This window comes from Paenalkalicoccus suaedae, assembly GCF_006965545.2.
GTDB classification, from domain to species: Bacteria; Bacillota; Bacilli; order Bacillales; family Salisediminibacteriaceae; genus Paenalkalicoccus; species Paenalkalicoccus suaedae.
In genome coordinates this window covers 3,907,756-3,965,426 of sequence record NZ_CP041372.2, presented here as the reverse complement: position 1 = coordinate 3,965,426, position 57,671 = coordinate 3,907,756, and the positions used below count along the sequence as shown (strand labels likewise).

Genomic DNA, 57,671 nt, shown 5'->3' with positions numbered 1-57,671 from the left:
CTCAACTTCACTATTACAAGATGAAGGAGTAGACGAATTAGAAGAGGCGATTCGTGCGCTTTTCTTCGAAGGAGATTTAGACGCAGGAGACATGTCCTACGTGTCAAACTCGCGTCACATTGCTTTGTTGCAACAGGCGAAGCAGGCAATTGAAGACGCGCTTGAAGCGACACACGGCGGAATGCCGATTGATATGGTCCAAATAGATATTACGAAAGCCTGGGAGTTACTTGGAGAGGTTATTGGCGATACTGTACAAGAAAGTCTAATCGATCAGCTCTTCTCTCAGTTTTGTTTAGGGAAATAATAGAAGGAGGAAACAAACATGAGCTATCATGGTGGAAATTTTGATGTCATTGTTATCGGCGCGGGTCATGCGGGAGTAGAGGCTGGACTTGCATCTGCTAGAGCTGGTGCAAATACGCTTATGCTGACGCTAAACTTAGACGCTGTCGCTTACATGCCGTGTAATCCATCTGTCGGAGGTCCTGCTAAAGGAATTGTTGTGCGTGAAATTGATGCACTCGGCGGAGAGATGGCGCGAAATATAGATAAAACGCACATACAAATGCGTATGCTAAATACAGGTAAAGGTCCTGCTGTACGCGCACTTCGCGCACAGGCAGATAAATACCTGTATCAGCACGAAATGAAGGAAACAATTGAGGATACGGAAAACCTCTTGCTTCGTCAAGGTATGGTAGAGAAGCTATTAGTAGAAGATGGCGTTGTAAAAGGTGTTATTACGCAAACAGGAGCGGAATACCATGCAAAAGCTGTTGTTATTACAACTGGAACATATTTGCGTGGAAAGGTTATTTTAGGGGAGCTCTCCTATGAGAGTGGTCCAAATAACATGCAACCATCCGTGAATCTGTCTTACCATTTGCAGGAGCTAGGATTCGAAATGGTTCGCTTTAAAACAGGTACACCACCACGTGTAAACGGTCATACGATCGATTACAGTAAAACGGAAATTCAACCAGGTGATGATGTACCACGCGCTTTTTCGTATGAAACAACAAAGTTTATTACAGATCAACTTCCATGCTGGCTAACATACACGAATGACGAAACGCACCAGCTGATTAATAACAATTTAGGACGTTCTCCTATGTACTCTGGAATGATTGAGGGTACGGGACCTCGCTACTGCCCATCTATTGAAGATAAGGTGGTGCGATTTAGTGATAAGCCTCGCCACCAAATTTTCTTAGAGCCAGAGGGTAAAAATACGAAAGAAGTATACGTACAAGGGCTATCTACGAGCTTACCTGAGGACGTGCAGCACTCGATTTTACGTACGATTCCAGGTCTTGAAAATGTACGGATGATGCGTCCTGGCTATGCAATTGAGTACGATGCCATTGTGCCAACACAACTATGGCCATCGCTAGAGACGAAGCGTATTGACGGACTCTTTACAGCAGGTCAAATTAATGGGACGAGTGGATATGAAGAAGCGGCTGGACAAGGGCTTATGGCTGGTATTAACGCAGCTCGTAAAGCACTAGGTAAAGAAGCGTTAATCCTTGATCGTTCAGAAGCATACATTGGCGTATTAATTGATGATTTAGTAACGAAGGGGACAAATGAGCCGTATCGTTTGCTCACATCACGTGCAGAATATCGTTTATTACTTCGTCATGATAATGCGGATTTGCGTCTTCTTGAGAAAGGCTATGAAGTGGGCCTAATATCTGAAGAGCGCTATGAGCGTTTCTTACTGAAAAAAGCAGAAATTAAAGAAGAAATAGAGCGACTAAAGCAAACAACTATTAAAGTATCTGAAGAATCTCAGCAGGTAATGGAGGAAGCAAATTCTTCTGCGTTAAAGGATGCGATGAATGCGGCAGTTCTATTAAAGCGTCCAGAGATGACATACGCGCACATGGAGAAGCTTTCGAAAGCGCCGAAAGAGCTATCGGACGATGTGAAAGAACAGGTAGAGATTCAAACAAAGTATGAAGGATATATTGCAAAACAGCTTGAACAAGTGGAAAAGCTAAAGAAAATGGAAAACAAAAAGATTCCTGTGGACTTAGATTTCCATGCGATTAGCGGATTAGCCATGGAGGCACGCCAAAAGCTCGCGGAGGTACGACCACTTTCTGTTGCGCAAGCATCCCGAGTATCAGGTGTAAACCCGGCTGACGTGTCTGTTTTACTTGTTTATTTAGAGCAGGGAAGACTGCAAAAGGTAGCTGGAGATTCTAATTGAGGTGCAAATGATGAATGAGCAAATGTTTGTTGATGCTTTATCTGAAAAAGGAATAGTATTGTCAGCTGAACAGCAGGATCAGTTTCGTCGCTATCATCATATCTTAGTGGACTGGAACGAACGTATGAATTTAACGGCGATTACGGAGAAGGAGTCCGTTTATTTAAAGCACTTTTATGATTCCATAACTGCTGCGTTTTCAGTAGATTTATCAAGAACTTTATCTGTTGTAGATATTGGAGCCGGTGCTGGTTTTCCGAGTATTCCACTTAAAATTTGCTTCCCTCATTTAGACGTAACGATTGTTGATTCACTAAATAAGCGGATTACATTTTTAAACGCGCTAGCGGAGGAACTAAATTTAACTGGTGTATCGTTCTATCATGATCGAGCAGAGCAGTTTGCAAGGAAGCCTGAGCATCGAGAGCAGTATGATTTAGCTATATCAAGAGCGGTTGCACGGCTACCCGTATTAGCAGAACTATGCGTACCATTAGTAAAACAGGGTGGACAGTTTGTTGCGATGAAGGGCGCTGGTGCAGCTGAAGAGGTTACTAGCGCAAAGAAAGCATATAAACTTCTAGGAGTGGAACTTATTGAACAGGTAGACTTTTCGCTTCCCATTGAAGAGAGTGAGCGGTCTATTCTAATCGCAAATAAGGTGAAGAAAACTCCTAAAACGTATCCTAGAAAGCCAGGTACGCCAAATAAACAACCGATCGAGTAAATGAGAATCGATAACGATATTGAATGTATTAAATAGGTCTCGTAGCGCATTTTTGTGTTACGAGGCTTTTTACTCGATAAATCATCAGAGAGAATATTAGAAACATAGAAGAGCAAAATTACATATCCTCTCAGCTAACTTCGTGATATAATCGACGTATGTGTATAAGTCGTTTGGAAACATACGTTCCTCTATTTTAAATGTGTTTCACGTGAAACATTGTAAGTTAGCAAGGAAGTTTTGTAAGGGTGGTGCACCATGAAGCAATCATTTTCGAAGCTGTTCGGATTACAGGATAAAAATGATCAATCAACCGAAGAGCGTTTACTTGATGGGGAAGAAGTAGTCCGTCAATTAAACGTAGCAGATATTGTGCCCAATCGCTTTCAGCCACGGACCGTTTTCGTGGATGAGAGAATTGAGGAGTTAGCTCAAACAATAAGAACTCATGGAATTATTCAGCCAATAGTAGTCCGTGAGATTGACGGTAAGTTTGAGATTATAGCGGGAGAACGACGCTTTCGAGCTTCTCAAAAAATTGGTATGGAAACAATCCCTGCTGTCATCAAAGATTTTGATGATAAAAAAACGGCTTCCGTAGCTCTGATTGAGAATCTCCAGCGTGAAGAGTTAACATCTATTGAAGAAGCAGTTGCTTATTCGAAGCTGTTGGAGCTTCATGAGTTGACTCAAGAGAGTCTTGCACAACGTTTAGGTAAAGGACAATCAACAGTAGCGAATAAACTACGTCTTCTTCACCTGCCTGCAGTTGTACAGGATGCGTTACTTAAAAGAGAAATATCAGAGAGGCATGCACGATCGTTAATTCCTTTAAAGGATGCTACAAAGCAAGAAACTGTTCTTCATCGCATCATTAAAGATGATTTAAATGTAAAACAGACAGAGGAAGTCGTGAAATCATTGTTAGAAGACAAGCCTAAGAAACCTAAACCAGTTCGAAAAGCTGTCTCTCGCGATACACGTCTTGCGATGAATACGATTCGGAAATCTGTTGATATGGTGGCTCAAACAGGCATGTCTATTGATACAGATGAAGAAGAACATGATGATTACTATCAATTTACTATTCGAATTCCTAAAAAATAATACATGTTTCCATTGTTATAAATTAAATGATTCAGCTAAGAGGCCCTTTTTCAATTAGAGGTGTCTCTTTTTTTGCTAGGAGAAAATCCTTACGCTACATCAAATCTGATAGGGTGCCTATCGAATATACCATCATATATACAATGTACCCTATCGAAAAAAAGAAGGGGTCTCAAGAAAAAGACTTGTAAAATAGGTCGTGAGATTAATTCTTTTTTCGAAAATTCATGCTAGAATGAAAGGGCATGTAAAAATGAACCAAGCAATCAGAAAGAATGTAGGCAGGTGACAGCATTGGGAAAGGTTATTGCAATTGCGAACCAGAAGGGTGGAGTCGGTAAAACGACGACGGCCGTTAACTTAAGTGCATGTTTAGCAAACGAAGGTAAACGAGTATTAATTATTGATATTGATCCTCAAGGGAATACAACTAGTGGCATAGGTGTCAATAAGGGAGAAATTGATGAGTGTATTTATAATGTGCTTGTCGATGATACACCAGCTAAAAACGTTATACGACCAACTTCAGTAGAGAATCTTGCTGTGCTACCATCTACTATTCAGCTTGCAGGAGCGGAGATCGAGCTTGTTCCGACTATTTCTCGTGAAGTTAGACTTAAAAGAGCAATTGAAGATGTGAAAGAAGACTATGATTATATCATTATTGACTGTCCACCATCACTTGGTCTCTTAACGCTTAATTCATTAACGGCATCTGATTCAGTTATGATTCCAGTTCAATGTGAATACTATGCGCTTGAAGGACTTAGCCAGCTTTTAAATACAGTAAGATTAGTACAAAAGCATTTAAACCATGATCTAGAGATTGAAGGCGTTTTGTTAACAATGCTAGATGCGCGAACAAATTTAGGTCTTCAAGTAATTGAGGAAGTCAAAAAGTATTTTAGAGAGAAAGTATTTCAAACAATTATTCCACGTAACGTCCGTTTAGGAGAGGCGCCAAGTCACGGTGAACCTATCATTACATATGATCCAAAATCTCGGGGAGCAGAGGTTTATACGGATCTTGCAAAGGAAGTGATCACGCATGGCTAAAGGGTTAGGTAAAGGCATAGGTGCTTTCTTTCCTACTGATAAAGAAGAAGTGGAAGTAGAAGGTAAAGTAGAGGATATTAAGCTAAGTCAAATACGTCCCAATCCTTATCAACCTCGAAAAACGTTCGACAAGGAAGCAATGCAAGAGCTAGCCGACTCTATCCAAACATACGGCGTAGTCCAGCCTATTATTCTTCGTAAAAGTATAAAAGGCTTCGAGATAGTCGTTGGTGAAAGACGATTTCGAGCAGCTAAAGAAGCTGGTTTAAAGGCAGTCCCTGCTATCGTTAAAGAGCTAACAGATGACGATATGATGGAAATTGCGTTGATAGAGAATCTCCAACGTGAGAATTTAAACCCGCTCGAAGAAGCGAAGGCTTATCAGAAGTTAATGGAGCATTTGCAAGTAACTCAGGAGGAATTAGCTAAAAGACTTGGTAAAAGTCGTCCTCATATTGCCAATCACGTTCGACTACTCCAGCTACCAGCGGTTGCTCAAAAGCACTTATCTGAATCTCGTATCTCTATGGGTCATGCTAGAGCGTTATTAGGATTAAAAAATACACAACAATTAGAGGGTCTCCTAAAAAAGATCGAAAAAGAGCGCATGAGTGTTCGTCAATTAGAGGAATGGATCCAGACTTCAAACAAAAATGTTTCACGTGGAACAAAAAAGAAGCGAACGGTTAGTCCCTTTATACGTGATAGAGAATCAAAGCTTAAAACGTACTTTGGTACGAATGTGCAAATTAAACAAGGGAAGAGCAAAGGAAAGATTGAAATCGACTTTACTAATGAAGAAGATTTAGCTCGTATCTTGGAGAAAATGTATGCGGAACAGGAAGAGTATTAACTAGTTCTTCTCCACACAAATTATAGGTTAGATAATAGTTAATAAGAGTAAAATGAAGGCTGCCTATCAGGTGATATATTCACTTGTAAGGACAGCCTTTTTATCAGGTTTTATGTAGCTTTATACAAAGGAGATTACTATCGTGGTTTTATTCGGAACAATCGTTAACGGGTTAGCAATTGTTGTTGGCGCACTCATTGGAGTTCGCTTAAAACATTTTTCTCCCTCTATGCAAGAGACTGTAATGAAAGGAATAGGGTTAGCTGTCTTAGTACTTGGCTTCTCGATGGCATTAGAAGGAACAAATATGCTTTACGTCATTATTAGCTTAGCTATTGGCTCCGTAATAGGAGAGCGCATATCAATCGAAGGGAAGTTAAATGAGCTTGGCGGCTATATGGAGCGAAAATGGAAGCGTAACGAGAATGATAGATTATCAGAAGGATTTGTAGCTGCGACGTTACTTTATGTTGTTGGGGCAATGGCTATTATAGGTGCATTAGACAGTGGATTTAGGCAGGACCATTCTGTCCTATTAACGAAGTCCATGCTCGATGGATTTTCTGCAATTATTTTCTCTGCTACTTTAGGCATTGGCGTCTTGTTTTCTGCCATACCAGTAGTATTATATCAAGGGTCCATTGCGTTAGCTGCAACGCTCATTATTCAATGGATTCCAGAGGAATTACTCCAGCTGTTTATCGCTGAATTAACAGCAGTTGGAGGAGTTATGATTATAGGGATTGCTACTAACTTACTTGGTATTACATCTATAAGAGTTGCTAATATGCTACCTGCTATCCCTGTCATTATTTTCCTTGTTCTCCTGCAGTCGAGCTTCTTCTAAAAAATGTGTTCATACCTGTTAAAAAGCACCTTAGACTTTAATCAAAGCTAAGGTGCTTTTTGCGTTTAAATGCCTGTAGATGGGAGAGTAAGGACCTGTTGTCTTCGCATCTGCCATAGACCAGTGCGGTAAATAGATCTCGTTATACAGTCTGCAATATTCATCACAGACGCTAATCTTGTACTTTGAAGAACAGCGTTCTCCATATATCCAGCAATATTTACAACTCCAGTAAGATGAGCATCTCCGATTTCAGGAAGTGTTTTTTTGAGTGCGGCACCAGGACGAACGGGACCTTCTCTCAACGTAATATGACCGATATGCTCTCTTCTTCCAAGAGCAGCATCTATAGCAATAACAAAGGGTTCATGATAGGAGTCATATATAGTCTCAATGCTTTGCGTTAAGTTTTTTGCATGAACAGGCTCTTCTAATGTCCCAATGATATGAAAAGCAGGGCATCGTTTTTGAAGAAGTTTTGTCCCGATTAAGGGGCCAAGGCAGTCTCCTGTAGAACGATCTGTTCCTATATTAAGGACAATAATCGGACGCGATAGTGGAAGAAGTTTGAAAAGTTTAGAAGATAGAGCGTACACGGCATCATATTGATAATAAGGAATGCGTATTAATGGCTCTATTTGTAGTTTTGTCATCATAACCCTCCTGGTATTGCAATAGTAGTAGCAGTATACGGCTGTCGCATGGAATGTATACGTACAGGGAGGGGAGTATTTCTTGAGAAGTATAAAATGGATGTTAATTATAGTGGGAACGACTATTGGCGCAGGGTATGCATCAGGGAGAGAGATATGGCAGTTTTTTGGAGAAGGGAACAATGGCGCTATTCTAATTTTTAGTGTGTTGTTTTGTCTCGCTCTCACAATCACTTTATCCATTGCAAGTAAGAAAGGGACTACCCACTATGCACCAATTCTTCAAGCAATAGTCGGAGTGAAAATTGGACGAGTTTATGATGTACTTATGCTCTTATACTTATTTACTGTAACGGTTGTCATGCTAGCAGGAGGGAGTATTACTCTTGAAAGTTTTGGAGTTAGCCCACTACTAGGTGTTGCTATCATGGCAATAATGCTTTTGATCGTTATAAAAAACGGTATTAGCGGAATGGCTATCATGAACGCGTTAGTTGTTCCAATGCTGCTATTTATTTTAGCTATGCTCCTCATACACATGACAGTGGGATATCCGTTACAAATAGATACATTAAGTTTAAGAGAACTTGGTCAAGCCTTTACGTTTACATCCCTTAATATACTACCTGTTATAGCGGTAATTGGAGCGGTTGGTAACAAGCTTACAACTCATGATATTTATGTAACGAGTATTGGAAGTGCAGGTATATTAGGTGGTATGACGTTACTGTATAATCATGTCCTCATTAAATACGCACATGAAATGGTGATCTACGATATTCCTCTGTTTGCATTATTAAAGGATGTGACTCCTTTATTAACAATAGTTATGACGGTTCTACTCTGGGGAGCTATCTTTACAACTGCAGCTTCAGGATTATTTGGACTATCAGCAAGAATAAAGCAATTTTTCCGCTTTTCTATCACAAAGATCGCGGCGATATTGCTCCTACTTATGCTACCACTATCAAGTATTGGATTTGTGACACTTGTAAATGTTTTATATCCAATCTATGGATTATTAAATGTATATCTATTGCTTGCAATTCTTCTATATCCACTTCGTATTCACTATGTCGGTGAGGAGAAAGATTATGTATAATAAGAAAAGATAATTTGGAGTAGAGGTGGTAGGCAATGCCAGAAAAACAATTTGAGCTGAATGACGTTGTAGAAATGAAGAAGCAGCATCCATGTGGGGTTAATCGATGGAAAATCATCCGAATGGGGATGGATATACGTATTAAATGCATGGGGTGCGATCACAGTGTCATGTTACCCCGCAAAGACTTTGCCAAAAAGGTGAAACGGGTTATCGGTCAAGATGAGCGTGAGCAGTAGGTGTTGCGAAAAGTCACTGACATCTCTATAATTAATAAGGATGTAGAGACGTTTTGATTTAGGTATATAACGAGAAGGGGCATGATGTATGGCACTAACAACAGGAATTGTCGGGTTACCAAACGTAGGTAAGTCGACGTTATTTAATGCAATTACACAAGCAGGTGCAGAATCAGCAAACTATCCTTTCTGTACGATTGATCCGAACGTAGGAATTGTAGAAGTTCCTGATCATCGTTTACAGAAGCTTACAGAGCTTGTTGATCCACATAAAACAGTACCAACAGCGTTTGAATTTACAGATATTGCTGGAATCGTAGAAGGAGCAAGTAAAGGAGAAGGCCTAGGGAATAAGTTTTTATCTCACATTCGTGAAGTAGACGCTATTTCTCATGTTGTACGTTGCTTTGTTGACGAAAATATCACACACGTGTCAGGTAGCGTAGATCCAATTCGTGATATTCAAATTATTAATTTAGAGCTAATTCTAGCAGACCTTGAAACAATCGAAAAACGTATTGGCAAGGTTGAGAAGATGGCGAAGTCAAAGGATAAGGATGCTGTAGCGGAGTATGAAGTGCTTGTAAAGCTACGTGATGCCTTTGAGAACGAGAAGCCAGCACGAAGCGTAACCTTTACGCAAGAGCAGGAGAAAATTGCAAAGGGATTACACTTACTAACGTGGAAGCCAATTCTTTATGTAGCAAACGTTAGTGAAGATGAGATTCTTGATGCGGACGATAATCCTTACGTTCAAAAGGTTCGTGACTTTGCAGCGGAAGAGAACTCCGAGGTAATTGTTGTTTGTGCAAAGATTGAATCGGAAATCGCAGAGCTCGAAGGGGAAGAAAAGCAAGAGTTCTTAGATGATTTAGGAATCGAAGAGTCTGGTTTAGATCAGCTTATCCGTGCAGCTTATAATCTACTTGGATTAGAGACGTATTTCACAGCTGGTAAGCAAGAAGTACGAGCGTGGACGATTCGTCAAGGTACGAAGGCTCCTCAAGCAGCGGGTGTTATTCATACAGACTTTGAGCGTGGCTTTATTCGTGCTGAAATTGTTGGGTATGATGATTTAATTGATGCAGGTAACATGGCCACTGCAAAAGAAAAAGGGAAAGTGCGTTTAGAAGGTAAAGAATACATCGTCCAAGATGGAGATGTGATTCATTTCCGCTTTAACGTATAAAAATTCTGCTGGAGAGCATGCGAGATGACCGCATTGCTCTCCTTTTTTAGTGTGTTTACTTTCAAAAATTAGTTGTACGAAGGACAAACTTCTGGTACAATAAGAACTTGCGAGCAATTAGCTTGCTCCTTGCTCTTTTCTCTAACGGAAAGGGCCTAGACCAAAAGGAGGTGACAGAACATGCGCAATTATGAAATCATGTACATCGTCCGCCCAGATCTTGAGGAAGCTCAGACGAAGGAAACTGTTGAACGTTTCAACACAATCCTAACGGACAATGGCGCAGAGGTAACGGAAACGAAAGAGGTTGGTAAGAAGCGTCTCGCTTATGAGATCAACGACTTCGCTGACGGATTCTACGTAATTCTTCAAGTTAATGCTCCAAAGCTAGCACTTGATGAATTCACACGCCTAAGTGCAATTAATGATAACATCTTACGTTCTCTAATCGTACGTGAAGATGACTAATAAAAAATAGATTGAAACCACAGTCCAGGGAGGAATTCGGATGTTAAATCGCGTCGTTCTTGTAGGACGATTAACGAAGGATCCTGAATTACGTTATACAGCAAACGGAATTGCCGTTGCATCGTTCACATTAGCTGTAAACCGACCTTTCTCAAATCAGCAGGGCAACCGTGAAGCTGATTTTATCAACTGCGTCGTTTGGCGTAAGCCGGCCGAGAACGTAGCGAACTTCCTCAAAAAAGGTAGTCTTGCTGGTGTTGACGGTCGCATGCAAACCCGTAGCTATGATAATAATGAGGGACGTCGTGTGTATACGACTGAAGTAGTCGCAGATAGCGTCCAGTTCTTAGAGCCACGTAGTGGTGGATCTAACAATGGTGGCGGTAATCAAGGTGGTCAGCAGTATGGTTCTCCACCACCACAACAAGGTGGATACGGGAACAATAATAATGACCAGCAAGGCGGCTACGGTAATTCAAATCAGGGACCTGGATCAGGTTTCGGTCAAGGAAATCAGTCAAATGACGATCCGTTTGCTAGTGATGGCAAGCCAATCGACATTGATGACGATGATTTACCATTCTAATAAAACCGCTGTTTGCGGGTTTACTAAACTTATATAAGAAGGAGGTTGTTCATTATGGCACGTCGTGGTCGTCCAAGACGCCGTAAAGTTTGTTACTTTACAGTAAACAAGATCAAGAAGATTGATTATAAGGATACGGACCTACTAAAGAAGTTCATCTCTGAGCGTGGAAAAATTCTTCCTCGCCGAGTAACTGGAACTTCTGCGAAGTATCAGCGCCAGTTAACTCGTGCGGTTAAACGCGCACGTACAATGGCTCTTTTACCATTCGTAACGGAGTAGTCTATAAAGATAAGAACCATGGCCCCGAGGCTATGGTTCTTTTTTGTATATAGAGAGAAAAAGAAGTTAGGTAAACAAAAATTAATCCATGAGGGGTATTGATGAAAGGTTAAACCTCATTTACTAATTACACAAAAAAATACATAAAAGTTAACATTATTTCATATTATACGTTTAATCGACATTTTTAAAGGGTATTAGTTCAAAGTACTACTATACGTTATTTTCTAAAGCACTCTTTTTACATAGTACGACAATGTTAGACGAGTTTCATCTCGAGAGATGAGTCCTTCCTCTCACTTTTCCCATTATTAGGGCATTTCCCCTCCCCATTTTGAAGCAATCATGATCATCATCGCGTAAATAAGCGCAATAAAAAGAACGCTGTATGTCAGCATGCTTTGTCGTGGTAAGACCTAAACTAGGACCTTTTATCACGTCTTATAGTATTGGTTTTAAAAAGGGAAGACGTCTAACATTATAAGAGTGTGTAAAAATCACGTAATACTTATCAAGGAGGTGCACGAAATGAGTGGACTAATTGATTATATTAGCAGAGACTTTTCTAATATTCTCTCTTACACGATTGAACATATTCAGCTCGTTGGAGTAGCGTTAATTATTGCAATGTTAATAGGAATTCCATTAGGCATCTACTTAACAGCAAACGAAGATTTAGCTGAGACGGTTCTTCAGGTTGCTTCGATTATCCTGACTATTCCGAGTATTGCTCTATTTGGAGTAATGATTCCTATTCTATCAGTCATTAATCAAGGGGTTGGTTTTCTACCAGCAGTTATTGCCTTAATTCTTTATTCTCAGTTACCAATTATTCGAAATACGTATACAGCGATAAATAACGTTGATCCGAATATTCGAGATGCTGCAAAAGGGATAGGGATGACGACATTTCAACGATTAATAAAAGTAGAAATTCCGAATGGATTACCGCTGATCATGGCAGGTGTTCGTACAGCTACTGTATTAAGCATTGGAATTGGAGCGATTGCGGCATTTATTGGTTCTGGAGGGCTTGGTGTCTTAATCAACTCAGGTATCAGTAGAGGGAATTCTAACATGGTCCTAACAGGAGCGATTGCGGTTTCAATACTTGCAATAATTGCAGATCAGACATTAAAGCTAATTCAACGCAAATTCACACCAAAGGGTGTGCAATAACGAGAGATGATGAGGTGACGTACGATGATTGAATTTGATCAAGTTACAAAGGTATATAACGGTGATGTGAAGGCAATCAATAACATTGACCTCACAGTTAATGATGGAGAGTTTGTTATTTTATTAGGTCCTTCTGGTTGTGGGAAAACAACATTACTACGAATGGTAAACCAGTTAGAGACAATGACTGAAGGCGATATTCGCGTTCAAGGTAAGAGCATTTCGGAGTTAAATAAAATCGAGATGAGAAGAAATATTGGGTATGTTATCCAAAGTAACGGATTATTCCCGAATATGACGATCGAAGATAATATGATGATTGTGCCAGATCTACTTGGATGGGATCGAGTCAAAAAGCGTGAACGCTTTAACTACTTAAGTGATCTTGTTGGCCTTGCGCCAGACGAGTTTCGCAACAGATACCCACACGAGCTATCTGGTGGACAGCAACAACGAGTTGGTGTGGCACGAGCATTAGCAGCAGACCCACCGGTTATGCTTATGGACGAGCCTTTTGGAGCGCTTGATCCCATAATTCGTACAAGTATTCAGGATGAGTTTTTAAAGATTCAAAGAGAAGTGAAGAAAACCATTCTATTCGTTAGTCATGATATTGATGAAGCAGTAAGAATGGGTGACCGTATTGCTTTATTACGTGGCGGAGAAATCATGCAGTATGATACACCAACAAACCTTCTTAATCGTCCATCTAACGAGTTTGTGTCTGAATTCGTTGGACAAGATCGCGTCTTAAAGAGTATGAGTCTTTACACGGTAGCTCATCTAATGGACACGATGAACCTAAAAGCGGCAGATCAAACGATTACAGATACAAAAAAAGTAGATATGCATACGTCTCTTCGTAATGTTATTGCGATGCTACTTAATCGTGAGGCAGACCAAATTGTCGCAACGAACGAAACAGGCGAAATTGCTGGAAGATTGTCCCTTGGTTTAATCGAGGAATTCTTAGAGAAGGAAGTAAAAACAAAAGCATAAGGAGGACACATTCATGACACGTAACAAAGCGATTGCGCTAGCAGTCAAAATCGTGTTTTGGGTTCTCATTATAGCTTTCTTCTGGTGGGCATTCACAAGCGAAGCGTTCGCCAAAATATATGAGAGTCCAGGTACGTTTTTTAATCTATTAAGTCAGCACTTAACGATGGTTGGAATATCAGCAGGGCTTGCAATAGTCATTGCCGTACCTCTTGGAATATTTATCACACGACCAAAGTTTAGAAAGTCAGAGTGGTTATTGGTTAACATTGCAAACCTTGGACAAACGATCCCAAGTATTGCGATTCTCGCACTTGCAATGGGCTTTTTAGGAATCGGTATTCGAGCAGCGATTGTGGCGCTCTTCATTTATTCCTTATTACCGATCCTGCAAAATACGATAGCAGGTCTTGATTCCGTCGATCCAGCTGCAAAAGATGCTGCGAAAGGAATGGGACTGACTCCAGCTCAAATTCTGTTTAAAATTGAGCTTCCGTCAGCGTCATACTCGATACTTGCAGGTATACGTACAGCGGTCGTACTGAATATCGGTACAGCGGCGCTAGCTTACTTAATTGGTGGCGGAGGTCTCGGAGTGTGGATCTTTACAGGGATTCAATTATTCGATCCGCAATTTTTGATTTCAGGAGCTGTACCAGTCACTTTATTAGCAATTTTAGTTGACTATATGTTTAGAGGGCTTCAATTTGCTGTTGTACCAAAAGGGTTACGACTAGCTAGACAGGCTGCGATTAAGCAAGCCTAATAAAATGAGATAAAAGGGGCGAATGAAACGATGAAAAAAGCAATTGGTGTAGTTGGGTTAGCGTCTGTAGCATTACTTGGGGCATGCTCAAGCGGAGATCAAGTAACAGTAGGTGCTAAAAACTTTACAGAACAATTTATCTTAGCAAAGATGACAGAGCTTTTACTTGAACAAGAAGGCTACGAGGTAGAAATGAGAGATAATCTTGGTTCTACAGCACTTCGCCAAGCATTAGAAAACGGTCAAGTTGACGTGACATGGGATTATACAGGTACAGGCCTTGTTACGTATAACGGAGAAGATCCAATTGCAGATGTTGATGAGGCATTTGCTCGTATTCAAGAAGTGGATGGAGAGCAAGGTATCACGTGGACAAATATATCTGAAGTTAATAACACGTATACACTAGTTATGCGTGAGGATCAGGCGAATGAGCTTGGAATTGAGAGCATTAGTGACTTATCAGATTATGTAAATGATAATCCTGGTGAATTCCGTATGGCATCGGACGCAGAGTTTGCAAACCGTCCAGATGGTCTTCCAGGTGTCTACGAGACTTACGGCTTCGAGTTTGGTGATGCTCAAGTAATTGAGATGAACTATGGTCTTAACTACGATGCTATTGGGAACGAAGAGGTGGAAGTTGCAGTAGGATTCTCGACAGACAGCCGTATTCCAGAGCTTAACTTAATTAATCTTGAGGATGACATGGATTTCTTCCCAGCCTATAGTGCTGCGGTATCTATGACTACGGAAATTTATGAAGAGTTCCCAGAGATGGAGGAAGTGTTCCAGAGAATGGCCGATATTTTAGACAGTGAAATTATGGCTGAGCTTAACTACCAGGTCGATATTGAGCAACGAAATGTGGACGAGGTAGCAGAAGAATTCCTTCAGGAAAGTGGTCTACTCGAGTAAATACGTACGTATAGCTAGTAAATGCGTGCTACCAAATATTTGGAGAAATGGCGCCATGACGATGTATTGTCATGGCGCCATTTGACTCCAATTTTCGTACTCAAAAGTCCCACGACCGCCATACTTTGTTTTTTTAAGCGATAGCGTGATAAAATAGACAGGTTAAGAAGAAGCTAGAAATGAGGTACATGAATGGAACAATCAACTATGTTTAAAGACGGTATCATTGCTATCGCCGTCTATGTTCTTTTAGGGTTTTTAACGTTACTCGTTCCGATAGTAGGACTTGTGACCTTCTTTTTTGCTGCTGTGCCATTAGCGTTATTTACGTATCGCTATTCGTGGAAAAGCGGAGCGGTTGCCCTGAGCGGAGCATTTCTGCTATTTTTCCTCTTAGCAGGACCAGTTTCTCTTTTATCCATCTTCCTTAATGGAATAACAGGGATTATTATCGGGGAGCTTTATCGGCAAAAAAAATCGGCTTTCGGTGTGTTTGCTGGATCAGCGCTAAGTACGATTGGTGGCATACTGGCGTTATATTTGGGAGCAATTATATTCTTAAATGTTAACCCGGTAGAAGAGATTCAGACGGCTATGACAGAGTCTGTGGAGCAGACAGAGGAGCTGTTTGGCGTTACTCAGGACCAAGAGGAAGCACTAGCTCCAATGCTTGGATTTATTGATGAGCTGACAGTCATTGCTCCAGCGCTTATCGTGATGTTTGGTACAGGAATCGCATTATTTATTCAGCTTGTCATTGCTCGCTTTTTGAAGAAGCGCAAGCTACCTTATGCACCATTTCCACCTCTGCGTGAGTGGAGCTTACCTAAATCCTTCTTTTGGTATTACCTGCTAACGTTCGTGTTTTTATTTGCACAGCCAGAGCCTGGTACTACGTTTTATACGGTTGGAGCTAATTTAACTCCCGTATTAGAGGCCGCGATGTTCATTCAAGGTGTGACGTTTCTATTCTTCTTTTTCCATATGAAAAAGCTGAATAAAATCATTCCAATTTTGATTACAGTGTTTGCGCTTCTTTTACCAATTTTCCTTCCTATTATAAGAATCTTAGGTATAATTGACTTAGGTTTCGACTTAAGAAAGCGATTGAACTCGCAAAACTAGGAGTTGTATAAAATGCCAAAATTCCTGATGAAACGATGGCATGGCTACCACGTCGTTATCTTGTTCGCTATCGCATTTCTCGTAACAGGCGGTCTCATGTCTTTTGACTGGCGGCTAGGTTTAGCGGGGTTTGTAGCACTTGTTGCGATGCTTTTTTTTACCGTGCGCGCACGAGTTCAGTTCGAGCGAGAATTATCTGCCTATCTATCGACGCTCACCTATAGGGTGAACAAAGCGGGCGAAGAGGCTGTGACTAAACTGCCAATCGGTATGCTCCTCTATAATGAGGATCTGCTGATTCAATGGACCAATCCATATATTCAGAAGATGACGGAAAGTGATTTAATCGGGACTTCGATGGACATTTTATCGGAGGAGCTCATTGATCACGTTAACGAAGAAAAACGTAGCTTTCTCCTGCACGTGCGTGACGAGAACTATCGAGTCATTCATGAGCCTAACGAGCGTTTGCTGTATTTCTTAAACGTAACGGAGGAGCAGGAATTTAAGGATCTATTTGAGCGTGATAAAACGGTAATCGGTGTTATCTATTTGGATAACTATGATGAAGTGACACAGGGAATGGATGATCAGGTTCGCAGTAAATTACTCTCACATGTAACAGATGCGCTGAATCAGTGGTCAAGAGAGCACGATATTTTAATTCGTCGTACATCCTCTGATAAGTTTTTAGCGGTATTTAATGAGGATGCTTTAGCGTCACTTGAATCAAGCCGCTTCACACTCTTAGATGAAGTGAGAGAGAATACCGCAGCTGAGAAGGTTGCGTTAACGCTAAGTATTGGAATCGGGAGTGGCGAAACGTCGCTGAGAGAGCTTGGAGCACTGGCTCAATCGAGCTTAGACTTAGCTTTAGGACGTGGTGGAGACCAGGTTGCCATTAAAGAGAAGAGCGGGAAAGTTCGCTTTTATGGTGGAAAATCGAATGCGATGGAAAAACGAACGCGAGTGCGAGCACGAGTGATCTCTCATGCGATTCGTGACTTCATTTTAGAGAGTGATAAAGTGTTTGTTATGGGGCATAAAAACCCGGACATGGACTCTATAGGAGCCGCCATTGGTATGCTTAAGATTGCTGCCGCAAATGGTAAAGACAGCTATATCGTGTTAGACTCCGACGATGTTAATCAGAGCGTCCACAAGCTCCTTAAGGAGATCCAAGAGCATGATGATCTTTGGTCGCAGTTTATAAGCCCTGAAGAAGCACGTGAAGAGCTTACGGATGACACGCTTATGGTCGTAGTAGACACACACAGACCGTCACTTGTTTTAGATTCGAAGCTAGTGGATAAAGTAGATCGTACGATTGTTATTGATCACCATCGACGTGGCGAAGAGTTTATTGATGATGCGGTACTCGTCTATATGGAGCCTTATGCTTCCTCTACAGCAGAGCTTGTAACAGAGCTTTTAGAGTACCAGCCAAATCAACCGGCACTAGACGTGCTTGAATCAACGGCTTTGCTTGCCGGCATTATCGTCGATACGAAGAGCTTTGCCATTCGCACGGGATCTCGGACATTTGATGCTGCCTCCTATTTGCGTAGTCGCGGAGCAGATACAACACTTGTCCAAAAGCTACTTAAAGAGGATCTCGATCATTACGTGAAGAGATCAAAGCTGATTGAACAGGCTCATGTTTATTCTGGCGGCGTCGCTATCGCCCGTGGTTATGCAGGCGAAACGTATGGGCAGGTTTTAATTGCACAAGCAGCTGATACGTTACTCACGATGAATGATGTTGTGGCTTCCTTCGTTATTTCTAAAATTGCAGATGGAAGACTAAGTATAAGCGCTCGCTCACTCGGTGAGGTCAACGTTCAGCTCATTATGGAAAAAATGGGCGGCGGAGGTCACTTGACCAACGCAGCAACACAGCTTGATAAGATGACAGAAGAAGAAGCAGAAGAACTGCTCAAAGAAAAAATAGATGAATACTTTAAGGGAGTGGAATAACACCATGCAAGTAATTTTACTTCAAGATGTTAAAGGCCAAGGTAAAAAGGGAGACGTTAAAAACGTACCGGATGGATATGCACGCAACTTTCTTTTCAAAAATAACCTAGCAGTTGAAGCAAACGCAGGGAATATGAAATCTCTTGAGAAGAAGAAAGAAAGCCAGGAGAAACAGGCGGAACAAGAGCTTGAGGGCGCAAAGAAATATAAGGAAGAGCTTGAGAAGCTAACGATTGAGCTAACGGCGAAAGCTGGTGAAGGCGGTCGACTCTTTGGTGCTGTCACAAGTAAGCAAATTGCTGAGCAGCTTAAGAAAATGGATTTAAAGATCGATAAGCGTAAGATCGATTTAAATGAACCGATTCGTGCGCTAGGATACTCGAATGTGGACGTGAAAATCCACCCGAAGGTAACGGCGACACTAAAGGTTCACGTAAAAGAAGCATAAGGTGAGGAAGAGAGGGAACCGACTATGAGCGAAGAATTTACAGATCGGACGCCTCCTCAAAATATAGAAGCAGAGCAGGCGGTGCTAGGAGCGATTTTTTTAGAAGGTGAAGCTCTTATCACCGCCTCCGAGCGTTTAGTGCCGGAAGATTTTTATCGTGTTGCACATCAGCGTATTTTTAGTGTGATGCTCGAGCTAGCTGCTAAGGGGGAGCCTGTCGATCTCGTAACAATCACCGATGATTTGAATCAAAAACAGTGGCTAGACGAAGTTGGCGGCATTCCGTACTTAACAGATTTAGCAAACGCAGTACCGACAGCTGCAAACGTCCTGTACTATACGCAAATTGTTGAAGAGAAGTCGTTACTACGCCGCCTCATTCGTGTAGCAACAAACATTACAACAGAAGGCTATGCGGGCGAAGATGATGTAGAAGCGATTTTAGGCGATGCGGAGAAAGCAATCCTCGAGGTTTCGCAACGGAAATCGTCTGGAGAATTTGTTGATATTAAAGAGGTCCTCATTGAGGCATTTGATAAAATTGAGCTTTTACAGCACACAGCTGGAGAAGTAACTGGCGTACCAACCGGATTCTCCGAGCTTGATCGCATGACGGCTGGCTTCCAAAAGAACGATTTAATTATCGTAGCGGCCCGTCCATCGGTAGGTAAGACGGCCTTTGCACTTAACATTTCGCAAAACGTTGCGACCAAAACCGATGAGAACGTCGCCATCTTTAGTTTAGAGATGGGTGCCGATCAGCTTGTCATGCGTATGCTTTGTGCCGAGGGTAATATTAATGCGCAGCGCCTCCGTACTGGTCAGCTTGAGGACGAGGACTGGCAGCGTCTTACAATGGCGATGGGCAGCTTATCGAAGGCTGGTATCTACATTGATGATACGCCAGGTATTAAAGTGAAGGAGATCCGTGCCAAATGCCGTAAGCTAAGGCAGGAACGCGGTCTAGGAATGATCATGATTGACTACTTACAGCTCATTCAAGGTGACGCTCGCAGTAGTGAGGGTCGTCAGCAGGAGGTGTCAGAGATCTCCCGTGAATTAAAAGGTCTTGCCCGTGAGCTTGAGGTACCTGTAATTGCCTTGTCACAGCTTTCGCGTGGGGTAGAGTCACGTCAGGACAAACGTCCAATGATGTCCGACATTCGTGAATCTGGATCGATTGAGCAGGATGCCGATATCGTCGCCTTCTTATACCGAGATGATTACTATGATCGCGAATCCGAGAAAAAGGATATTATCGAGATCATCATTGCCAAGCAACGTAACGGTCCAGTTGGCACCGTCGAGCTTGCCTTCGTAAAGGAGTACAATAAATTCGTTAACTTAGAGCGTCGTTTTGACGAGGGAGATATCCCTCCAGGCGCGTAGAGTCTCTCCTTGTGAGGGGCTTTTTTTGTTGGAGGAAGATTTAGATGTAGGTAGGAGATTTGATAGTTTGGGTAGCTGTGCTGAATTTAGAGGGGGTGGTGCTAAATTGGAGGAGGATGGTGCAAAAATTAGGCGAGGTTGTGCCAAAACGCGAGCATATTGTGCAAAAATGGGAATGAATTAGGTTGCTAAAGTGCGTTTGGTGTGGACTATCTTTTTAGAGAGGACAGATATCATGATAGAAACCAAATTAATTGCTAAAGTGTCAGCATGCAAGGGCTAGTGCGGTTACCTAAAGCCACCCCCTAGAAGCATCCCTAAAAAGGTTTCTATCAAAAAGGTAATAACGAACATTAATATATTATTCGCAGATAACGTTCGGTATTTTATTGACTATCTGCACGAAAACTGGTAAACTTACCATGGTTAAAAAGGAAGTACGGAAAATTGCGGAGGTGTTTGGCAATGCCATCAGTTGTAGTAGTAGGAACCCAGTGGGGCGATGAAGGTAAAGGTAAAATTACGGATTATTTGTCGGAAAACGCAGAGATGATTGCACGTTATCAAGGAGGAAATAACGCAGGTCACACGATCGTGTTTAACGATACGAAGTATAAGCTACACTTAATTCCATCAGGAATCTTTTATTCGGATAAAACGTGTGTGATCGGGAACGGTATGGTTATTGATCCGAAGGCGCTTGTAGAGGAGCTTGCTTATTTACATGAGCGTAATGTGGATACGAGCAACCTGCGTATTAGTAATCGTGCGCACGTGATTCTGCCTTACCACTTAAAGCTTGATATCGTGGAAGAGGAGTCAAAGGGAGCGAACAAGATTGGGACGACTCGTAAGGGAATTGGCCCAGCTTACATGGATAAAGCAGCTCGCGTTGGGATTCGTATTGCTGACCTATTAGACCGCGAGACATTTGAAGAAAAGCTAGAAGTAAATCTACGTGAAAAGAACCGCATTCTTGAGCGTATCTACGAAGTAGACGGATTTACGAAGGAAGAGATTCTAGAGGAATACTTTGACTATGGGCAGCAAATTGCGAAATACGTGGCGGACACGTCTGTTATCTTAAACGACGGATTAGATGACGGAAAGCGCGTGCTATTCGAAGGTGCACAGGGCGTTATGCTCGATATTGACCAAGGAACGTATCCGTTCGTTACATCTTCTAACCCAATCGCAGGTGGCGTCACGATCGGTTCTGGTGTTGGTCCATCACGTATTAATCATGTTGTTGGCGTATCAAAAGCGTATACAACTCGCGTTGGTGACGGTCCTTTCCCAACAGAACTACACGATAAGATTGGTGATCAAATTCGTGAAATTGGTAAGGAGTATGGTACAACGACAGGTCGTCCACGTCGTGTAGGCTGGTTTGATAGCGTTGTTGTACGTCATGCTCGTCGCGTGAGCGGAATTACCGATCTATCCCTTAACTCGATTGATGTATTAACAGGAATTGAGACACTTAAAATTTGTGTTGCCTACAAATATCGTGGCGAGATCATGGAAGAGTTCCCAGCGAGCCTGAAGGTGTTAGCTGAGTGTGAGCCGGTTTACGAAGAAATGCCAGGTTGGACAGAGGACATTACTGGGGTTAAGTCGTTACATGAGCTCCCTAAAAATGCGCTCTTCTATATTGAGCGAATTTCTCAGCTTACAGGTATTCCACTATCTATCTTCTCCGTGGGCCCTGACCGTAAGCAAACAAACTTAGTGCGTGGCGTATTTGCATAAGTAGCATGTCGGCGTCCTACCCGGGCGCTGACTATTTTTTTGGGATGAAAAGAGGGTCGGCGGAGTCGGACTATGTCGGGAGAATGGGTCCTGTTACCTCAATCAAAGTGGAAGCTTGGAGCAGCTTTGTGGAAAAGACTCGACTCTTTTTAAACAAAAAGAAAATTAATCTTCAAAAAGGTATTGCAAAAGAAATTATATGGTGATAATATAAATCTTGTCGCCAAGAACAAAACGTCTTAGCGCGAAGCAAAGATTAGTATCATGCTATAGTTTGGCCCGTTGGTCAAGTGGTTAAGACACCGCCCTTTCACGGCGGTAACACGGGTTCGAATCCCGTACGGGTCACCATTTTAAATATAAGGTTGACAGTGAATGTCATACTGTAGTATAGTTAATTTTGTCGCACAAGACATAATATCATTGTCGCGGGGTGGAGCAGTCTGGTAGCTCGTTGGGCTCATAACCCAAAGGTCGGTGGTTCAAATCCGCCCCCCGCAACCAATTACATAGAAGGCACATAATTTAAAAGGTCCCGTGGTGTAGCGGTTAACATGCCTGCCTGTCACGCAGGAGATCGCGGGTTCGATTCCCGTCGGGACCGCCATTTTTTTATAAAAAACTCTATACAGCCTTACATGGCTCGGTAGCTCAGTCGGTAGAGCAACGGACTGAAAATCCGTGTGTCGGCGGTTCGATTCCGTCCCGAGCCACCATGTTTGTTTGCTGGCCTAGCTCAATTGGTAGAGCAACTGACTTGTAATCAGTAGGTTGGGGGTTCAAGTCCTCTGGCCAGCACCACGCATATCTTACGTACACTACCTCATCATGGTGATGAAGGTGGTTTTTTTGTGTTTTTTTGGGGTAGATGCGGGGGGAGTTGAGTGACGGACACGGGTTTGGTTTATAGTAGAGGAGGGTGCGGAGTGTTTACGGGGTGTGAAGTGACGTAAACGTTCTTGTAGATGGTGCAAACGTTGTTCAAAGTGATGCAAACGGAGCTCCATTTGATGCAAACAAAAATGCCAGACGCATACGAAAACCGAAGTGACGCAACGGCCCTCTCATTTGATGCATACGCTTGGCAAGTAACCACCAATACAAGCTTCTTCTTATTACAGTACTTACTGCCGACCTAGTGAAGCACCGACCACCAAAGAACCCACCAAAAGAACCAACCAACACCGACAGAATATGTCATACGCCCGTAACTAGACAAAGCGTATGTTATGATAGACAATAGAAGTACCACTGTTTTTTTAATGTAGCTGATACCCCGTCATGAGATAAGCATGACGGGTTTTTGTAAAAAATAGCATAAATACCTTATTAATAGATAACGAATGGTCATTTTTTTAGGAGGTAGGAGAGTTATGGATAAGCAGAAGATTTTAGTTGTGGATGATGAGAAGCCAATTGCAGATATATTAAAATTCGGCCTTGAGAAAGAGGGCTTTGATGTTATTGTTGCCTATGATGGTAACGATGCTGTTGAGAAAGTGAAGGAGCATGTACCAAATTTAATTTTACTTGATATTATGCTTCCGTATCGCGATGGGATGGAAGTTTGTCGGGAAGTGCGTAAGACGTATGATATGCCGATTATTATGCTGACTGCGAAGGATTCGGAGATTGATAAAGTACTAGGTCTAGAGCTTGGTGCAGATGACTACGTCACGAAGCCGTTTAGTACGAGAGAGCTGATTGCGCGAGTGAAAGCCAATTTACGTCGTAATCAAAGGTCATCCGATAATGAATCGGAAAACAAGAATATTGAGATTGGACCGCTACTTATTCAGCCAGATGCGTATTTAGTTACAAAGCGTGGAGAGCCGATTGAACTGACTCATCGTGAGTTTGAGCTCATTCATTATTTAGCTCGTCACACAGGACAAGTCATGACGCGTGAGCACCTCTTACAGGCAGTATGGGGATATGATTACTTTGGAGATGTAAGAACGGTTGATGTTACAGTACGACGACTACGAGAGAAGGTAGAAGATAACCCAAGTAATCCAGCATGGATCGTAACACGAAGAGGAGTTGGCTATTATCTTCGCCAAGCAGATCAGGAGAGTTAATGAATGAAAAAGATTCGCTTCTATAAATCAATTCATGTCAAAATCGTTACGATATATGTTTTGCTTATTATGATTGCGATGCAGGTTATCGGCGTGTATTTTACTGGACAGCTGGAAGGACAGCTGAGCGATAACTTTACTGGGACGTTAAATGAGCGAGCAAGCTTGCTCGCTTATAACGTCGAGCAAGAGATGACGCGTGAGACCGAAGAGGATAGCTTGAGTCTCGAGGCCCGAATATCCAACATTTTGCGTAGTGACGCCTTTAGTATGGAAAATGCGGACGTTCAGGTCATAGACATTAACAGTGTCGTGTTAACCGCTACGAGTCCGTCACAAAGTAACAGGGTCGGACAGAGGGCGACAGACCCGCGTATTAAACAGGCGCTCCTTGGCATTCGTGACCCTGAGCCAGATATCATGCGTAATACCCAAAACGGGAACCGGACGAGTGTTATGGCGGTTCCGATCGAGTCCGAAAATCAGCAGGTTATAGGTGCTGTGTATATTGAAGCCTCGATGGAGGATATTTATGATCAGATGCAGGAGATCAATCAGATTCTCTTTGCAGGAACGGCCATTGCACTTGGCTTAACAGCGGCTCTCGGTATTTTCTTATCGCGAACGATTACGCGTCCGATTGTGGATATGAAACGACAGGCTGTTGTCATGGGTAAGGGAGATTTCTCGCGTTACGTAAAGGTATATGGGGACGATGAGATTGGACAACTTGCTAGGACGTTTAATGATTTAACCGACAAGCTCCAGGATGCGAATGCTACGACGGAGGGTGAGAGACGAAAGCTTGCGTCCGTATTAACGCATATGACAGACGGAGTTATTGCGACGGATCGCGAGGGGAACGTTATTCTGATGAACCGTCGGGCTGAGGAGATGCTGGATAAAAAGCAGGAGTCGATTGTTGGCTCGAGCTTACTAAAGCTCCTTAATTTAGACAAGTTTATGAAGCTTGAGGATATGTATACGTTTAAGGATCCACTTCTTCTTGATTTTGATGTGGTTGATCAAGAGATTGTGATCGAGGCTAATTTTTCTGTCATTGAAAAAGAGAATGGACAAGAGAATGGGGTAATTGCGGTACTGCATGATGTGACGGAGCAGGAGCGCGTGGAGGAAGAGCGTCGCGAGTTTGTGGCGAATGTCTCCCATGAGCTACGTACGCCGCTCACGTCGATGAAGAGCTATTTAGAAGCGCTACAGGACGGGGCGTTGCAGGATCCAGATATTGCACCACAGTTCCTTGAGGTGACGGCGAACGAGACGGACCGAATGATTCGTCTTGTCAATGATTTGCTACAGCTTTCTAAAATGGATAGTAAAGATTACAACATGAATGTTGCGACGATTCATGCGCCGCAGCTAATTAATCAGGTTGTCGATCGGTTTGAAATGTCGACGAAGAATCAAGCAATTGACTTTAAGCGTAAGATTGTGGACGAGCCGATTGCCATTAAAGGAGATCGGGACAAGCTCATGCAGCTGATGGACAATATTGTATCGAACGCTGTTAAGTACTCTCCTGAAGGTGGCTCCATCACAGTTTCGTTAAAGCAAGAAAAGGATCGTATCGTCGTTAGTGTAAAAGATGAGGGCGTTGGGATTCCGAAAGAAAATATTCCGAACGTATTCGATCGCTTCTATCGCGTTGATAAGGCTCGCTCGCGTAACCTTGGTGGGACGGGACTTGGACTTGCGATTGCGAAGGAGATTGCACTTGCGCACGGAGGTAATATTTGGGTAAGCAGTGAGTGGGGGAAAGGCACGACGTTTTCATTCAGCTTGCCGTATGCTGAGGAAGTGGTGATTCCAGAATGATCGAGAACGTAAAAACGGTTGTTTTGTGGGTAATGATTTTGACGAGTATTACATTGACGTTCCTCGTGTGGACATATCAGCCGGATCTTGAGCCATTAGACGAAACGGATGATGTATACATTGATATCGAGAACCTCGGTGAGACGCGTACCAACCTAGAGCTTCTTATGCCAAGGGAAGTAATTGCACACGATCGTAACAGTGAAGCCATGTATTGGATTCACCCAACAGACGATCGGTATGAGGAGCTGATGGTTCGCCTCTCTAATATAGAGCTTGAGATGATGACAGAGATGGGCGCAACAAATGCACCGTCTCTTGAAGGCTCAATGAGAGGAATTGAGCTCGTTTTTGAAACGCCAATTGATGGCGACTGGCTACAAGAAATCTTTCAAATAGATGAAGAGGATATTATGATTGATTCCGTGGATCGTATTATTGTTCGCGAAACGCCATCAGCGAATACAGATGTCCTCATCCAGTTTATAGATTACACGAATGAAACGGTATTTGAATCAAATACCGAACTTTCAAGCACACAGCTTCAAAATTTTTATGATGGGACCGAGCAATTTCGCACGCCTGTCGAAAAAAGAGTATTTCAACCAAATGGGACAAGTAGTTTTGAAGAGATTAGCTATGTGACAACGGAATCGTTCAGTATGCCTGTTTTAACCTATGAGTCAAGGTCTCTGCCGATTACGTCGTTTATTCAAACGCTGTTTTCTAATCCAGACTACGTGAACCAGTATTTCCAAGCGAATCAGGAGAATTTATATACAGATGGGTATCGCGTTATGAATATGAGTGAGAATAACTCCGTTTTGACGTATATTCGCCCAGATATTAGTTCTTCAAACCCGATCACACAATCGATCCTGCAGGCAAGCTCCGAATTTGTTAACGGTCATTTTGGGTGGACAGATGACTATTATGCGATGGATTGGTCAGAGTCTGGAATGACGGATCACATTACGTATAGATTGCATGTCGACGGTATGCCAGTTATGGATGCCAATACAAATCAAGCTGGGCATTATTCGATTGAAATTGCACGATCAGGTAGTCAAATAACAGAGTATGTTCGTCCTATGTTCCAACTAGAGGACGAGCCTTTAATGAACGTTGATTCGAGAGAGACCCTCCCTGCGTTTAGCGATTTAGAGGAGCAAATAGAGCAGAACGAACCATTTTCGATTGAAGAGGTGGAGGATATTCGCGTTGGTCTTGAAATGAACAGGCAAAATTCCTATGCTTTCTTTACACCTAGCTGGTTTGTGAAGGTCGGCGGATCGTGGCTACAAATAGGTATTCCAGAGGATCGGGAGAGGCAGGTGTTTAACGATGGACTGGAGTAAAACAAAATCCATTTTTATTGTCACCTTTTTTATGCTTAACATATTCCTTGGCTATCAGCTCTACGAAAAGCAGGCACAGCGGCAAATTAGTGATCTGCCTTCTTGGGAGCTTGAATCGCAAATCGCGGAGCAGAATATTGATATTCAAATAGAAGATCCGGAAGAGACGCTGTATGGTGCACCGATAACAGCACAGATACGAACATTTCAAGAGCCGTTTTTAAATCAGGAGCTAGAGGATCAAACAATTACGCTGTTAAACGATTCCATTATTACGTCAGAGCTTGATACACCAGTAAGACTTGTTTCATCTAATTTGCGAGCAAGCGTAGAGGCATTCTTAAGCCAGAACTATGTGCTAAATGGGGATCGCTATGAGTTTGCTGCGCATGATGAAGATGAGGGAGTTATTGGTCTCTACCAAACGTATGATGGGATTAAAATTGATCAGTATGATCGGGAGAATTTTCATTTACTGCTATTTTTAAATGAGGAAGGTAATATTGATTCCTATCAGCAAACGTATTTAGCTATTACAGAGCAGGGAGCTGAGCAGGAGCTATTGTCCCCTGTTAAAGTTATCGAAGTGCTGATGAGGGAATCGCAGCTTCCGCCAAACTCGGTGGTAGATGGTGCGGAGCTTGGTTACTATAATCGAGTAGAGATTGACGCAGACTTTCAAGTGTATGCACCAGTATGGCGCATTCAAGCAAACGACGAATATTATTTTGTCGACGCCATTAGAGGCGAATTACAATCCAGCAACTAAAGGGGAACTACGCAGAATGAGTTTACGATTTAGCGTACTTGCGAGCGGAAGTACAGGAAATGCGATTTATATAGAAACGCCAAAGCAACGATTGCTCGTGGATGCAGGACTAACAGGTAAAAAGCTCGTTGAAAGCTTAACAGAAATCGGTGTGAACCCTAGTGATTTGGACGGTATTTTAGTAAGCCATGAGCATAGTGACCACATTAAAGGTGTCGGGATTTTATCCCGACGCTTTCATGTGCCGATTTATGCAAACGAAAAAACATGGCAGGCGATGGAGCGGTCAATTGGAAAGATTTCGCCAGATCATAAGTTTCATTTTGAGAGCGATAAACTGCGCACATTTGAGGATTTAGACGTGTCGTCGTTCCGTGTCTCTCACGATGCAGCTGACCCGATGTTCTTTTCCTTCATGCATGAAGGTCGCAAGCTAACGGTGTTAACAGACACAGGCTATGTCAGCGACCATATGATGGGTGCTGCGGAGGATTCTAATGTGCTGTTAATGGAGTCTAACCATGATGTGGGTATGCTACGTATGGGCAGCTATCCATGGTCCACGAAACGGCGTATATTGAGTGATGAAGGACACGTATCGAACGAGGATGCTGGACTTGCGCTAATTGACATGACGAAAAACCGAAAGATGGACGTCTATTTATCACACTTAAGCTTAAATAATAACGTGAAAGAAATTGCGACGATGACCGTCCAACAAACTCTTCAAGGAGCAGGTATTGATGTCGTGAATCAGGTTAGACTATTTGATACCGATCCTTATGTACCAACTACGCTAAAAACGGTGTAATTGCGTAAGGAAACGTGCCTATTTATGGGAAAAAAACGTGAGTTGTAAAAAATCATCGAACTTAAGTCCTTCTAATTTACTTGATGTTTTCTGACTATTAAAATGAAAATAGAACGTGAAGAAAGACATTCAACTTTTCTCATACACGTTACTAATGGAGGAGGGTTTTACAGATGGGATATTACGATTCAGATTCACCACGAGCAGGTAGACGCAGTAATGGATCGAAACGCACAGGCTTTGTTGGATTTTTTGCAAGTATCGCAGGAGCGCTTCTTGTTTTGTTCTCTGTCCCGTTTCTTTCTTCAAACGGATTTCTCCCGTATGAGGTTGTTCCTCAAGGAGCGAGTAGCGTAGAAGAAGTGCAAACAAATAGTGAAGCAAGCTCAGAAGATATAACAGAACAGCTAGAGACTGTTAATTTACAAACGACTTCAGAAGTCATTGAAGCCGTTGACCGTGTTTCAGACGCAGTCGTAGGTGTTGTAAACATGAACGCGCAGGATACGAGCATGTTTAGCAACGGCGGACGTGATCTTGGCACAGGATCCGGCATCATTTATAAAATTGAAGGTGAACGCGCTTTTGTCGTAACGAATCAGCACGTTATAGAGGGTGCCGCATCTGGCCAAACGCGTATTGATATCACGCTTGGAGACGGCTCTCGCGTACCAGCTGAATTTGTTGGGGAAGATGTGTTAACGGACTTAGCCGTACTTACGATTGATTCAGAAGGCATCGATACAGTTGCTGACTTTGGAGACTCCGAATCATTACGGGCTGGCGAGCCAGCAATTGCGATTGGTAACCCACTATCCTTTGAAGGCTCTGTCACGTTAGGTATCATCAGTGCCGTGGAGAGAAGTATTCCAATTGATTTAACAGGCAATGGACAGCCTGATTGGGAAGCGGAGGTTTTACAAACTGATGCTGCGATTAACCCAGGTAACTCAGGTGGTGCGCTATTGAATATTCAAGGAGAGGTCATTGGTATTAACTCTATGAAGATCTCTCAGCAAGAAGTAGAAGGAATTGGCTTTTCTATTCCGACAGATATCGCTGTACCAGTTATTGAGGACCTAGAGCAGTTTGGTGAAGTACAGCGCCCTCAAATGGGTATCGTGCTTCGATCTCTGCAAGAAATCCCTAGCTTCCACTGGCAGGATACATTAGGCCTTCCAGAAGACGTCACTGGTGGTGTATATGTAGAAGGCGTACAGCCAAATACACCAGCAGCTACGGCAGGCCTCAATGAAGGCGACGTTATCGTATCGCTAGACGGAGAAGAAGTACTTGATGCAAACGATTTACGACGATTCCTTTACTCGGATGTTAGCATTGGAGATACGATCGAGGTATCCTTCTACCGTGACGGCGAACAGCAAAGCGTCGAACTAACGTTAGAAAAACAAGTATTTTAATGAATAAAGCATGAACGAACCGCTCCTTGATGGGGCGGTTTTTTTGTTGTAGACAACGCGGATTTTTCATCCACAAGATTCATCCTATGCTATACTAACTACGAATACACCTATCCACCTGTGGATAAATAAGGAGGCAACATCTATGATCATTTACAGCTGTACAGAGCACATTGAAGAAGCGCTGGAAGAGTGCCTAGAAGACGGAAGCTTACCGCCACATATGGAAAAATTAGCAGAAGTAGCAGAGGAAAAATGGACCTGTTTCTTATGCGAAGCCGAAGCCGATTACAAAGTGGAGAAGAACGATTAAAAAGTTACCCACAAAGTTATGCACAGTTATACACATGGTAAATTCTAAGTAAGGTAGCACCCCAATAGGTAGCGACCTTAACAATAAAAATACGAACACGATGTAAACGGATTGTAAAGGATCAAAATCGCTTACATACAGACAAAGGGGAACAAACTGTGGGTAACAGAGTGCTCCCTTTTTCCTGTGTATATGTGGATAAGATTTGTGGATAACTAATTGAACCGTGGATAACTGTGCATAACCTGATATTACATATCTTCTGGCGCCTCAATGCCAAGTATCCACAGGCCTTCTTGAAGAACGGTGCGGACAGACTCCACGATAGCAAGCTTGGAGGCATCCTGCGAGATAGGTTCGTGTGCATAAAAGCGCGAAAAATCACGAGCAAGGTCCAGCGTGTAGCGAGCAACAAGGGAAGGATTATGCTTGTCGCAGGCGTCTTTTAAGACGATTGGAAATTGCGACAGTGTGGTAATCACGTGCCATTCCTCATCCGAGTAAGGTCGATTAGTAGGCGAAGGCTTTATAGAGGACGACTTCTTGATCAGGGATGAAGCTCTTGCATATGCGTATTGCACGTATGGTCCAGTCTCGCCTTCAAACTGCAAAATATCCTTTAATGAAAACGCTAAGTCATGAAGGCGATCGTTTTTTAAGTCGTGAAAGAGAATAGCGCCAACGCCTACTTGCTTTGCAACTTCCTCTTTATTTGGAAGTCCTGGATTTTTTTCTTCTATATTATGTGCAGCTAAGTCGATCGCTTCTGCTAATACATCCTCCAACAAAATAACCTTTCCTTTTCGAGTCGACATTTTCTTCCCATCCTGTAGCACCATGCCAAAGCGAACGTGAGAGAGGGAGGGCGCAATGTTGGCCTCCTTTAACACAGCTTGAAGCTGATTAAAGTAAAGCTGTTGCTCATTGCCGACGACATAGACGAGCTCATCCGCCTTGTAGTACTCCTTACGATAGCATGCTGCCGCAACGTCTCGCGTTGCGTAAAGTGTTGCACCGTCTGATTTTTTTAGTAAAAGCGGAGGATACCCATACTTTCCTAACGAAACAATCGTTGCGCCATCTGATTCACTAAGAAGCTGCTGGTCCTCAAGCCTTTTGAGTGCCTGGGTCATCTTATCATTATAGAAAGATTCCCCTTCATACGTATCAAACGTGACGCCTAAAAGATCATAAAGTTCGGTAAAGGCGCGCAACGACTCCTCGCGAAACCACGTCCAAAGTGACGTAGCCTCTTGATCGCCCTCCTCTAATTGCTTAAACCAATAGCGTCCTTTGTCGGCAAGTGTTGGGTCCTGGTTCTCTTCTTCATGAAAGCGGACGTAGAGAGTGAATAACTCTTTGATCGGATTCTCTCTAATTTTCACCTCAGAACCCCACTGCTTGTAAGCATAAATCAGCTTGCCAAACTGTGTGCCCCAGTCGCCGATATGATTAATGCGGATCGGAGTTGCGCCATTTTTTTCGTACAAGCGAGCGATGGCATGCCCAATCACCGTCGATCTCAAATGACCCATCGAGAATGGCTTAGCGATGTTTGGGGAAGAAAAGTCAATCGCGACCTTTTTACTCGAGGCAGGCTGTTGCCCATAATTCTTGCCGGCAGATAGGATAGATGCAAGTAGCTCTTCGGCAAATGTCCCGCGTGGAAGACGCAGGTTGACATAACCACCGATGGCTTCAGCCTCTGGACCGATTGCTGTGGCAATTTCCTGAGCAATCGTGGCTTTCGACTTGCGACGAGTCTTTGCTAGTCTGAAACATGGAAAGGCGACGTCACCAAATTCACGTTTTGGCGTTTCGAGGAGAGAAAGAATCTCCTCTTTTTGAAGATCTTCTTGTACGTGAGGGGATAGAATAGATAGCGCTTGTTCGTAAATCATGACAGATACACACCCTTTTCATATAAATAGGAAAACAACAAAAAGACCATCAGGAATGCCTGATGGTCGTAAATGAGCTCCCTTATAGAGAGACGGATCGTTTGTCCGCGGTGCCACTCTCTTTGGTTTACGTGATAGTTCAGGTTGGAACATATGGTGTAAACCCAGCTTGACGTAATAACGGTTACGGGACCGGCACACCCTACTTGCTCGTTCAGGTATGCTTCTCTGAAGTGCGTTTCCTTACATTGCTTTGCTCAGGCTTTCACCAGTCCCTGAGTCGCTTTGTGCCAACTATGTATGTACTCTCTTCATCATCGAATTTTCCCTATATTACCATATATTGATTTATGTTGTCTAGATGGTGGAGGTAGGGGAGGTGAAAGGGGTATTCAAAATACGTATAACATAAAGTGACATGAGTATGGAAATCGTGTGCATTTCGACTATATGAATGTTCACAAAAAAAGGAACCGAAAACAAGCATCGGTTCCTTCATTATTAATCAGAAGCTACTAAAACTTTTACCGTTATTCCTGTTAAAGCTTCAGCTCCGCGCGTTCTTCTTCCGTAAACACGCGCGAGCGGACTAAAAATCGCTTCCCCTCAGGTCCTTCCAACGAAAACATGCCGCCTCGTCCGTCCACGACATCAATGATGAGCTGCGTGTGCTTCCAATATTCATATTGGTCTTTGGAGATGTAAAAGTTGCTGTCTCCAATGGTACCTAAATGAATATCTGATTCACCGATGCGTAGCTCCCCATCTTGGTAACACATCGGCGAGCTACCGTCACAGCAGCCTCCTGATTGATGGAACATGAGTGGGCCGTGGCGATTCTTCAGTTTTTCAATGAGCTCGAGTGTTGCATCTGTTGCCGTTACTCGCTCCACCATGGCTCTCCTTCCTTTCTGTTTAAAAGAATCCTTTTGGCTCCTCGCTATAGCTAACTAGCATGTTCTTGGTCTGCTGATAGTGACCGAGCATCATAAGGTGATTCTCACGGCCGATTCCGGACTTTTTATAGCCTCCGAATGCAGCGTGTGCAGGGTAGTCGTGGTAACAGTTTGTCCACACGCGTCCTGCTTGAATAGCGCGACCGAAGCGGTAAGCGGTGTTGATGTTACGTGACCAGACGCCAGCGCCAAGTCCATAGAGCGTGTCGTTTGCAATGTGGAGCGCCTCAGCGTGATCCTTAAAGGACGTAACCGATACAACAGGACCAAAAATCTCCTCTTGGAAGATACGCATATTATTTTTGCCCTCAAAAATGGTTGGCTTGACGTAATAGCCACCGCTTAGGCTACCACCAAGGTCGGCCTGCTCGCCGCCTGTCAGGATTTTAGCGCCTTCCTGCTTACCAATATCCATATAGGAAAGGATTTTGTCGAGCTGCTCTTTAGAAGCCTGTGCGCCCATCATCGTGTCTGTATCTAGAGGGTCACCCATCTTAATTTTGTTGACGCGCTCCACAGCGTGCTGCATGAACTTGTCATAAATCGAGTCCTGAATGAGCGCACGAGATGGACATGTACATACTTCTCCTTGGTTTAAGGCAAACATGGAGAAGCCTTCTAATGCTTTTTGGAAAAAGCTATCGTTGTGCTGGAGCACGTCTTCGAAGAAGAGGTTCGGAGACTTACCGCCAAGCTCAAGTGTGACTGGGATCAAGTTTTCCGATGCATACTGCATGATGAGACGTCCCGTCGTTGTTTCGCCAGTGAAAGCGACTTTATTAATTCGTGAATTGGACGCAAGTGGCTTACCAGCCTCGACGCCAAACCCGCTCACGATATTTAACACGCCAGGTGGCAGGAGGTCTTCGATCAGCTCAAGCCAAACAAAAATAGACGTTGGCGTTTGTTCAGCAGGCTTTAATACGACACAGTTGCCGGCAACGAGTGCTGGTGCGAGCTTCCAAGCAGCCATAAGAAGCGGGAAGTTCCACGGAATAATCTGTCCGACAACGCCAACTGGCTCATGGAAATGGTAGGCAACGAGATCGTTATCGATTTGACCGATACTACCTTCCTGCGCACGAATTGCTCCCGCAAAGTAGCGGAAATGGTCGACTGCGAGCGGAATATCTGCAGCCAATGTTTCACGCACAGCCTTTCCGTTTTCCCACGTCTCGGCAACAGCTAGCATCTCTAGGTTTGCCTCCATGCGATCGGCAATTTTATTTAATATGTTTGCTCGTTCTGTTGTAGAGGTTGCGCCCCATGCAGCCTTCGCTTTATGAGCAGCGTCAAGTGCAAGCTCGATGTCCTCTTTTTGAGAGCGTGCCATCTCACAGATCACTTCGCCAGTAACGGAGGTCGTATTCTCAAAATACTCGCCACCACGCGGTGCTACCCATTCTCCTCCAATATAGTTGTCATAACGGCTCTTAAATTGTACTAAGCTATCCTTCGTGTTCGGTGCAGCGTATTTCATTCGATCATCCCTCTCCTCTTCAAACGTAATAGGAATCTCTAAGTTGCTAATAACATCTGCAAGCGCTTTCATTTTACCATAATGTGAGAAAATAAGACAAACATTCTTTTATTTCGTAAGTCGTGGTAATGCATGAATATGCGCATATAGGAAAGACAAAAAATGCTACAAAAAGATTGATTTATCAGTCTTTTTCGACAAAAACTCTTCTAATAACGTATTCCACCATAATGTGTGTATCCCATAATTTTTTATAATTACTCAAAAAAAAGATTGATATTCACATGATTGTATAGTAATTTATTTTTATAAAACATTTAATTTTTTGAATTTTAGTACATATTTTATTATAGCAATATATAGGAGTGCTATTCTCCATATTAAGGGAGGAAACATATGAATAAGCCCGTACTCGAAGTGAATCACCTAGAGACACACTTTTTTACAGACCGGGGCGAGATTCCAGCGGTAGATGATGTTAGTTTTTACATAAACGCAGGAGAAGTATTAGGGATAGTTGGTGAATCTGGTTGCGGTAAGAGTGTTACTTCTTTATCTGTCATGGGTCTAGTCCCAAATCCACCAGGCAAAATCGTAGGTGGAGAGATTGTATTCCGTCAGCAGGATGGAAAAGAAGAAAACCTCGTCACCATTTCTAAAAAAAGAATGCGAGATCTAAGAGGGAATCAGATCGCGATGATCTTCCAAGAGCCGATGACGTCTCTTGACCCACTCTTCAAAATTGGTTTTCAGATCATGGAGGGGGTAAGGCGACATCGCGATGTGAGTAAAAAGGAAGCACGTCAAATAGCGATTGACATGCTCAAGCTTGTTGGGATTCCGAGAGCCGATGAGATCGTGGATGAATATCCTCATCAGCTGTCAGGTGGGATGAGACAGCGTGTCATGATAGCCATTGCGATGGCGTGTGATCCAGAGGTGCTCATAGCGGACGAGCCTACAACTGCGCTTGATGTGACGATTCAAGCCCAAATTCTGGATTTGATGCGTAAGTTAAATAAAGAAAAAGGAACGGCGATCATGATGATCACACACGATCTAGGCGTTGTTGCCGAGATGTGTGATCGGGTTGCCGTTATGTATGCGGGGAAGGTTGTGGAGCAAGGAGATGTGCGCACGATTTTGAAAGAGCCGAAGCATCCGTATACGCGAGGGCTTATCAGGTCTTTACCTAAGATTACAGGACGCGAAGAGCGCCTTTATTCGATTCCGGGTAACGTGCCAAAGCCAGGCTCTATTAAAACAGGATGTCGTTTTGCAGCAAGGTGTGAGGATGCGTTTGATCGATGTGTGAAAGAGGATCCGGCGCTACTTGAACTAAAGCAAGGTCATACATGTCGCTGCTTCTTATACGATCAAGAAGGGGGCGAAAGTAATGGCGCAAACAGAGACGAAGCCACTGTTAAAAGTTAAAGGACTTAAAAAATATTTTCCCATTACAGGTGGGGTATTTGCCAAGCGAGTAGGGGACGTCAAGGCAGTGGATGACGTATCCTTTGAGGTCTATGAAGGCGAGGTATTAGGGATTGTAGGAGAATCTGGCTGTGGGAAATCGACAACAGGGAAATCACTCTTACGACTCATTGAACCGTCTGCTGGAGAAATAGAATTTGAAGGCAAGGACGTCACAAAGCTTAGCAATGAAGAGATGCGCAAGATGCGACGAGATATGCAAATTATCTTTCAGGATCCATACGCATCACTGAACCCTAGACATAAAATCGAAAAGATCCTTTCAGAGCCACTTATTGTCCATGGAATTGGGACAAAAGCGGAGCGTAAAAAGAAGGTACAAGAGATTTTAGAAATCGTTGGACTTCCTGGAGAAATGGCGTCTCGCTATCCGCACCAGTTTAGTGGTGGTCAACGTCAGCGCATCGGGATTGCACGAGCGTTAATCGTTAATCCGAAGCTTATTGTATGTGATGAGCCTGTTTCTGCGCTTGATGTTTCCATACAATCTCAAATATTGAATTTGATGGAGGACCTTCAAGAGAAATTTGGTCTTACCTATATCTTTATTGCGCACGATTTGAGTGTAGTGAAGCACATTAGCGATCGTATTGGCGTGATGTATTTAGGCAAAATGGTCGAGCTTGCTTCAAATGAAGCGCTCTACGAGGAGCCTCTTCATCCATATACGCAGTCTCTACTTTCCGCTGTACCGGATCCAGATCCGGATGTCAGACGCGAGCGTGTTATTTTGCAGGGCGATGTACCAAGCCCATCCAATCCACCGTCAGGCTGCACGTTCCATACGCGCTGTCCGAAGGCCATGGATGTATGTAAGTCCGTTGTACCAACGTTCCAAGAAGCAAAGGATAGCCATTTTGTAGCCTGCCACTTATACACCAAAGAGGGACAAGAGCCGGCGACTACAGATTACTATAGCAAGTCAAACTAACAAATCTTAAGGGGGACAAAGGAATGAAGAAGGGTAAATGGTTAGTTTCCGTTCTTGCACTCACGACATTACTCGCAGCCTGTGGCGGCGACGATTCTGAGCCAGCAAACGGAGGAACAAATGATGGCGCAACAAACAACGAGCCAGCGAATAACGAAGAGCCAGCAAATGGCGAAAACGGAGAAGCTGCAGCAGAAGAACCAGCAGGAGATATGGCTGCTGACCAAAGCTTAATTTTTGCACGTGGTGGAGACTCAGTAAGTCTTGACTACGCAAGTGTTACAGACGGAGAATCCTCTCGTGTTACGCAACAAATCTATGAAAGCTTACTATTCTTTGCTGACGACTCGTTTGAATTAGAGCCAGGTCTTGCAACAGAATGGGACGTATCAGAAGACGGATTAACGTACACATTCACACTTCGTGAAGGCGTAAGCTTCCACGACGGTACACCATTTAATGCAGATGCAGTAAAGCTAAACTTTGAGCGTTGGGCTGATCCTAACCACGAGTATAACTTTGCTGACGAAGGATACGCGTATAGCGTATACGGCACACAGTTTGGTGGATTCGCTGGTGACGAAGGTCACGTAATCGAAGAAATTAATGCGGTTAGTGACTATGAAGTGGAGTTTGTTTTAAACCAACAGCTAGGATCTTTCCTCCAAAACATGGGGATGAGCTACTTCGCCATGACTTCTCCAGCAGCATTTGAGGAGTTTGGAGCTACAATTAACGAGAACCCAGTAGGAACAGGACCATTCAAGTTTGTTAGCTGGAGCCGTAACGACTCGATCGTTCTTGAAAAGAACGAAGACTACTGGCAAGAAGGTCTACCAAAGCTTGATCAAGTTATCTTCCAAGTAATTCCGGATAACTCTGCTCGTCTAACAGCACTTCGTTCTGGTGAAATCGATCTTATGGACGGTTTAAACCCAGATGATATTGCTGCAATTGAAGGAGAAGCTGGTCTAGCAATGTTTGAACGTACAACTAATAACATTGGTTACCTAGGCTTCAACATGGATAAAGAGCCATTCGACAACCAGCAGGTACGTCAAGCACTTAACCATGCAATCGATAAAGAAACACTAATCACAACGCTATATGCTGGTCTTGCGGAGCCTGCTAAAAACATTATCCCACCAGGATACTTAGGCTATAACGACCAGGTTGATGAGTATGCATATGATCCAGATCGCGCAATGGAGCTTCTTGAAGAAGCGGGACTTGGCGATGGATTTGAGCTAGACCTATGGACAATGCCAGTTGCACGTCCATACATGCCAGACCCAGAGCGAGCTGCTGAAGTTATGCAGGCAAACCTTGCTGATATTGGTGTTACTGCTAACATCGTATCCATGGAGTGGGCAACGTACCTAGAGCAAACAGAAGCTGGAGAGCAAGATGTCTTCATGCTAGGTTGGTCTGGTACAAACGGGGATCCTGACTACTTCTTCGGTAACCTATTAACTCAGGACGCTATTCCTGGTGGTAACCGTACGTTCTACCGTAGCGATGAGTTCGACGCGTTAGTCGACCAAGCGAAGGTATCCATTGATGAAGAAGAGCGCGCTGACCTGTATGAGCAAGCACAAGCGATCATGCACGAGGATGCTCCAATGGTTCCACTTGTACACTCTCGCCCAGTTCTAGCTGGTAGCGATCGTATCGCTGACTACGTGCCTCACCCATCTACAAGTGAGCCACTAACAGACGTATATTTGACTGAGTAAATTGTAACCTCCCTGAGGGCAGGTAGACCGCGTAGCGCCCCTGCCCTCTCTTTTTATTGGAGAAATCAGATTGTGGTTTCTCAACAGAGTCTATTAAAACGCATTTGGAAGTGTGAGGTGAGCAGAATGATTTCATATACTATACGACGATTACTCATGCTAATTCCTGTCCTGATCGGGATGTCTTTGATCACCTTTTCCATCATTCATTTAATCCCGGGTAATCCCGCGCAAACGATCTTAGGAGAGCAGGCAACTCCGCAGCAAATCGAGCAGCTAGAAGAGCAGCTTGGACTAAACGAGCCCTACTTCGTGCAGTATGCGGATTATATGATGGGCCTACTGCAGGGGGATTTAGGTACGTCACTTCGAACGAACGGTGCGATTTCAGCAGAGATTTGGCCGTTTTTAGCAGCAACGATTGAGCTCACGCTGTTTGCGATGGTTTTTGCGATTATCGTTGGAGTGAACGCAGGTATTATTAGCGCTTGGAAGCAAAATTCGATTTTTGACTACACGGCAATGATCATTGCACTTGTAGGGGTATCGATGCCGATCTTCTGGCTCGGTCTTATGGAGCAATGGATTTTTGCACAAAACTTAGGCTGGTTCCCTGCATTTGGACGTGGAAATCCACGTGATCCAGTCGAAACGGTCACGCATTTTTATTTAATTGATACACTCATTAGCGGTCGACCTGATCAGTTTGTCACAACCCTTCGTCACCTCGTGCTACCTGGTATTGCTCTTGGAACGATTCCAATGGCGATTATTGCGCGTATGACGAGATCGAGCATGCTTGAAGTACTTCGCTCCGACTACATACGTACGGTAGAAGCAAAAGGGATTAACAGCCTGTCTGTTGTTTACCGTCACGGCTTCAAAAACGCCGTCATCCCAGTACTAACCGTTGTTGGTTTACAAACAGGGGCGTTACTTGGAGGCGCGATTTTGACAGAAACGATTTTTAGCTGGCCAGGCATTGGTCGATACGTCTACGACGCGATCAGTAACCGTGATTACCCAGTTATTCAAACAGGAATCTTAGTCGTGGCCTTTATGTTTGTCATGATCAACCTGCTTGTCGACTTACTTTATAGCTACATCGATCCTCGTATTAAATACTAATACGGAGAGGGGGACATAACAGATGGAGAATCGAAAGCCAATCGATCAGGAGCCGATGCCGGGTCCTGAAGAAGTAGACGCAGTCAAAGCACCTAAACCGGAATCACCGTGGAAGGACGCATGGCGTCAGCTTCGTAAAAATAAACTAGCTATGGTTGGTCTTGGTATCATTACTTTCTTTATCACCATAGCCATTATTGCACCACTCCTTACGACACAAACGGTTTCACAACTTAACGCAGCCGATCGTTTAAGTCCACCATCTGCACAATACTGGTTTGGTACGGATGACCTCGGTCGTGATATCTTTACGCGAATTGTGTACGGGGCAAGAATCTCCTTAATGGTCGGATTCTTCGCAGTAACAGGAGCGCTTATATTCGGCTCCGCACTTGGTATTATCGCTGGGTATTTTGGCAAATGGATCGACATGATTATCTCTCGTATCTTTGATATCATGCTCGCCTTCCCGAGTATCCTCCTTGCGATTGCGATCGTGGCAATCCTCGGTCCATCGTTGCAAAACGCGTTAATCGCCATTGCGATTATCAATATCCCAATTTTCGGCCGACTCGTTCGATCGAAGGTTATCTCGATCCGCCAGGAAGAGTATATTATGGCTGCGAAGGCACAGGGGATGAAGAATGGTCGCATTCTCTTCCACCACGTCCTGCCTAACAGCGTGGCGCCAATTATCGTTCAATCCACGCTTGGATTTGGTACAGCGATTCTAGAGGCCGCGGCACTCGGCTTCCTTGGTCTAGGCGCACAGCCACCAACTCCCGAGTGGGGCGCGATGCTATCGGACGCTAGACAGTATATCCAAAGCGCGCCTTGGACCGTGCTATTCCCAGGCTTCTCGATTATGCTCGTCGTACTCGGCTTTAACATGATCGGCGACGGCCTGCGCGACGCCCTAGATCCAAAGCTTAAGAGTTAGGGACAGAAAATCGGGTAGAGACAGATGAATACGTGTAACGGGACTCTATCGCATGCGGTAGAGTCTCGTTTTGGGGTTGTGAGACTGGTTTTTACGACAAATGACGACTCGATAGAGCCCAACTGCCAGCTTTCCAAAATCTAAGTTGCCTACGAGCCTGCTGAAAAATTCATGTCCGGATAACTACTTGGCATTTTGTGATAACTGAGCGGAGAACTGTGATAACTGGACGCAGATTTGTGATAACTAACCCCCTCACCGCACAGTGTTAACTACCCCACCTATGCCAAAACAAATTATGACAAGAAAGGACATTTACGCAATGAATGACAATTATTATGTCAGAATTTTTGCTTAAAAAGATATAGCGAAGGTACGTCGATTCCGTTAAACTTAGGAGATAAGTGTGAAAGAGGAGGACAAGAGCATGCCAGAGCTACAAGCGTGGATAAATAGGCAAGTGGGACTTACCCACGCGGAGCAAAGAAGCTGCTCGAAGCCAAATATATTATTAATTATACAAGATGCCAACTATCGTCACTCGATACAAACCTATCTAGAGACACATAAAGCTATCGTTAACGTAGCCCTAACCGTACAGGACGCGGTCGAACTAGCGGAAAACTTACAGCCTAATACGGTTATCATTCATAAAGATTTATTACTAGACGATACTCAGACAAATGCGATAACAGAGCTTCGAGCTGCAACCCTAAAGCAACTATCTTCTATGATTGCGATTGGAGAGAGCTTTACAGATTCAGAGCTTCAAGCGTTTTATCAGCTACACGTATTCGATCACGTATCAAAAGAACAATTATCGGACGTCCTACTCACACTCATCCATTCGAAACTTGACGTCCGACATCGCGTACTTGAGACAATTTGGAGAGACGATCAAACTGGTGCATATAACCGAACCTTTTTAAAGGTAGTTTACGCATCGATTGCTCCACATCTTCGTCAGCGCGAGCTAACAAACGTCACTTATACGATGATCGACCTAGACCATTTCAAGCAGGTAAACGACCGGTTCGGTCACCATGCTGGAGATCAGGTATTAACCGATTTTGTAGAATCTGCCTCGGAATTTTTCCCGGAGGGTCTGTTGTTTAGACTTGGCGGGGAGGAGTTTTTACTGCTCACGGTTAATATGGACGAAAGTACGTACACAGCTCGGATGGAGGAGTGGCGTACAACATTCTCGACGCGCATCCATGTAGCAGGTGATGCGCCGTTCCATGTGACGTTCTCAAGTGGCTACACGATGTTCCCCCAAGAAGGGGCGGAGCTGGATCACGTCTTGAAGGAGGCGGATGCTGCGCTGTATGAGGCGAAATATCGCGGGCGCAACCAGCTTGTGCGCTTTTCGAGTGAGCGAGTGGCTGCTGCTCGTCCGACGTACTTATTTGTGATTGATGAGGATGCGTTTTGGCGCCAGGCTGTGGCGGAGTATATGGCGGTGCGGCTTAACATGGAGCGGTTGCAGCCGATGAAGGTGCTGGCGGCGGAGAGCTTGTCGGAGCTGTCGCAGGAGGTGCTAGACGAGGAGATGTATCGACCGTTTATTGTGTCGCGGAGCGTGGTTACAACGGATATCCCATACTGCCGGGTCGATGCAGATGCTGGACTTTTAGATGTGTATGAGCTCGTGATGCGACAAACAGCGCCAGGCGAGGCCAGTGGCGTTAGTTGAATGAGGTAATGTCATGTCTGTCGGTCGACAGACGTAAAGGATAGAGGCTATAGGGGATGATATTGCCCCTTGGGCTTGAAGGGACTGCTGCGTGATGGTGGTCCTTTTTTGTTTGTAGAAAATGTTGTGTTGGTGTGTGGAAGGGTGGAAGAGTGTTGGTGCGAGTTGGAATGCACATCGGCAGGGAGGAAATGCACGCCGCGGAGGTCGGAATGCGCACGGTCAATTTAATGCACACGAACGCAGGTGAAATGCAGACAACGCGAGGGAGAATGCACACTGGCAGGGAGGAAATGCACGCGGTGGAGTTTGAAATGCACACGGTCAAATTTAATGCACACGAACGCAGGTGAAATGCAGACAGCGCGAGGAAGAATGCACACTGGCAGAGAGGAAATGCACGCCGAGGAGTTTGAAATGCACACGGTCGAATTTAATGCACACGAACGCAGGTGAAATGCAGACAGCGCGAGGAAGAATGCACACTGGCTGAGAGGAAATGCACGCCGCGGAGTTTGAAATGCACACGGTCGAATTTAATGCACACGAACGCAGGTGAAATGCAGACAGCGCGAGGAAGAATGCACACTGGCAGGGAGGAAATGCACGCCGCGGAGTTTGAAATGCACACGGTCGAATTTAATGCACACGAACGCAGGTGAAATGCAGACAGCGCGAGGAAGAATGCACACTGTCAGAGAGGAAATGCACGCCGCGGACCGATCATGCACACAACCACAAAAAAGCAGGAACACAGCTATCACGTGTGTTCCTGTCACTACTTGTCTTTAGGTGCATCCTTCTTTTTTGTCACGAGCCTCAGGCCAAAGAAGGCGGCGGTGAGGAGGAACGCCACGGTGAAGTTCCACGGCCAGGCGATTGGCTGGTCGTTGATGATGATATCGTTGACGCTAAAGGTGATAAATAGGGCGACGAATAGAATGAGATTAATGCGAATGGCTTCCAGCGTATCTTTTTTCATTGAGTTTTCACCCTCCTCCTTACTCCCAGTCATCTCCAAACAGTGAGAGCTGTTCGGGCTCGTTCTTGGCTTTTTTCGATCTTGTCGTTTTTTTGGTTTTAGCGCTGTCGCGCTTTTGCTGATGCTGGCGTTTGCGACTGCCGTGCTTCTCGAGTTTTTTCATCGCGTGTTCCTCGGCTTCTGGCGTAGCTTTAATACCCCAGAGCACCTTGCGCGCTACTCCATTCGCTTGAGAAACATCGACCATGGGAGCGGGATAGCCTAAGTCGTCAAAGCTAGGTGACTTCCAAGGTTCGTGTACAAATTCAGTCGGAAGATCCTTCAGCTCTGGTACGAAGCGACGAATAAATCTTCCGTCAGCATCGTGGTCCTTCCCCTGCTTAATTGGGTTATAAATACGAATCGTATTAAACCCGGTCGTCCCTGCCTGCATTTGCATTTGGCTAAAGTGAATCCCTGGCTCATAGTCGAGGAAGAGCATCGCTAAGTCCTCTGAAGGACGACGCCAGTCTAAAAGTAGCGTATTACAAACAAACGATACGACCATCGCACGGGAGCGAAAGTTAACCCATCCTGTTTTATGCAAACAGCGCATCGCGGCATCAATAAGCGGAATCCCTGTCTGTCCGTTTAACCAGCGTTGATAGCTCTCCTCGTTCCACTCCGTGCGAGCAGCGTCAAACGCTGGATTGATTGTCTCATGCGCAATCTCCGGCTCGTCCTCTAGTCGTTGAATAAAGTGGCAGTGCCAGTGCAGCCTAGACAAAAACCCTTCTAGCTGTCTGCGGTGAAACGCGTTTTTCACCTGTGCCATTTGTTTAATCGACTGCTGATAAATGTAGCGAATCGAGATATTGCCCCATGCGATGTACGGCGAGAGGCGGCTGCATGACGTTGATGACGCCATTGGCTTGGAGATGTGCACGTTATACGTCTCAAAGCGTTCCTCTAAAAAGGTTTTAAGTGTCTCGTGCGCGAGCTTCTCGCCACCCTGCTGGCCGTAGCGAATGCGCTCGCCGGGCGCCGCGTATCGTTCAAGCATCCGAAGGTCCGTCGTGAGGAGGTCTGGGATCTCATCCGGATCAGCCGAGAGAATCTGCTTCGGCGCTGGATGCACAGGGGACTGCACGTGAATCTGGTACAGCTTCTGGAAGTCATCGCGACTCTTCAGCCGCCGCGTCACCCCATACCCCTGATATTCCGCCATAACATGCCCGCGCTCCCGCATCCACCTCAGCACGCGTTTATCCCGTTCAAACGTAAAAGGCGTCCCATTCTCTTCGTGAGAAAATAGCGTAAAGTCTCCATACGTAGCTTCCAGTGCTTCTAGGACCTCCTCCATTTCGCCGACGGCAACAAATAGCGTGGCTCCTCTTTTTTGTAGCTGAGTTTGAAGCTCGTAGAGGCTTTCAATGACAAACTGCAGGTGTCTTTGTGAGAGATCGCCTGCTTGCCAGACCGAAGGCTCCAGCACATAGAGAGGCAGGACCGGCGACTTGCTGGCTGTGGCCTTGGCAAGCGGTTCGTGGTCGTAGATGCGGATATCGCGTTTGTACCAAATCACGTTCATGGCAGGACCCTCCATCGTGTGTAGTACCTTTAACGTACCGTATGTTGAAGGGTAAGATCAAGTGAGGAACACTCTTTATGGTAGAAGCGGAAACCAAACACAGATGCAGAGATACCAAACACGGAATCGAGAAATCGACGAGTTACCAAACACAAAACCTCAAGTTGCCCGATGTGCTACCTCCACGTGGGGCTTTGATAAGTGGCAGTTGGGCAATGGGTGGGTCCCTGGTTGGCGGACTGTGTATGTGGGGAGGACGAGCTTAGGGAAGTTGAACGCATTGTTGGAGAACGTGAACACACTTTGCGGAATTTCGAGAGAAGTTGAACGCATTATCGAAGAACATAAACACACTTTAGCAAAAGCAGCGAGAAGTTGAACACACTTACCGTTTGTAAGCAATATACCACACCGCATCGCTTCGGTGACGCGATAAAATATAGGGACTCTCGGAGTGAAATTATTATCACCTTGGGCGGTTAAAAATGGTAAGATGAGTTATAGAATATAAAAATTTGAAACGATAAGGTGATGGGAAACATGTCTACCATAGAAGACGCTCTAAACCTTCGTTCGGAAGGTAACCTAAACAAATCAAACGAACTCTTACGGAAGCTTACTAAAGCCAATCCTCATGATGCAAGCCTACAGTACCAGTGTGCGTGGAGCTTTGATGTGCTTGGTGAGGAGCGTGCGGCGGTACCGTATTATGAGCGGGCGATTAAGCTTGGTGGACTTAGTCTAGACGAGCTTCGTGGTGCATATGTTGGATTAGGTAGTACGTATCGGACGCTTGGTGAGTATACAGAGTCGGAGCGTGTGTTGCAGGAGGGGCTCAAAACGTTCCCTGATGCAGCGGATATTGCGGTGTTTTATGCGATGACGCTTTACAATCTTGGCCGAAACCAAGCTGCTATGGAGCTCCTGCTGAAGCTACTTGCAACCACCTCTAACGAGGAATCGGTGCAGGCTTATGCAAAGGCGATTACCTTTTATGCAGACAAACTGGATCAAACGTGGGGAGATGCTTCGTCTTAGCAAGGCATTTACCCTATTTTCCACATAGAGATAGAGAGGAGCATGTATATGCTTGATGTGTATTGGCGTAATGTGCGCGAGATGGCGCTAGAGGGAATTCGGATCAAGGAGTTTGACTATGCGTCGAGTAGCGTGATTTTGCGCAGGGGGACGTATCATTATACGATCATGTTTGATGGGTGGCGTGTTACCTCCGTCCGGCTGGAGCTTGTGAACAAGCATGCACTCATACTGCAGTCGCCTGCAGAGGGAGAGTGGCTGGATGCAGATGGGGAGCAGCTCCCTGAGCTTGCGGGCGCCATCGATATTGATATCTCGATCACACCGTTTACCAATTCCCTGCCGATCAACCGCCTTGATTGGGAGCGGGGCCAGGAGCGAACGCTCACAATGGTGTATATTGATGCCGAGGATTTTACCTTCAAGCCTGTCGAGCAGACCTACACCTACCTTCGCGATGAGGGAGAAAATCGGGTGTTCTCCTATGAAACGGAGAGCTATCAAACGGAGATTACGGTAAATGAACTCGGGTTAGTCGTCAGCTATCCAGGGGAATTCGAGCTTGATTCTCCGATAAAACGATGATATTTCCCGGGGAATAATTATTGCTAGAGACATGTCGGATTTCTTCGATGTGTCTTTTTTATTTCCAGTATGTGTAACGGGAGCGGTTACTAGCGCGACTAACTATTTAAGCAAACAAGTTTGAAGGGAGGGCGTCGCAATATGAAGTATATGTATCGGATAAGTATTTTCATTTTGAGCTTCGCTATTCTGTCCGCCTGCACCACGTCTTTACCTTCGTTTAGTGGAGTTCCAATATCATTAAGTACGAGTGAAATCGTGCTGTACGAAACGACAAACTTTCAGTCCGGAAATCTAGAATTAGTTGAGACATTTTCAGCCAGTGAGGATATAACTGTATTTAGAAATGCAGCTCGCTCGGCTGATCGTGTAGACGGAGTTGTTGACATGGCAGAGCCAGACTACGAGGTTCATTTTATAAACGAGGATGGTGAGGTAACAGACGAGCTGTTTTTATGGATCGGTGAGGAGACTGGATCTATGATGGATAAAGATGATACGCATACAGTGTACACGTTGACCGAAAGCGATGCCTCAGCGATACAGTCCCTACTAGAATAACGATAACTTAATCAAAAAGAGCACAGCTCCATTACTCGGCACTGTGCTCATTCTTTTGTTGTTGCTGATCTCGCAGGATATCGCGCAGTAGCTCATTGCGCTCTTCCTGAAGCTTTAATAATCGTAGGGCAAACATAATGACAAGGATGATAATTGTTACAATGATCAGCGGATACAAAAACATCAAAATAACAGGTAATACAAAAGCTAAATAGTCGAGCTGACTAACAACAAGAATAGCTAGTGCCCCAACAAGTGCTGCAACGAAAAAAATAACAACATGCTTCATTTGATCTTATCTCCTCTTAGAATATATAGTGATTTTCTTAATAAATCCCATCAATAACTTCCGCACGCTCCATCCGCTCTATTAATACGCTTGAAGGTGTATATTCGTTGCGAATGTCGCTTACCGTCCCCATCTCGTTTAGGAAGGCATCAATCCTGCCACGCAACGTTTCAATAGTAACCAATAAATTGTCATCGCTCAGATCCATCCGCCGAATTTCTTCAAGCTGACTACGCACCTCGAAAGGTAGCGTTCCAGATCCACTATTAACGAGACCATCTTGATCACGAGGAATGCTGTTTATTGCTTGGAGGGACTGTGCACGATGATAAGCTATCAGCCAATTGTCCTCAAAATTAGCACTAGACTCCATGCTATCTTCCATATGCACTAGCGCTTCCTGAATTTCCATATAGCTCGCAACCTGCGCAACGACAATATCCTGCTTCAACTGATCTCCAGGCAGGAGCCCACGTCCCCAATATGCTCCAATGGCTAGCAGGATAATAAGACCTGCTACCACAACTTTCTTCATAGCTATAACCCCCTTGCTACCCCTAACCTTATCATATTTGCTTTTTGACAGAAACACCATATATTTCTTTTTACTAGTGCTGAGATTCTTGATAGGAATGTGATTTATAGAAAATAAAATAGCGACACCTTTAAAATAGATGAGAAAACTTTCCTAAGACACAGGGGTATTTTCTTTTTATATGACTTTTTAAGAAATAAATTCGACAAAATAAGACATTAAGATATTAGTTGAGCCCATATGAGAATGCTTATTGTGTGAAATTTTCCTATACATTTTCAAAAGTATAAGATTCATATAGAAATAAAGGTACCAACATGTAAACATCCATCGACTACGACAAAGACACATTCGCGCCTCACGAGCTCATCACTCGTGAAGAAATGGCCGCTATGATTTTGTAAGCACATAAGCACCTGCACGGCGATACAGACGTAACGAGCACGGATACCACATTTAATGACTCTGAAGCGGTGAGCCCATGGGCCAAGGATTACGTACAACTCGCAAGTGACCTGTCGCTCGTCCAAGGTAGAGCAAACGCCATGTTTGCACCTAAGGACCGCGCTACTCGCGCAGAGAACAGCCAGATTATCTATAACCTACTAGTAACGAAATAGGAACCACTAAAAGCCGAAGCTGTGAGTCACTCCGCAGCTTCGGCTTTTTTTATTTTTAGAAACAATGGGGAGACTCTCACCCAAATAAAGCATAAGTAGGAGAGAAGAATCGGAAAAAGAAGCAAAAAACCTCGATTATGTAAGAAAAATGACAGCATGTAAGGAAAAGAAATGGTATCATAGAACTATCATTTAACAGCGAGGGAAGACACATGAAAATAACCGTCATAACAGTAGGAAAGCTCAAAGAAAAGTATTTAAAGCTAGGCATCGCCGAATACACAAAGCGCCTCAGCGCATACGCAAACGTCGATCTAGTAGAAGTCGCAGACGAAAAAGCACCGGAAAACCTAAGTGAAGCAGACATGGACATCGTTAAACAAAAGGAAGGCGAGCGCATCCTAGCCAAGCTAACCCCAGACACCCACGTCATTACACTCGAAATCGACGGCAAACAGCTCACTTCCGAGCAGCTAGCCAAAGAAATCGACCAGCTCGCAACCTACGGCAAGTCAAAGATCGTATTCGTGATCGGCGGCTCCTTAGGCTTAAGCGACGAAGTAAAGCAACGTAGTAACTACGCACTGTCGTTTTCGAAAATGACATTTCCGCATCAGGTTATGAAGCTCGTGTTGTTGGAGCAGGTTTATAGGGCTTTTAAGATCGTGAGGAATGAACCGTACCATAAGTAAATGAGGTTTTAAAAAGAACCACCTAGAACGTTCATTTTATAGCGTTTTAGGAGGTTTTTAAATTATAATTTTCATTGTTTACTCCATTTTCTACCTTTCTCCTGTGTTGGTGGGAGACGGTCACCTTTATCAATTTCAACTATACGTGGTTTATGGACTTCACCACCTCTTGGACCAACTTCTTTATACTTTCCAGGGGGTTGATTATCCATACCAGGCTTTTTTAAATTGCTCATTGATTATCACCTCCGTTACAAGTATACTACCATTTTCTGTTTAATTGGCTCATACAAAGATATAGTTCGGACGATCAATTGGAAATTCCAAACATAATTTTGAGAATATTTAATCCATCTATTTTAGTAATTCCTATAGCAATATATTCATAGTTTAAAACCGAAACTATATCGTATTAAGTAAAGTATTTCTTTATTTAGAGTAGTAAAAGATATTTTGAAAATATTAGGGGTAACAGATTTAAAATTAAAATAATAAATAAATTCTATTATATATGGGGGCGTATGCATTGAAATTTTTCAAGAAAAATAGAAACTCTGATTATAATACACATAAAAATTTTAACATTAATGAATTTATTTTTGATAACGAAGTAAAAAAAAATGTAGAAAACCTACTATTAAAATATCGAGATGAATTTCATCCTACATTGTTAAACAAGGAAACTACTACCGACTTTGGTATGATAATGAATTGTCAGCCATTAATTGAAGAATTAAAACACTATTTTAATAATGATTTATGTATTTCAGTAGCAACAAGTATAGCTATAACTAGAAATACAGATTTTAATTTGAGGACACATGCGTACTATGTAGAAAACGCTATAACTAGGATTACTAATAGTTGGGAATATTTATTTATTATTCTAAGTCAATTTTATCAAACGGATTTAATAGTTGGAAACGATATTAGAGATAATATGATTTATGCAAAATGTAATGATATCGAATTTGTTAAAAAAGGAAATAGTTATAAAATTAAGTTAACTCCTTTACCTGAGAAAAGAATTGAAGAAATAATGCCATCTTTAGAAAGGGAACATAGACTTTTTAATATCTCAATTAATAAAAAGAAGAATGTATTTACAAAAATACTAAAACAAAAATATACATTAAACGACAGAGTACAATCATTGTTAGATATTTATTTTTCAGAGGAGACAAAAGAGATTATTGCTTTAAGAAACGAGATAGTTCATAGGAGATCCTTGGGAGCAAAATATAGCATGGCGCCACTAGATTTTATTCCAGGCCAAGGTGTAAGTATTAATCAACAAGGATGGTATTCTTTTAAAGAGATAGATAATAAACTCGAAAAAAACCTAGTAGCGCTTCGACAATCTATACAACAAATGATCAATATTATTTTTTCTAATGAGGTTCCTAATTTAAAAAGTAACGAAAATTATACGTTTATTGTATTTAAGGTAAACTGTAATAATTGTTTGAAAACTATTTTAATTAATGACGTTATTGTAAAAGGTCTAGAAAGCATTGAAATATCTGTTATTTGTCCAAACTGTAATAGCGAGAATACCGAGATAGGAGAAAAAATGGAAGTTTCTGATAGGTATTATTTTTCTAATTTAAAAGAGTATAATAATTTTCTTTTTGATTACTGGAAAAAAGAAGATTAAAAGTAGTCTTTTGAAATTCGTACTTAGACTAGTTGACGGTGAAACTCATTATTATTAAATGAATTTTATTATGTAAGTGATAAATTTAGGAAATATAACTATTGAGAGAATTTTCTACTATTTGTTTAATATAGTTTGACTGCTTCTACATTAAATGGTAAAATTAGTATAGTTTACGCCTCATAAAAGTAGTTATGAGGGGAATTAGTGAATTTCTGTCAAGCTTTATCTCAATTGTAATCACAAGGCTGACCCAGCTAATTACAATCGATAACGCTTCTGAATAACTTGGCATTTGGATACCTCCAAGCGTCATAATCAACCAATTCAATATACTAATTATAGTATAAGCTATTAGTGCATTTAGTAGCCTCTTTATAGGTTAGCGATGGTCTATAATTTGAAAGGAGAGTATGCTTGCAGGGGGTTCTTTAATAGAGTAATAGGCTACGATTACATACCCTTGCTAGCTCTGCCAAATATGAATAAAAATAAGTATCGTGTAAAGGGTTATAAGCACCTTGATAATAAAAAATCAATTGAAAAAGTTAAGGGTAAAATCCAAAATCCTCGTTGGGTTGCTGAACATGGATTTTATCCGTTTATGCATTTTGAAATTAAATTTCAAAAGTATAACAGGAAAGAAAAACAACCAAAAGAAAAAGTGCGTAAAATTTTTTATGCCTCTCACATTGATAGCTTTATATATAAGTACTATGGAGACAAGCTAAATAACCACTATAATTCTGTTGTAGATAAACTAGGTATTAATGAAGTTGCTACAGCATATAGAAATAATTTTTCTGGAAAAAGCAATATTAACTTCGCTAAAGAAGTTATTGATTTTATAAAAGTGCAGAAAAGTGCATATATTTTTGTTGCTGACTTTACTAATTTTTTTGATACACTTGACCATAGGTATCTTAAAGAGAAAATCCGATATGTTCTAAACAAGGATACATTACCTGACGATTATTATAACGTCTTCAAGAATATAACAAGATTTAGTTACTTTATTAAAGATACTATAGAAGAAGAGTTAAAAACTAAATACACTGAAAGTGAAATTAAAAATAATTATAAATATTTCACAGAAGAGGAATTCAGAGCCTTTAAACATAAAAATATTTACAAGAATTCTAAAAGCTATGGAATTCCTCAAGGTGCAGGTATCAGTTCAGTTTGCTCTAATATTTATTTACTAGATTTTGATAAAAAAATAGAAAAATATGTAAGAAAACAAAAGGGGCTATATAGAAGATATTGTGATGACTTAATTATAGTTATTCCTATTGAAGGAGAAGTCCAGGACTATAACTATCAAATGCATCAAAAAATTGTGGATGATATTAAAAAACAGATTCCAAATTTAAAAATACAACCCGAAAAAACAGGCAATTACTTCTATTCTGACAATCTAATTACAGATTTAGAATTTAATGAGACGAAATTAGACTATTTAGGGTTTAGTTTTAATGGTAAAGAAGTTCGAATTAGAGAAAAGAGTCTTTTTAAGTATTATACAAGAACATATCGTAAAGTAAGGATATGCAATCGTAAATCAAAAGAGTTTGGTCGTAAATCTTATAGGAGAGAGTTATATAAGAATTACTCTCACCTGGGTAAGAGTAAGAAAGGGCATGGGAATTTTCTTAGTTATGCTGAAAGGGCACAGAAGATATTTGATGAAGATTCAAAAACTCTAAACCTTATGGAAACACAAGTTAAGAAACACTGGAAAAACATTCAATCACGATTAGATCAACCAGAATAATGAGACAAGCCCCATTTTTCTTTAATTAAAATTTGGCTTGTCTTTTTATATTTTTTACAATCTCGATGAAATAAGTAAGCGAAGCAGGAGGGATTCATTTGGGAAGAATAAAGGCATTCTTAATAGGAGTTAGTGATTATTCAAGTATCGGCGCAACTAACTTACCATTTTGCCAAACAGACTTAATTAATGTTAATAAAGCGTTAAGAAAAGGGATTCATCTGGATGAGAAGGATATTTTTCAAATGGGTATTACAAATAACGGTCATGTATCATCCGTTGATTTTATACATGCCCTTGAACTTTTTCTTGTTAATTTACAGAAAGATGATATATTTATTTTTTATTTTTCAGGTCATGGGACTTCTGGCGATATTCATAATATTGTTTTTAGTGATGGATTATTAAATACTCAAGACATAATTAATAAAATAAGTGAATCGTTTGCTAAAAGTAAAGTATTGTTTATAGACTGCTGCTATTCAGGAAACTTTAGAGTTGATGGTGCAAAAAATACTAATTTAGAAGAGTCAATAGAATCTTTCCAAGGTAGGGGTTATGCGGTATTAAGTGGTAGTAACGCTATTGAACCTTCTTATGGGGGGAGTAACGGAAGTATATTTACAAATGTTTTATGCGATGGATTGACCAATAAAACACTAGTAAAAAAAGGGGAGGTTTCACTTTATGATTTGCAGTTGTGGGTAAAGAGGTTACTTGAGATTCATACTTTAAATAATCCAGCTACTCCTCAGCACGCTATTTATAGAGCTAACATAGGAGGTACAATTCATTTTAAAATTTCAGAGTATATTCCTTATGAAAAAGTTAATATTTACTTTGAAAACGAAGATTACATAATAAAGAGTCTGGAACCTGTCCATCACGGTCCTAAAAAAAGATACTCGGCAAAAATACTTCTAAAAAAACCATTTTCGGATACAGAAATCGCGAATGTCTCAACAAAAATTCAAAAAAAATTACTGTTTAGTGATGTATATAATAATAAAATACAAGAAGAAAGATATAAAGGCTATCCATCAGATATAATTTGGATTTATTTTGCTTTTAATAATACGGACATTTCACAAGGCAATTATTATTGTAAAACTACTTGGGTAAACGATAATCAAGATAAGGCTTCTTGGTGTAGTTTGGAAGGTGCTAATAAACTGTTAATAAATGATGTTCATATTGAGTTTTATCCGCAATATAAGATAATAAGTAATTTTATTTCTGATAATACCAGGGATAACGATGAAGTACGATATAAAGTTAAAGAAATCAGGTATCAAATGATAACCTATGCTGAAGCTATAATTTCATTATTTAATGAGTATCAAAATAAGACCATTTCTGAAGATGAGTTATTTGCTAGAGTAACACCTTACTCGTCAGTGTTAGATAGATTATTTTTTGAATCAAATGACTTACCTTTTTCTGATGAGACAGTGTCAGGTTGGGTACAAGCTAACATATCCTTATTCAGTACAATACATGATTTCACCCTCTTTTATAATGAGAAATTTCGTAACAATAGGGACTCTTCTAATAGAAAATTAGTAATGCAAAGTACAGTTTTAAGGTATTATGAAGACTTAAAGAATCTAAAAGAACTAGAACAATGAAGATGAAAAACCTCATTTAGATACATCACGGAGAGCCTTATCATAAATAATCGACTACTTAGCTATATTAAAAAGAGCACCTTGGTGGCTACCCCTAAAAGTTAGAGTTTTTATTATGCAGCTAATTGGCTGGTTTGTGTTCGGTATTCGACTGGACTAAAACCAGCCAATTTTTCTTTTGATCGTATATGGTTGTACCAGTAAATATATTCTTCAATCTGCCTTTTTAATTCTTCGTAGCTCACTAATTTTTCTCCATAATACATTTCTTGTTTTAATATACCAAAGAAATTCTCTATTGAAGCATTGTCTGCGCAGGTTGCTTTACGTGACATGCTTTGAAATACTTTATTTTCTTTTAATGTCCTCACCCATTGGTTGTGCTGATAATGCCAGCCTTGATCGGAGTGGATAGTCGTACGATAGGTTGCCTGAGCTCCTAGTACTTCTATTGTTTCTTTTAAAGGTTCCATGACAAGATCTAATGTTGGACGTTTCTTGATACCAAACGCGATAATTTCCCCATTGTAAAGATCAAGGAGTGGATTTAAGTACAATTTCTCTTCTCCTAGACATTTGAATTCTGTAATGTCGGTTACTAATTTCTGAAAAGGAATAGGCGTGCTAAATCGGCGGGACAGTCGATTCTTCGCTACCTTTCCAACCTTACCCTTATAAGAATTGTATCTACGAGACTTCCTCATAAACTTTACGCATTTTAACCCTAATTCCCTCATAAGTCGATACACTTTTTTGTGATTAATACACCAGGCTGATTTCTTTAATTCCTTGGTAATGCGTTTATAACCATAACGTTCATGAAACGCCTTAAACAGCTCAGTAATGACTTCTTTTAGTTCTCTATCCGGATCTTCTTTCCCAAAGTTTTTCACATGATAGTGGTAGGTTGATTCTGGAATACCTACAATAACTAGAATATCTTTTAATCGGTATCCTTCTTCTTTGAGTTCGAACGCCACTGTTGCTTGTGCTTTTCGTGGAAGGCATTCGGATTCTCTCGAAAAGCTCTCAACTTTTTTAGGTAGGCATTTTCTAGCCGCAACAGTTCATTCTCGCGTTCTAGTTCGTCTTCACGTGTTAACTTCTTCTCTTCTTTTCCCTTTGATTTATTACTGTTTTTAGACATAGAAGGTCGCTCCTTTGATCTTGGTTTCAGGCCTCCTAATCCTTGTTCATTAAATGTTTTCATCCAACTGTAAATTAAAGCAGGATTATTCAATCTAAATTGTTCAGCAGTTTCCTGAAAAGAAGCACCTGTCTCAAGCATAAATTGTATCGTATCCACTTTAAATTGAACAGAGTACGCCTCATTCGTTCTTCTTCGTTTTAATCCTTCAACCCCTTGCGTTTTATAGGATCTTACCCAATTTTGTAGTGGAGTTCGAGAGGGCATATTATACTTTTTAGCTAATAATTTATACCCGAGATTTCCATTCAAATATTCGCTAACAAGTTTCATTTTAAATTCTTCACTATATTTGGCCATAAAAACACCCCCGAAAGTTAGATTATCTACTCTAACTTTCGGGGGTCGGTACCCTTTTTTAAATCAAAGGTGCTCTTTATTGATTTTGCTAACTCAAGTTTCCCTCGGAACCCAAATCTCCGTATACCCATTACTCACCGAATATCTATATAGATCATCTAGCTTATTAGGTGTATAAAGCTGCATGTCCGTTCGTTCGTAGACAATGTTAATTTCTAACAGTTTCGTGTTTCGGTTGATCAGTTTTTCCAAAAAGTGATCGTCGGCGAGCTTATCATTTTTAGACGTATTGCACCTTCTACAAGCAATGACAAGATTCCAAAGCTGATCGGTTTGGATAAAGCTCCAGGGAATGAAATGATCAACGTGATTGCCTGTTCGATTAAGAACTGGCTTCCCACAGTAGAAGCATTCGTTTTGATAAAGGGACAGCAATATATGATAAAAGCTATCTAACGAAGAACGTTTGGATACATTCTCGATTTTAAATAGTAGTTGCTCTGTATTGCCACTTTCATTGAACTTTTCAAGAAAGAGAGCCAGTTGGTAGTTTGCAAGATACATAATGACTTTTTGATATTTTTGCATAAATTTATAGAAGCTAGGTGTCAGCTTGAGGTACTCTTTTTTATTATCAAAGGAATAGATGTGACCTTTCGTGTCACCATAAATAGCACCCATGACATTGATCTTCGATCGTTTGATCACTCGTTTAATGAGTCTAAGTTGCTGTTGTGCAGGTAGCTTATCGAAGACAATCGAATCGTCAATAGAATGCGCTGTCTGGAATTCCTCCAGCTCTGATTGCACGCCGGCTTTCTTACCCGTCATGTTAATCTGGTTCAGTTTATGGTGGATCACCAAGTTCCAGTAGATCTTCGTAAAGCTCTCAAACACTTGATAATAATTCAGCTCAAGCTCACTGTTCACATTATATAAATTCTCTAGAAGTGATTTGATGAGTACAAATTTATAGCTTGTTGAGTTTTTAGATCTGGATGAAAAAATGTAGTTGAAGTGACTCCACACATCTTGTTCTGTGATATAAGCAGCATTTGCTTCAGCTATCTGTAGTTTTTGACTCATGCGGATCCTCCCCCGTTTATATCATGGTACTACCAGTGTAGCTTAATCGAATATCTTTGCTATTCGGATTCGATTAGTAATTAAAGTGAGTAGAATATAAATTAAGTATTTGCAGCACCAAATAAATACTACCAAATAACCACAACCACTTATAAAAAACTGAGAGCTGAAAAGAAATAAAGTGATTATGAATTTGCAAACTGTTATTGACTATAATGGTTAATCTAATAATCGCAATAAGCATAAGAGCGTAGCCAATTATAATTGGATCATTGTCTAGGTCAGTTCTATTGATGTGTCCATAACTTATTAAGATAGAACTTAATAAGAATAATACTGATGTTATTGCTCCAGTAATAATGTTGTTACCTTTAGTTTGAGATTTAAAGTGTTTAAAAATCTGGTCGATTTGC

General features: G+C 42.3%; 58 protein-coding genes, 5 tRNA genes and 1 other annotated feature (2 of these 64 only partly in view). Of the genes, 50 read left to right on the top strand and 13 right to left on the bottom strand.

Features of this window, described 5'->3' with window-relative positions; all coding sequences use genetic code 11:
• From mnmE to FLK61_RS19920, 7 genes are all read left to right on the top strand, one after another.
• On the top strand, positions 1-307 hold the final stretch of the coding sequence (gene mnmE, locus FLK61_RS19950; protein WP_176011078.1) for a tRNA uridine-5-carboxymethylaminomethyl(34) synthesis GTPase MnmE. Its footprint begins 1,070 nt before the window's first position; the window shows 307 of its 1,377 coding nt (coding positions 1,071-1,377); its start codon lies off the left edge, out of view; its stop codon occupies positions 305-307.
• A gap of 18 nt (positions 308-325) precedes the next feature.
• A complete protein-coding gene (gene mnmG, locus FLK61_RS19945; RefSeq protein WP_176011077.1) occupies positions 326-2,221 on the top strand; it encodes a tRNA uridine-5-carboxymethylaminomethyl(34) synthesis enzyme MnmG in 1,896 nt (631 codons plus the stop codon).
• Positions 2,222-2,231: 10 nt separating this feature from the next.
• Positions 2,232-2,948, top strand: coding sequence for a 16S rRNA (guanine(527)-N(7))-methyltransferase RsmG (gene rsmG, locus FLK61_RS19940; RefSeq protein WP_176011328.1), 717 nt, complete (start codon positions 2,232-2,234; stop codon positions 2,946-2,948).
• A 258-nt stretch (positions 2,949-3,206) separates the two neighbouring features.
• Positions 3,207-4,055 (top strand): nucleoid occlusion protein, encoded by an 849-nt coding sequence (gene noc, locus FLK61_RS19935; RefSeq protein ID WP_176011076.1) that lies wholly within the window; start codon positions 3,207-3,209, stop codon positions 4,053-4,055.
• A gap of 294 nt (positions 4,056-4,349) precedes the next feature.
• Positions 4,350-5,111, top strand: coding sequence for a ParA family protein (locus FLK61_RS19930; protein WP_176011327.1), 762 nt, complete (start codon positions 4,350-4,352; stop codon positions 5,109-5,111).
• A complete protein-coding gene (locus FLK61_RS19925; RefSeq protein WP_176011075.1) occupies positions 5,104-5,964 on the top strand; it encodes a ParB/RepB/Spo0J family partition protein in 861 nt (286 codons plus the stop codon). Before FLK61_RS19930 ends, FLK61_RS19925 begins: the two co-directional genes overlap by 8 nt.
• A gap of 142 nt (positions 5,965-6,106) precedes the next feature.
• Complete coding sequence (locus FLK61_RS19920) at positions 6,107-6,811, top strand: DUF554 domain-containing protein (protein ID WP_176011074.1); 705 nt, start codon at positions 6,107-6,109, stop codon at positions 6,809-6,811.
• A gap of 65 nt (positions 6,812-6,876) precedes the next feature.
• Here FLK61_RS19920 and yyaC read toward each other — a convergent pair whose 3' ends face one another.
• Positions 6,877-7,467, bottom strand: coding sequence for a spore protease YyaC (gene yyaC / locus FLK61_RS19915; RefSeq protein ID WP_176011073.1), 591 nt, complete (start codon positions 7,465-7,467; stop codon positions 6,877-6,879).
• Positions 7,468-7,564: 97 nt separating this feature from the next.
• Here yyaC and FLK61_RS19910 point away from each other — a divergent pair, with 97 nt between their 5' ends.
• From FLK61_RS19910 to FLK61_RS19780, 28 genes are all read left to right on the top strand, one after another.
• A complete protein-coding gene (locus FLK61_RS19910; protein WP_176011072.1) occupies positions 7,565-8,566 on the top strand; it encodes a hypothetical protein in 1,002 nt (333 codons plus the stop codon).
• A gap of 35 nt (positions 8,567-8,601) precedes the next feature.
• Positions 8,602-8,805, top strand: coding sequence for a DUF951 domain-containing protein (locus FLK61_RS19905; RefSeq protein ID WP_176011071.1), 204 nt, complete (start codon positions 8,602-8,604; stop codon positions 8,803-8,805).
• An 88-nt stretch (positions 8,806-8,893) separates the two neighbouring features.
• Positions 8,894-9,994, top strand: a complete 1,101-nt coding sequence (gene ychF, locus FLK61_RS19900) for a redox-regulated ATPase YchF (RefSeq protein ID WP_176011070.1) — start codon at positions 8,894-8,896, stop codon at positions 9,992-9,994.
• 180 nt (positions 9,995-10,174) lie between these two features.
• The gene (rpsF, locus tag FLK61_RS19895) at positions 10,175-10,462 is read left to right on the top strand and encodes a 30S ribosomal protein S6 (protein ID WP_176011069.1); all 288 of its coding nucleotides are present in this window, start codon (positions 10,175-10,177) and stop codon (positions 10,460-10,462) included.
• Between the two features lie 40 nt (positions 10,463-10,502).
• A complete protein-coding gene (ssb, locus tag FLK61_RS19890) occupies positions 10,503-11,048 on the top strand; it encodes a single-stranded DNA-binding protein (RefSeq protein ID WP_176011068.1) in 546 nt (181 codons plus the stop codon).
• 54 nt (positions 11,049-11,102) lie between these two features.
• A complete protein-coding gene (gene rpsR / locus FLK61_RS19885) occupies positions 11,103-11,330 on the top strand; it encodes a 30S ribosomal protein S18 (RefSeq protein ID WP_176011067.1) in 228 nt (75 codons plus the stop codon).
• A 528-nt stretch (positions 11,331-11,858) separates the two neighbouring features.
• Positions 11,859-12,509 (top strand): ABC transporter permease, encoded by a 651-nt coding sequence (locus FLK61_RS19880; protein ID WP_176011066.1) that lies wholly within the window; start codon positions 11,859-11,861, stop codon positions 12,507-12,509.
• A 24-nt stretch (positions 12,510-12,533) separates the two neighbouring features.
• Positions 12,534-13,508, top strand: a complete 975-nt coding sequence (locus FLK61_RS19875) for an ABC transporter ATP-binding protein (RefSeq protein ID WP_176011065.1) — start codon at positions 12,534-12,536, stop codon at positions 13,506-13,508.
• A gap of 13 nt (positions 13,509-13,521) precedes the next feature.
• Positions 13,522-14,274, top strand: coding sequence for an ABC transporter permease (locus FLK61_RS19870; protein ID WP_176011064.1), 753 nt, complete (start codon positions 13,522-13,524; stop codon positions 14,272-14,274).
• A 30-nt stretch (positions 14,275-14,304) separates the two neighbouring features.
• Positions 14,305-15,192 carry an ABC transporter substrate-binding protein gene (locus FLK61_RS19865; protein ID WP_176011063.1) on the top strand — a complete coding sequence of 296 codons (888 nt, stop codon included), beginning with the start codon at positions 14,305-14,307 and terminating at the stop codon, positions 15,190-15,192.
• A 192-nt stretch (positions 15,193-15,384) separates the two neighbouring features.
• Positions 15,385-16,317 carry a YybS family protein gene (locus FLK61_RS19860; protein WP_176011062.1) on the top strand — a complete coding sequence of 311 codons (933 nt, stop codon included), beginning with the start codon at positions 15,385-15,387 and terminating at the stop codon, positions 16,315-16,317.
• Positions 16,318-16,329: 12 nt separating this feature from the next.
• Positions 16,330-18,294, top strand: a complete 1,965-nt coding sequence (locus FLK61_RS19855; protein ID WP_176011061.1) for a DHH family phosphoesterase — start codon at positions 16,330-16,332, stop codon at positions 18,292-18,294.
• Between the two features lie 4 nt (positions 18,295-18,298).
• Positions 18,299-18,742: a 50S ribosomal protein L9 gene (rplI, locus tag FLK61_RS19850; protein ID WP_176011060.1), complete on the top strand. Its 444-nt coding sequence runs from the start codon at positions 18,299-18,301 to the stop codon at positions 18,740-18,742.
• Positions 18,743-18,766: 24 nt separating this feature from the next.
• Positions 18,767-20,131, top strand: coding sequence for a replicative DNA helicase (gene dnaB, locus FLK61_RS19845; protein ID WP_176011059.1), 1,365 nt, complete (start codon positions 18,767-18,769; stop codon positions 20,129-20,131).
• Positions 20,132-20,596: 465 nt separating this feature from the next.
• Entirely contained in the window at positions 20,597-21,883 is a 1,287-nt protein-coding gene (locus FLK61_RS19840) for an adenylosuccinate synthase (RefSeq protein ID WP_176011058.1), read from the top strand.
• A 276-nt stretch (positions 21,884-22,159) separates the two neighbouring features.
• A tRNA-Glu gene (locus FLK61_RS19835) sits at positions 22,160-22,234 on the top strand.
• A gap of 76 nt (positions 22,235-22,310) precedes the next feature.
• A tRNA-Met gene (locus tag FLK61_RS19830) sits at positions 22,311-22,387 on the top strand.
• Between the two features lie 27 nt (positions 22,388-22,414).
• A tRNA-Asp gene (locus tag FLK61_RS19825) sits at positions 22,415-22,490 on the top strand.
• Positions 22,491-22,523: 33 nt separating this feature from the next.
• Positions 22,524-22,599: transfer RNA gene (locus FLK61_RS19820), tRNA-Phe, on the top strand.
• A 9-nt stretch (positions 22,600-22,608) separates the two neighbouring features.
• A tRNA-Thr gene (locus FLK61_RS19815) sits at positions 22,609-22,684 on the top strand.
• Positions 22,685-22,893: 209 nt separating this feature from the next.
• Entirely contained in the window at positions 22,894-23,022 is a 129-nt protein-coding gene (locus FLK61_RS20290) for a hypothetical protein (protein ID WP_283811872.1), read from the top strand.
• 234 nt (positions 23,023-23,256) lie between these two features.
• On the top strand, positions 23,257-23,964 hold the full coding sequence (yycF, locus tag FLK61_RS19810) for a response regulator YycF (RefSeq protein ID WP_176011057.1): 708 nt from the start codon (positions 23,257-23,259) through the stop codon (positions 23,962-23,964).
• A gap of 3 nt (positions 23,965-23,967) precedes the next feature.
• Positions 23,968-25,800, top strand: a complete 1,833-nt coding sequence (gene walK, locus FLK61_RS19805) for a cell wall metabolism sensor histidine kinase WalK (RefSeq protein WP_176011056.1) — start codon at positions 23,968-23,970, stop codon at positions 25,798-25,800.
• Positions 25,797-27,158, top strand: coding sequence for a YycH family regulatory protein (locus FLK61_RS19800; protein ID WP_176011055.1), 1,362 nt, complete (start codon positions 25,797-25,799; stop codon positions 27,156-27,158). The genes walK and FLK61_RS19800 overlap by 4 nt, the downstream gene beginning before the upstream one ends.
• Positions 27,145-27,927 (top strand): two-component system regulatory protein YycI, encoded by a 783-nt coding sequence (locus FLK61_RS19795; protein WP_176011054.1) that lies wholly within the window; start codon positions 27,145-27,147, stop codon positions 27,925-27,927. The genes FLK61_RS19800 and FLK61_RS19795 overlap by 14 nt, the downstream gene beginning before the upstream one ends.
• 16 nt (positions 27,928-27,943) lie before the next feature.
• Entirely contained in the window at positions 27,944-28,738 is a 795-nt protein-coding gene (locus FLK61_RS19790; protein WP_176011053.1) for an MBL fold metallo-hydrolase, read from the top strand.
• A gap of 173 nt (positions 28,739-28,911) precedes the next feature.
• A complete protein-coding gene (locus tag FLK61_RS19785) occupies positions 28,912-30,159 on the top strand; it encodes a S1C family serine protease (RefSeq protein WP_176011052.1) in 1,248 nt (415 codons plus the stop codon).
• Positions 30,160-30,304: 145 nt separating this feature from the next.
• The gene (locus tag FLK61_RS19780) at positions 30,305-30,472 is read left to right on the top strand and encodes a CxxH/CxxC protein (RefSeq protein ID WP_176011051.1); all 168 of its coding nucleotides are present in this window, start codon (positions 30,305-30,307) and stop codon (positions 30,470-30,472) included.
• 251 nt (positions 30,473-30,723) lie between these two features.
• On the opposite strand, the gene argS is transcribed toward FLK61_RS19780, so the two are convergent.
• The 3 genes from argS to adh all read right to left on the bottom strand — a co-directional run bounded on the left by argS (position 30,724) and on the right by adh (position 34,809).
• The gene (argS, locus tag FLK61_RS19775) at positions 30,724-32,373 is read right to left on the bottom strand and encodes an arginine--tRNA ligase (RefSeq protein ID WP_176011050.1); all 1,650 of its coding nucleotides are present in this window, start codon (positions 32,371-32,373) and stop codon (positions 30,724-30,726) included.
• Between the two features lie 85 nt (positions 32,374-32,458).
• Positions 32,459-32,700, bottom strand: a binding site (T-box leader).
• Positions 32,701-32,912: 212 nt separating this feature from the next.
• Entirely contained in the window at positions 32,913-33,269 is a 357-nt protein-coding gene (locus FLK61_RS19770; RefSeq protein WP_176011049.1) for a DUF779 domain-containing protein, read from the bottom strand.
• A 19-nt stretch (positions 33,270-33,288) separates the two neighbouring features.
• The gene (gene adh / locus FLK61_RS19765) at positions 33,289-34,809 is read right to left on the bottom strand and encodes an aldehyde dehydrogenase (protein ID WP_176011048.1); all 1,521 of its coding nucleotides are present in this window, start codon (positions 34,807-34,809) and stop codon (positions 33,289-33,291) included.
• A 396-nt stretch (positions 34,810-35,205) separates the two neighbouring features.
• On the opposite strand from adh, the gene FLK61_RS19760 reads away from it, so the two are divergent.
• From FLK61_RS19760 to FLK61_RS19735, 6 genes are all read left to right on the top strand, one after another.
• Positions 35,206-36,243: an ABC transporter ATP-binding protein gene (locus FLK61_RS19760; RefSeq protein ID WP_176011047.1), complete on the top strand. Its 1,038-nt coding sequence runs from the start codon at positions 35,206-35,208 to the stop codon at positions 36,241-36,243.
• Complete coding sequence (locus FLK61_RS19755; protein WP_176011046.1) at positions 36,206-37,234, top strand: ABC transporter ATP-binding protein; 1,029 nt, start codon at positions 36,206-36,208, stop codon at positions 37,232-37,234. Before FLK61_RS19760 ends, FLK61_RS19755 begins: the two co-directional genes overlap by 38 nt.
• 23 nt (positions 37,235-37,257) lie before the next feature.
• A complete protein-coding gene (locus FLK61_RS19750; protein ID WP_176011045.1) occupies positions 37,258-38,970 on the top strand; it encodes an ABC transporter substrate-binding protein in 1,713 nt (570 codons plus the stop codon).
• Positions 38,971-39,096: 126 nt separating this feature from the next.
• The gene (locus FLK61_RS19745) at positions 39,097-40,098 is read left to right on the top strand and encodes an ABC transporter permease (RefSeq protein ID WP_176011044.1); all 1,002 of its coding nucleotides are present in this window, start codon (positions 39,097-39,099) and stop codon (positions 40,096-40,098) included.
• A 55-nt stretch (positions 40,099-40,153) separates the two neighbouring features.
• Complete coding sequence (gene nikC, locus FLK61_RS19740) at positions 40,154-41,038, top strand: nickel transporter permease (RefSeq protein ID WP_176011326.1); 885 nt, start codon at positions 40,154-40,156, stop codon at positions 41,036-41,038.
• Between the two features lie 427 nt (positions 41,039-41,465).
• Positions 41,466-42,734 carry a GGDEF domain-containing protein gene (locus FLK61_RS19735; protein ID WP_176011043.1) on the top strand — a complete coding sequence of 423 codons (1,269 nt, stop codon included), beginning with the start codon at positions 41,466-41,468 and terminating at the stop codon, positions 42,732-42,734.
• A gap of 778 nt (positions 42,735-43,512) precedes the next feature.
• On the opposite strand, the gene FLK61_RS19730 is transcribed toward FLK61_RS19735, so the two are convergent.
• Together FLK61_RS19730 and FLK61_RS19725 are read right to left on the bottom strand one after the other, a co-directional pair.
• A complete protein-coding gene (locus tag FLK61_RS19730; RefSeq protein ID WP_176011042.1) occupies positions 43,513-43,716 on the bottom strand; it encodes a hypothetical protein in 204 nt (67 codons plus the stop codon).
• Positions 43,717-43,735: 19 nt separating this feature from the next.
• Complete coding sequence (locus FLK61_RS19725; protein WP_176011041.1) at positions 43,736-45,286, bottom strand: FAD-binding domain-containing protein; 1,551 nt, start codon at positions 45,284-45,286, stop codon at positions 43,736-43,738.
• A gap of 540 nt (positions 45,287-45,826) precedes the next feature.
• Here FLK61_RS19725 and FLK61_RS19720 point away from each other — a divergent pair.
• The 3 genes from FLK61_RS19720 to FLK61_RS19710 all read left to right on the top strand — a co-directional run bounded on the left by FLK61_RS19720 (position 45,827) and on the right by FLK61_RS19710 (position 47,470).
• A complete protein-coding gene (locus FLK61_RS19720) occupies positions 45,827-46,324 on the top strand; it encodes a tetratricopeptide repeat protein (RefSeq protein ID WP_249777650.1) in 498 nt (165 codons plus the stop codon).
• Between the two features lie 48 nt (positions 46,325-46,372).
• Positions 46,373-46,909 carry a putative glycolipid-binding domain-containing protein gene (locus FLK61_RS19715; RefSeq protein WP_217706299.1) on the top strand — a complete coding sequence of 179 codons (537 nt, stop codon included), beginning with the start codon at positions 46,373-46,375 and terminating at the stop codon, positions 46,907-46,909.
• A gap of 141 nt (positions 46,910-47,050) precedes the next feature.
• Entirely contained in the window at positions 47,051-47,470 is a 420-nt protein-coding gene (locus FLK61_RS19710; protein WP_176011038.1) for a YhfM domain-containing protein, read from the top strand.
• A gap of 31 nt (positions 47,471-47,501) precedes the next feature.
• Here FLK61_RS19710 and FLK61_RS19705 read toward each other — a convergent pair whose 3' ends face one another.
• Positions 47,502-47,759 (bottom strand): hypothetical protein, encoded by a 258-nt coding sequence (locus FLK61_RS19705; protein ID WP_176011037.1) that lies wholly within the window; start codon positions 47,757-47,759, stop codon positions 47,502-47,504.
• 37 nt (positions 47,760-47,796) lie between these two features.
• Complete coding sequence (locus FLK61_RS19700) at positions 47,797-48,294, bottom strand: hypothetical protein (protein WP_176011036.1); 498 nt, start codon at positions 48,292-48,294, stop codon at positions 47,797-47,799.
• A gap of 329 nt (positions 48,295-48,623) precedes the next feature.
• Between FLK61_RS19700 and FLK61_RS20370 the strand changes: the two genes are divergently transcribed.
• The 3 genes from FLK61_RS20370 (at position 48,624) to rlmH (ending at position 49,606) form a co-directional block, all read left to right on the top strand.
• Positions 48,624-48,698, top strand: a complete 75-nt coding sequence (locus FLK61_RS20370; RefSeq protein ID WP_176011325.1) for an S-layer homology domain-containing protein — start codon at positions 48,624-48,626, stop codon at positions 48,696-48,698.
• Positions 48,699-48,710: 12 nt separating this feature from the next.
• The gene (locus tag FLK61_RS20365) at positions 48,711-48,914 is read left to right on the top strand and encodes an S-layer homology domain-containing protein (RefSeq protein WP_430708830.1); all 204 of its coding nucleotides are present in this window, start codon (positions 48,711-48,713) and stop codon (positions 48,912-48,914) included.
• A gap of 212 nt (positions 48,915-49,126) precedes the next feature.
• Entirely contained in the window at positions 49,127-49,606 is a 480-nt protein-coding gene (gene rlmH, locus FLK61_RS19685) for a 23S rRNA (pseudouridine(1915)-N(3))-methyltransferase RlmH (protein WP_176011034.1), read from the top strand.
• A 71-nt stretch (positions 49,607-49,677) separates the two neighbouring features.
• On the opposite strand, the gene FLK61_RS19680 is transcribed toward rlmH, so the two are convergent.
• Positions 49,678-49,842, bottom strand: a complete 165-nt coding sequence (locus tag FLK61_RS19680) for a YjzC family protein (protein ID WP_176011033.1) — start codon at positions 49,840-49,842, stop codon at positions 49,678-49,680.
• Positions 49,843-50,132: 290 nt separating this feature from the next.
• Between FLK61_RS19680 and FLK61_RS19675 the strand changes: the two genes are divergently transcribed.
• The 3 genes from FLK61_RS19675 to FLK61_RS19665 all read left to right on the top strand — a co-directional run bounded on the left by FLK61_RS19675 (position 50,133) and on the right by FLK61_RS19665 (position 54,665).
• Positions 50,133-51,263 (top strand): hypothetical protein, encoded by a 1,131-nt coding sequence (locus FLK61_RS19675; RefSeq protein ID WP_176011032.1) that lies wholly within the window; start codon positions 50,133-50,135, stop codon positions 51,261-51,263.
• A gap of 400 nt (positions 51,264-51,663) precedes the next feature.
• Complete coding sequence (locus FLK61_RS19670; protein ID WP_249777649.1) at positions 51,664-53,037, top strand: reverse transcriptase domain-containing protein; 1,374 nt, start codon at positions 51,664-51,666, stop codon at positions 53,035-53,037.
• A gap of 98 nt (positions 53,038-53,135) precedes the next feature.
• Positions 53,136-54,665 (top strand): caspase family protein, encoded by a 1,530-nt coding sequence (locus FLK61_RS19665; RefSeq protein WP_176011031.1) that lies wholly within the window; start codon positions 53,136-53,138, stop codon positions 54,663-54,665.
• Between the two features lie 113 nt (positions 54,666-54,778).
• Here FLK61_RS19665 and FLK61_RS19660 read toward each other — a convergent pair whose 3' ends face one another.
• From FLK61_RS19660 to FLK61_RS19645, 4 genes are all read right to left on the bottom strand, one after another.
• Positions 54,779-55,645: an IS3 family transposase gene (locus FLK61_RS19660; protein WP_176008054.1), complete on the bottom strand. Its 867-nt coding sequence runs from the start codon at positions 55,643-55,645 to the stop codon at positions 54,779-54,781.
• Positions 55,609-56,172 carry a helix-turn-helix domain-containing protein gene (locus FLK61_RS19655; RefSeq protein ID WP_176007880.1) on the bottom strand — a complete coding sequence of 188 codons (564 nt, stop codon included), beginning with the start codon at positions 56,170-56,172 and terminating at the stop codon, positions 55,609-55,611. Before FLK61_RS19655 ends, FLK61_RS19660 begins: the two co-directional genes overlap by 37 nt.
• 93 nt (positions 56,173-56,265) lie before the next feature.
• Positions 56,266-57,258, bottom strand: coding sequence for an HNH endonuclease (locus FLK61_RS19650; RefSeq protein WP_176011030.1), 993 nt, complete (start codon positions 57,256-57,258; stop codon positions 56,266-56,268).
• Positions 57,259-57,331: 73 nt separating this feature from the next.
• Positions 57,332-57,671: the final stretch of a hypothetical protein gene (locus FLK61_RS19645; protein WP_176011029.1), read on the bottom strand. The gene runs 827 nt beyond the window's last position; only the last 340 of its 1,167 coding nucleotides appear in the window; its start codon lies beyond the right edge, outside the window — the gene reads right to left on this strand; it ends in the stop codon at positions 57,332-57,334.

Excerpts from the sequence above, each read along its gene's own strand:
- mnmG (WP_176011077.1), top strand. The coding sequence starts at position 326 with ATGAGCTATCATGGTGGAAATTTTGATGTCATTGTTATCGGCGCGGGT.
- FLK61_RS20290 (WP_283811872.1), top strand. The coding sequence starts at position 22,894 with ATGCAAACAAAAATGCCAGACGCATACGAAAACCGAAGTGACGCAACG.
- rplI (WP_176011060.1), top strand. The coding sequence starts at position 18,299 with ATGCAAGTAATTTTACTTCAAGATGTTAAAGGCCAAGGTAAAAAGGGA.
- FLK61_RS19655 (WP_176007880.1), bottom strand. The coding sequence starts at position 56,172 with ATGGCCAAATATAGTGAAGAATTTAAAATGAAACTTGTTAGCGAATAT.
- nikC (WP_176011326.1), top strand. The coding sequence starts at position 40,154 with ATGCCGGGTCCTGAAGAAGTAGACGCAGTCAAAGCACCTAAACCGGAA.
- dnaB (WP_176011059.1), top strand. The coding sequence starts at position 18,767 with ATGAGCGAAGAATTTACAGATCGGACGCCTCCTCAAAATATAGAAGCA.
- rpsR (WP_176011067.1), top strand. The coding sequence starts at position 11,103 with ATGGCACGTCGTGGTCGTCCAAGACGCCGTAAAGTTTGTTACTTTACA.
- FLK61_RS19925 (WP_176011075.1), top strand. The coding sequence starts at position 5,104 with ATGGCTAAAGGGTTAGGTAAAGGCATAGGTGCTTTCTTTCCTACTGAT.
- FLK61_RS19760 (WP_176011047.1), top strand. The coding sequence starts at position 35,206 with ATGAATAAGCCCGTACTCGAAGTGAATCACCTAGAGACACACTTTTTT.
- noc (WP_176011076.1), top strand. The coding sequence starts at position 3,207 with ATGAAGCAATCATTTTCGAAGCTGTTCGGATTACAGGATAAAAATGAT.
- FLK61_RS19800 (WP_176011055.1), top strand. The coding sequence starts at position 25,797 with ATGATCGAGAACGTAAAAACGGTTGTTTTGTGGGTAATGATTTTGACG.
- yycF (WP_176011057.1), top strand. The coding sequence starts at position 23,257 with ATGGATAAGCAGAAGATTTTAGTTGTGGATGATGAGAAGCCAATTGCA.
- ssb (WP_176011068.1), top strand. The coding sequence starts at position 10,503 with ATGTTAAATCGCGTCGTTCTTGTAGGACGATTAACGAAGGATCCTGAA.
- FLK61_RS19795 (WP_176011054.1), top strand. The coding sequence starts at position 27,145 with ATGGACTGGAGTAAAACAAAATCCATTTTTATTGTCACCTTTTTTATG.
- rpsF (WP_176011069.1), top strand. The coding sequence starts at position 10,175 with ATGCGCAATTATGAAATCATGTACATCGTCCGCCCAGATCTTGAGGAA.
- rsmG (WP_176011328.1), top strand. The coding sequence starts at position 2,232 with ATGAATGAGCAAATGTTTGTTGATGCTTTATCTGAAAAAGGAATAGTA.
- FLK61_RS19725 (WP_176011041.1), bottom strand. The coding sequence starts at position 45,286 with ATGAACGTGATTTGGTACAAACGCGATATCCGCATCTACGACCACGAA.
- ychF (WP_176011070.1), top strand. The coding sequence starts at position 8,894 with ATGGCACTAACAACAGGAATTGTCGGGTTACCAAACGTAGGTAAGTCG.
- FLK61_RS19705 (WP_176011037.1), bottom strand. The coding sequence starts at position 47,759 with ATGAAGCATGTTGTTATTTTTTTCGTTGCAGCACTTGTTGGGGCACTA.
- FLK61_RS19870 (WP_176011064.1), top strand. The coding sequence starts at position 13,522 with ATGACACGTAACAAAGCGATTGCGCTAGCAGTCAAAATCGTGTTTTGG.
- FLK61_RS19865 (WP_176011063.1), top strand. The coding sequence starts at position 14,305 with ATGAAAAAAGCAATTGGTGTAGTTGGGTTAGCGTCTGTAGCATTACTT.
- FLK61_RS19780 (WP_176011051.1), top strand. The coding sequence starts at position 30,305 with ATGATCATTTACAGCTGTACAGAGCACATTGAAGAAGCGCTGGAAGAG.
- FLK61_RS19750 (WP_176011045.1), top strand. The coding sequence starts at position 37,258 with ATGAAGAAGGGTAAATGGTTAGTTTCCGTTCTTGCACTCACGACATTA.
- walK (WP_176011056.1), top strand. The coding sequence starts at position 23,968 with ATGAAAAAGATTCGCTTCTATAAATCAATTCATGTCAAAATCGTTACG.
- FLK61_RS19770 (WP_176011049.1), bottom strand. The coding sequence starts at position 33,269 with ATGGTGGAGCGAGTAACGGCAACAGATGCAACACTCGAGCTCATTGAA.
- FLK61_RS19710 (WP_176011038.1), top strand. The coding sequence starts at position 47,051 with ATGAAGTATATGTATCGGATAAGTATTTTCATTTTGAGCTTCGCTATT.
- FLK61_RS19880 (WP_176011066.1), top strand. The coding sequence starts at position 11,859 with ATGAGTGGACTAATTGATTATATTAGCAGAGACTTTTCTAATATTCTC.
- yyaC (WP_176011073.1), bottom strand. The coding sequence starts at position 7,467 with ATGATGACAAAACTACAAATAGAGCCATTAATACGCATTCCTTATTAT.
- FLK61_RS19785 (WP_176011052.1), top strand. The coding sequence starts at position 28,912 with ATGGGATATTACGATTCAGATTCACCACGAGCAGGTAGACGCAGTAAT.
- FLK61_RS19700 (WP_176011036.1), bottom strand. The coding sequence starts at position 48,294 with ATGAAGAAAGTTGTGGTAGCAGGTCTTATTATCCTGCTAGCCATTGGA.
- FLK61_RS19730 (WP_176011042.1), bottom strand. The coding sequence starts at position 43,716 with ATGAAAAAAGATACGCTGGAAGCCATTCGCATTAATCTCATTCTATTC.
- argS (WP_176011050.1), bottom strand. The coding sequence starts at position 32,373 with ATGATTTACGAACAAGCGCTATCTATTCTATCCCCTCACGTACAAGAA.
- FLK61_RS19755 (WP_176011046.1), top strand. The coding sequence starts at position 36,206 with ATGGCGCAAACAGAGACGAAGCCACTGTTAAAAGTTAAAGGACTTAAA.
- FLK61_RS19840 (WP_176011058.1), top strand. The coding sequence starts at position 20,597 with ATGCCATCAGTTGTAGTAGTAGGAACCCAGTGGGGCGATGAAGGTAAA.
- FLK61_RS19910 (WP_176011072.1), top strand. The coding sequence starts at position 7,565 with ATGTTAATTATAGTGGGAACGACTATTGGCGCAGGGTATGCATCAGGG.
- FLK61_RS19855 (WP_176011061.1), top strand. The coding sequence starts at position 16,330 with ATGCCAAAATTCCTGATGAAACGATGGCATGGCTACCACGTCGTTATC.
- rlmH (WP_176011034.1), top strand. The coding sequence starts at position 49,127 with ATGAAAATAACCGTCATAACAGTAGGAAAGCTCAAAGAAAAGTATTTA.
- FLK61_RS19650 (WP_176011030.1), bottom strand. The coding sequence starts at position 57,258 with ATGAGTCAAAAACTACAGATAGCTGAAGCAAATGCTGCTTATATCACA.
- FLK61_RS19715 (WP_217706299.1), top strand. The coding sequence starts at position 46,373 with ATGCTTGATGTGTATTGGCGTAATGTGCGCGAGATGGCGCTAGAGGGA.
- FLK61_RS19745 (WP_176011044.1), top strand. The coding sequence starts at position 39,097 with ATGATTTCATATACTATACGACGATTACTCATGCTAATTCCTGTCCTG.
- adh (WP_176011048.1), bottom strand. The coding sequence starts at position 34,809 with ATGAAATACGCTGCACCGAACACGAAGGATAGCTTAGTACAATTTAAG.
- FLK61_RS19905 (WP_176011071.1), top strand. The coding sequence starts at position 8,602 with ATGCCAGAAAAACAATTTGAGCTGAATGACGTTGTAGAAATGAAGAAG.
- FLK61_RS19875 (WP_176011065.1), top strand. The coding sequence starts at position 12,534 with ATGATTGAATTTGATCAAGTTACAAAGGTATATAACGGTGATGTGAAG.
- FLK61_RS19720 (WP_249777650.1), top strand. The coding sequence starts at position 45,827 with ATGTCTACCATAGAAGACGCTCTAAACCTTCGTTCGGAAGGTAACCTA.
- FLK61_RS19860 (WP_176011062.1), top strand. The coding sequence starts at position 15,385 with ATGGAACAATCAACTATGTTTAAAGACGGTATCATTGCTATCGCCGTC.
- FLK61_RS19680 (WP_176011033.1), bottom strand. The coding sequence starts at position 49,842 with ATGAGCAATTTAAAAAAGCCTGGTATGGATAATCAACCCCCTGGAAAG.
- FLK61_RS19735 (WP_176011043.1), top strand. The coding sequence starts at position 41,466 with ATGCCAGAGCTACAAGCGTGGATAAATAGGCAAGTGGGACTTACCCAC.
- FLK61_RS19790 (WP_176011053.1), top strand. The coding sequence starts at position 27,944 with ATGAGTTTACGATTTAGCGTACTTGCGAGCGGAAGTACAGGAAATGCG.